Genomic DNA, 42,875 nt, shown 5'->3' on the forward strand with positions numbered 1-42,875 from the left:
TAAGTTTGGGGTATTTACAGTAAAATTTTCCATGCGGGTACTAGTTTAGAAAAAGGGCGAGTCTACACCAATGGGGGACGAGTATTATGTGTAACTACACTTGGCAACACAGTACTTGAAGCTCAACAACGTGCTTATCAGCAAGCCAAAGACATCTATTGGCATGGTTGTTTTTATCGCCATGATATTGGCTACCGTGCAATTGAGCGGGAAAAAAATAAATAACCGTTTATGAAAAATTGATTTATTAAAAAACAATAAATAAAAAGTTCAATAAAATCAATACTCTATCTGAATGTTTTTGCCTTAGGTAGAGTGTTTGATAGCGCTAAGTGCTTTATCATTTTGATATAAAATAGCTTAAATAGTATGATGTCACCGTTGCGGTTTGCTACTCTCAAAGCTCAAAATATCAGAAATCTTGCTAAGTTTTTAAATAAAAAATATATCCTAAAAGCTGTCATAAAGCCAAAACAATAACATTTATTCTTGACAAAAATTAACCAAAATTTATCTAAAAACTAGCAAAAATTTACATAAACGTCTATAATTTCACCAATTTAAAATTAGTTAATTTAATTATAAGGTTAATATAGAAACCAATAAACTTAATCGACAGGTGGAACGTAATGCAGTATCATTTTAGACACAAGCAGAGGCAAGCCAATGTCTTAAATTTATTAAATAACCAAGTTAGATGTAGTGTTACACAAATCTTGTTTATCTTATCAAAGTTATCTTTAAAATTTTTATCGAAATCACTTGCTAAATTTCCGTTTTCATTGACACTACTACTATTATTGCCGTATTCATTGGAATCGCAGGCATTATCGGCCACGACTTCTAAACGTATTAATGGTACTGTACCTTATTTAACTTTTGAGGATGGTACTACAAAAGTGACTACAACAGATGACTTATTAAGTATTAGGTTATCAGATGGTCGTACACTCACACCGCAAAACAATTCTTCATCATCAACAAATCCCATTGAGCTACCCGCATCAGGTCAAAGTTTTGAAAATATTGACATGATAGTACCGACATCAACCAATTCTGTGAACCTTAGCGATTTAGTCGCACAGGGTAATTGGGGTGATGATGATGGTGATGGCCAAGATGGCGGGGTAATGGCAGAAGGAAGTATAACGCTTAGTATCACAGATAAAAATAACCAAACGGTTAGTCGTAATGAAGTATTAACGATAAGTAATGCACCTTATAAAGTAAAATTAAGTAGTACAGGGGGATCTTTAAGCACACAATACGGGGAACCAAAAGCTAATACCTTCACAGAAGGTAGTGAAACATATTACATCAAACCAAAGGTTACAGTAGGTGTCAATTTCGTAAGGCCGAATTTGCAATTAGGAACAGACATTTTCGCAGGTCCAGCTTACGAATGGAACCCTGATAAGGGATTTCTAGTTCAATCAACCAATTCAGTATCATACGCGTTAAATTTTCCGACTACGGGTGCTGATGGTTTGTATTTTGATTTAAATATAGTTGGAGTAGATGCAAGTCAGTTGACTTGGGAGCCAGTCACGCATGAAGGAATAACCGCTACGGTGACAAGGACAACCGCTAGCGATAGTTGGATTCCTAATGGTTCAGAAACAGTAACGCGTGTTACTCTAACGGGCCCAGAGGCTAAAGCACAATGGGATAGTGCTAATCCAGATCCAATTACAATCCCAAATTTACCGAAAGAATTTGAATTAAAAGGCAAGGATAGTAGTGGTAATGTGGTGGTAAAATATGGATTTGTTTTGCAAAAGTGGTTTGTCAATGGAGGAACTAGATTTGATATCTATTCTAATAGCGTATCTTGGTGTAGTAGTTTAGGTTATCGAATTCCACAAATAAGGGATCTTACTAATACATACAGTTCTGCTTGGGGAAATGATTGGCAAGGAGCTGTACCGCCATCCTCTAATAATGGTTCTTACCAACGACGAATAGGGGCTGGATTAGCCACAGAGTGGGGTAACATGATGTATTATACTAATACAGGTTTTGAATACAGCATGTACAACTGGACTAGTGATAGTATGGGAGGAACAGGCTACTATATGTACACAGTGGGTTTGTCGAATGGTATTGTTAACTACTCCACAAGCTTCTCTTCTATTGTTTGTGTCACTCCTTAGTTTTTTGTATTTAAACCTAAACTGAGGACACTCAACCAAAGAACAAGGTCCTGTGTAAGACCAGACGATACGCACAATAGATTTTAAAAGCTTGCGCTTTTTCTAATAAATAGCAAAAGCGCTTTGCAAAAATAAAAAACAAAATTTAACTTAACAAACGAAAAATAATCTATAACTATTTGATTTTATTAAAAAAGAAAAAATAAAAATTAAATAAAATCAATAGTCTACCTGAGTTTTTTTTATAAGGTCATCTTAATAAATATTTTCAATGATTTTCTTAAAGACTTAATTTTTTCTCTATTGATGAAATCTTATCTCGCATATGTAAGGCTTTCTCTATTCATTATCAAAGTTTTTTGGATCACTATAGGTAATTTATGTATTGCATATAGTGAGTAATTACTTTCGCATCATCATATCACTAATTTAAACTAATAATAGAAACTAAAGTTTAATTTCCTTTTTTGCCAATGAAATAAAACACAATAGCGAAGCAAATGTTAGAATGGTTACAGTGCCCCATACTGCTCGCCATCCGTAGATATGGGCGATATCAGCAATAATAATAGGAGTTAGAAACGAAGTGATAAATACAGTAGTGCCAATCATACCCAAGGCTGTTCCCGTACGTTCAATGCCCGCTTTCACTGCTACCTCGGTATAAGCAATACCGTGCCACGCATGGCCAAATAAACCTGTTAACACAATAAATATAATCCCCATATATGTATTATTCACCGTTAAACAAAGCATTAAAGATGCCATTCCACCAAGTATGGCGTAATATTTTAATAAGGCAATACGATTCTTTTCTTTGTCTGTATAGTAACCTGACCAGATCCTGAGCACCCCACCGCCAATCTGAACACCAATAAGAATAATAGCAATTGATGCTAAATCAATATGTAGGTTATCACGCATATAGATGCTGCCAAATGTGAGTACTGCCATTTGAGGTACCGTTAGAAAACCCGCAGCCATAACGACCCTCCAAACTGCCCCAGTTTTTAGTGGGGAGGGGATAGTGAGGGTTGATTTTGGTGTATATTTTGATTCACTCTGTTTAGTGTTGATAAACAATACAACTACAAGACCAACGCTAAAGCCTGTGGTAGCTAATACAATAAACATCAGTTCAAATCCATATGAATAGGATAACCAAGGCAGTAGTCCAGTTCCAATCGCACCGCCAACTGGGATTGCGGTTTGACGAACACTCATAGCAAATCCACGTTCACTATCATCAAACCATGACATCACAGTTCTGCCAGATGATGAGTTAATACTACCGCTGAAAGCTCCTGTTACAACTAGGGCTGCTCCCAAGTGTAAATATTTAACACCACCACCAAGTGAAGCTTCTGGCGTGAGTGATATGGCGATTAAGGCATACATTATAGCTGATGACCATAACCCAAGAATCAAAACCTTCTTGTCACCTAATTTATCTGTCAAGATCCCCCAAATTATCTCTGAAGCTGCAACACCTAACCCCATTGCTCCTAAAACGAAACCAAGTTCGTATAATGAAAAATGATAAGCATCTCGCATTAAAATTCCAGTAATGGGTATGCCAGCAAAACCCATCGCAAATGTTGCTTGTGCCAGAACACCAATTCCAAGCACAAACCAACGATAATTATTTTTTTTATCCATTTAATTTTTCCTTACTTAATTGCATACCAATTGGTATGTTTTGATTTATAGTATTCTATTTATTTGTATAAGTAAAATTAAATAAATTTCATTAAATTATTTGCATTTATTAATTATTTTAATTTTAATTAGTATATAGGGTGTTTTTGTGTTAACGTACCAATTAGTATGTTTTATTAATATAATTGGAGGTAATAATGACTAATGTAGCAATTAATGGTTTTGGTCGTATTGGGCGTAGTTTTGTCCGTGCATTGCAGGATTGTTCACACGACATAAAAATTGTTGCGATCAATGATCTGGGTTCAATTGATCAGCTCGCTCATCTTTTAAAATATGACACAACTTTTGGACGTTTTGCTAAAAGTATTGATGTAAAAAAAGGTTGCTTAATTATTGACGAACAAGAGATTGCGATATATCAAGAACGTGATCCTGAGGCTTTCCCATGGGCTAAACATCAAGTTGATGTGGTATTAGAATCAACTGGTGTATTTAATGATGGCACAAGAGCACAGTCTCATATTAAAGCTGGAGCTAAAAAAGTGCTCATTTCTGCTCCAGCAAAAAATGTCGATTTAACTATTGTTCAGGGGGTGAATGAGCACTTGTATAACAAAGATGAACACCACATTATTTCTAATGCTTCATGTACAACAAATTGTTTAGCCCCTTTAGTTAAGGTGTTACATGAGAATTTTGGAATTAAATCAGGTTTTATGACAACGATTCATGCTTATACGCAGGATCAAAATCTTCAGGACGCACCGCATAGGGATATGAGGCGAGCACGAAGTGCAGCGCAAAATATTGTTCCAACTTCAACTGGTGCTGCGCAGTCAATTGGACTTGTTTTTCCTGAATTAAAAGGCAAATTAGATGGTGGTTCGGTGCGTGTTCCTGTCATTACTGGATCCATGATAGATCTTACATTAAATCTAGAGAAAGAAGTGACAGTACAATTAGTAAATGATACTATCAAAAAAGCTGTAAACTTGAAAAAAATGGATGGTATTCTTGCCTATACAGAAGATGAAATTGTTTCTTCTGATATTATTGGCAATCTAGCTTCCTCTATTTTTGATGCTAAGCTAACTAAAGTGATGGATGGTACTTTACTCAAAGTTGTCAGCTGGTACGACAATGAATGGGGATTTTCAAATCGTTTGGTGGATACCATTTTACAAATTAAATAATTAGTTAATTAAATATACCGTCAATTGATGGTGTGTTGAGTTATAGCAATATGAATAACGAACAAAAAACTAAACAAAATTCCAGAGAAAAGCTCATTATTGCTATGGCTGATCTCTTATTAGAAAAAGGTCTAGCAAATACTAGCCCTAAAGATATTTTAAAGCGGTCAGGTGTTGGACAAGGTAGTCTTTACCACCATTTCAACGGTAAAGAAGATTTGGCTTTATATGCTATAACTTATAATGTAGAACAGTTAATAAGCATAAATGCTTCAGTACTAAATACTGATACAAATGCTTATAATAAACTGTCAAATTTGCTATTAAAACCTCGTAATATACAACGAGGCTGTTTAGTTGGTCAAATGGCACGAGATAGGTCTATTATGACAAATCCTCATTTAGCGGCAGAAGTTACACGCGGATTTTTGACAATGAAACAAACGTTAGAAAATCTTATAAGAATGGGAATTTCTGATGGAAGTATTTCTAATATTCTTGCACCGTTAGAAGCAGTAACACTGATCATATCTACTTTGCAAGGCGCTTATATTTCAGCAAAAGGATTGCAAGATGAATCCTATTTTCACCTAACAATCAATTCACTATTGAAAATATTTACGCCAAAATCATAGTTTATTTTTGTTTAATTTGTGTTGAATTACAAACAATAAAACAGTCAAACCGTCATTTATAGCTCAATAAAGTAGCTCATTTTTCTTTATTGTTTTTTCTATTTCACAATGGACATAAACCAATCCTCCATTTTTGGATTTTGATGCGAGAAGAAAAAACTATGCCAGTATCTAAAGTAGTAATGAGCTTTATCTCTTGTTCTGAAAGGGCAAAGTTCAAAAGGCGATCTGGGTAAAATTGCTAACGCCGATGGCTTTAGCCTTGCCTTTTTCGTAAGCTTCTTCCATTAATCGGTAAGCATAATAGTAGTCATTAAATGGCTGGTGAATTAATAGTAAATCAATATAATCTGTCTTTAATTTGCGTAATGACTCTTCTATTGATTGTTTGGCTTTGTCATAGTTAGTGTTGGTGATCCATATTTTTGTGGTAATAAATAGTTCTTGACGGGGGAATGCTACATTTTTGTATGGCATTGCCAACCTGACGTATTTTAAAAATTAAGACCTGTTTTAGATGGACGGTAAATCCATCTAACATTCATTATTTAGCCAAATTTAAAATATTAGCAATGACCTGCTTGCTATAAATGTCACTAACAGCAAAAAAGGGGCGTTTTGTGCCCCCTTTTATAATATTTTTATATAAAATTTATAGTCGATTTCTATCAATTCCTCAAACGTATAATAGGTAACAAATTAATGCTTGTTGAGAACTTCTAAAAAAGGCATGACACTACTGTTTGGCATAAAAACTCGATCATTGTTTTTTTCTTTGTCAAGGATAACTGGATCAATCTCATAACCTAACAGATTAGAAAGAATATATTTATTCATAAGCCCACTTAAATAGCCATCTGGTCCTCGAAATGATTCAATAAATTGACAATTATATCGTTGATTGGTTGATATAAACATAAAAGGGATTAGGAACTGGTCAACGTTGTCACCTATACCATGCCCAACATTCACAATTTCGCCATGATCCGAGGTATAAATAACGGTATAGTTGTTACTATATTTATTAATAACATCATATAATGCTTTGATTGCACGGTCGGTGTGATGAATAGTTAAATCATATTCTTCGACATCAGGTAAAGCCAACTTATCAACTTCATCATAACCTTTTGTATAGGGTTGATGGCTACCGCGCAAATGTACAAAAATAAATTTTTTCGGAAAATTATCTTTTTGTAGAGTGTCTTCTAATAATTGACTTAAATTAATATCCAGAATATCTTCAGTAAAAGTGATAACATCGCTTTTACGTGCAATAAAACCAAACTTAGTATTAAATGTACCTTGAATTTGTTGCCCAGCCGATGCTAACCAATAGGTTTTGTAATGATTGAACTTAGCCATCTCAATAATCGATTTATTATCAAATAAATTATCATCACTTTCGGGCACATTGAATGAAAGTGTCATTGGTATAGAATCCCTGGTTAAAGCGGCTGCTGAGTGGCTATTTGGGATAATACATCTGCCATTTTGACTAAAAATATTGGTCATAAAAGGCGTAGTTTGTTGATGATAACCATAAGCGCTATAGCGGGAAACTAAAGAAGATTCGCCCATAATAAATACGATCAAGTCGTTATCAGGCTTATTAGGAGGTAAAATCACAGCTTGATTAAATTTCTCAATTTCATTGGTATTTGAATAGATATCTGTTGATACATAACTAGCCAAAAGATAGGATAAATCGCCTAGCACAGCAGGAAATATTGCACGAATTACACTAATACTACTTTTAAGGTGACCATTTTTAATGTCAGTTTTTAGTGATGATTTAGTTATTAAGAATAAACTAACAATGAATATTATAAGTATATATAAAGATAGGGGGACAAAAAGTTTAAATCTAACGGAAATTAGTTTTTTAAGAATAAATAAAATAAGAAAGGTTGTAATAAATGCTGGACCTATTATGAGCAAAGCCTGTTTAGTCATTGACATTACTTCGTGAGAATTAGTCTCAATAATAGAATCAAGTACTCCTTCTGATATCATTTCTCCATAAAAAATGAAATAACTAATTTCAGATAAAAAAAGAAATAAAAATAAAGAGCCAAAGGCAACAATGGGTTTATGACGACTATTAATGCTTTTATGTATTAACATAATAAAACATAAAGTTGTTATCAAATTTAAATAAAATAAAGGATTTTCTAAAAAAAATCCATCCCGCTGTGCACTAGACTTATTAAGGTAAATAAAAGCAAAAATAGCACTAATAAAAGTATAAATTAACAGTAAAATTAAACGGGAACTTTTTGCTATTCCATATGATTTCATAATATATTTTAGTTATCTTATCGTTATTTTGTAAAAATTATAATAATCAATTATATTTTTTCAATTAAATTTTATTAAATAGAGTGCATTATCATATTTCTTAAAAAAAATACATGTATCTTAAAAATAAAAGTAATCATATTTATACTACAGATGAATATTTTCACGATAATTATGGATGAATTATTAAAATACAATTTTCGATTGATAGCTAGCCATTTTGTTTTTTATAGTGTAAGATATGTGCACTTCTTGTTAAGGAAGTATAAAATTTTAGTAATAATATTAAAAAATATTTAAAAGGAGAAAATAATAATGATGTATTTATCTGCAATTCGTGCTCAAGCAAGAAATTTTTTAGGTAAATTTGTTAAAAATGAGCAAGGCGTAACAGCAATTGAATATGCAATTGTTGCAGCTGGTGTTGCTACTGTTGTATTCGTTGTCTTTGAAGGTAATGGTCCAGTAGCGACAATGTTAAGTGAGGTTTTTGACTCTTTAAAAGGTAAAGTAACTGATACAATTAATGCTACACAGACACCTTCTGCTCCTTAATTTAATTTAATTTGAAGATAATGTATTATTATCTTTGTTGAGTTAAAGTTACTAGCACTAGCTAGGGTGCTAGTAACTTTTTCGTAGTGTAAAAATAATATAATATAATGAATATTATGGACAATGAACAATCTAGGTTTTCTGCTGAATGGGGTAGAGTTCGTGATTTGGTTTTTCAAGTTCTTGATCTTGATTTAATTGAACAATTAAAGAACGAACCTAATCGAGTTTTGCGTGAAATTCAAACAATAATCAGAGATATTGTTAATTCTGGCAATGCTTATATTACTGCCGATGAATCGGGTATTTTGGCAGGCATGATTTGCGATGAAATTATTGGTTATGGTCCAATTGACTCCTTAATGAAGGATGAAACAGTTAATGATATTTTAGTCAACGGTCCTTATAGTATTTATGTTGAACGGAGCGGGGTCCTTGCCAAAACGGATAAGTTTTTTATAAATGAACGTCAACTACTTGATATCGCAAGACGTTTAGTCAATAAAGTTGGTAAAAATATTGATGAGGCGCATCCTTTAGTCGATTCAAGAATGCCCGATGGTAGTCGTCTCAATGTTGTTATTCCTCCTGTTGCCATTGATGGAACATCGATGTCAATTCGTAAATTTGGTACTGGTCGCCGAACATTTCATGACTTGATCAACTATGGTTCACTAAATGAAGACATGGCTAACTTTTTAGTTATTGCAGCTCGATGCCGAATGAATATTATTGTTTCGGGTGGAACAGGTTCTGGTAAAACAACAATGCTTAATGCACTGTCTGGATTTATTGGTGAACATGAACGAACTATTACACTTGAAGATGCCGCTGAGTTAAAGTTGCAGCAAGATCATGTGCTTAGACTGGAAACCAAATCAGGTGGTGAGGATGGTCGTGGAAGAGTAACTATGCAAAATCTCTTAGTTAATGCACTGCGTATGCGACCAGATCGAATTATTTTAGGGGAGTGCCGTGGTGAAGAAGCTTTTGAAATGCTTCAAGCTATGAATACTGGTCACAATGGTTCAATGTCGACGTTACACGCTAATACTGCTAAAGATGCTTTATCTCGATTAGAAAGTATGATCATTATGGCTCAACCTGAATTACCTATTGTTGCAATTAGACATTATATTGCTTCTTCAGTTAACTATATTATTCAGGCTTCACGCCTTCCAGATGGACAACGTAAAGTAATGAGTATTACTGAAGTTATAGGATTAGAATCTGAAAATATTATTACTCATGATGTTTTTAAGTTTAAAATTCATGACGAAAGGGATGAAAATGGTAAAATTCAAGGTGAATTTGTCTGTAATGGATTAGTTAGGCGATCTGCACTTTATGATAGTGCTCAATATTATGAAATGTCAGATGTGTTAGAAAAACTAATGTTAAACGCAGTAGGTTTAAAAGCATGATTTTACTTCTTTCACTTGTGCTCATTTTTGTTGCTGTTATAAATATTTTTACATTACATCGTCGTAGTGGGCGATTACAAGTATTTTATAATGTCGAGGCCAAAAAAATTTCTTTATCAAGTTTGGTTGAAAGAGAATTATCTCAAAGACAACAATCCTTTTGGGAACGCACTAGTTTTAATATAAAAATGATGATTAAACCTCATTACAATTTACTTGTAATAGGGCAATCAAAAAGTCGGTTGTTTGTTTATATTTTTGTAGGTGCAGTTGTGGGTATCATATTGAATGAAAAGTATATTAACTATAATAGCTATATTGCTGCTTTAGTTAGTATTATTACCACAATTGTTATAATTATTTTTATAAAAAAAAGAAAGTTAAAAAAAGAGTTTTACGATACATTTCCTGAAGCATTAAACACTATTACAGGTGTTGTATCATCTGGTGGTGCAATAACAACGAGTTTTAAAACGTGTGGAAATTCTATTGATGGAATTGTTGGCAAAGTAATGAAAGATGTGGATAGCCGAATTGAAATTGGTGAAAATATTGAGGATGTGTTAATAAGATCTTATTTAAGGCTTCCATTTCCAGAATATTATTTTTTTATTTTGACAGTAATGGTTAATCTAGATAGTGGTGGAGAATTAAAAGAAGTTCTTAGTCGGTTAACAAAAATGTTAATAAACAATCGAATTTTAACTAAAACCAGAGACGGTAAAACAGCAGAATTAAGAATGACTATGAAAATATTAGGTTGTATGCCTTTTGCTTTTATTTTTATTCTTAAACTTGCTTCACCAGCAAATTATGAACAATTGGTTGGTACAACGGTTGGCCATTATGTTTTATATTATATATTCGGTAGTGTGGTTATTGGACTTTCCATTATAAGAGGAATGGTTAGCAAGGTCATTTAAATTATGATGAATTTACTAAATATATTAATTCCCATTATTTTAATTTTTATAGGCAGTAGAGAATTAGTCTGTTTATATTTGTTGCATCAAAGAAAAGAAAAACTCAATTTATTATTAAATAATGAGAATGAAGAAAAGAGAGCACCTAAAAAGCATATTAATCAAAGAAACCTTGCTTTTGAGAGACTAGCTGCAAAAAATAGTATAAGCTTAACTTTTTTGCGTCGCTTTCAAGAAAAAAATAGTTGGAAGATTTACGCCATCATTATCGGATTTTCGTTTTTTTATCTTGCAAATCAAATATTTTCTTTTATTGAACTTAGTTCAAATATATTACTAATTGTATTATTCCTTATTATTATTATAGTCATTATTCTGCCTGATAGATTAGTAAAAAAACAGACAGAAAAAAGAATTAAGAGAATTTCACAAGATTTACCATTGATCATTGATATGATGGCAATTATGGTGAAATCAGGTATGACAGTCGAAAATGGTTTTAGATATTTGAGCACGAAAGTAAAACCAATTAATAGAGATGTGGCAACTATTTTAGAAAGAGCTTGTTTAATGATGGATGTTAACGGTATTGAACTTTCCATCGATTTAATTCAGCGTGAGGTGCCTTGTAAAGAAGTCAGAATGTTTTGTATTACTTTAAAAAGAAGTATTAGTTATGGTAATTCGATTTATGACGCTTTATTAGAATTATCAGCTGAAATCAGAGAAGTACAAAAATTAACAATAGAAGAAAGAATTGCTGCTATTGCAGCTAAAATGACAATGCCGATGATGGTATTCTTTTTAGTTCCAGTTCTTGTTGTTGTTGTTGCGCCAGTTATTATGAATATTATATCGACATTAAGTCAGATGAATAATTAGGGATCTAGAGATAATGAATGATTTTTTAAAATACTGTAAACCAAAAATGTTAATAAATCCGAAATTTATTGCGGTGTGTTCAATATTGTTTGTTGCTACTGGATGTCAAAATAGTACTTTAAGATACGATTTAAATGAGCAACAAAAAATTTACATTCATGAAACCACAAAAAATTACGGTGGTTTAATTGAGCTTTATAAACAACGTTTGCAAAAATCTGATACTGAAGATACAAGATATAAACTAGCCCAGGTCTATTACTTATCTAATGACTATGATGCTGCAAAAAGAACATTAACCCCTGTTTTAAATAAAACCAAAAATGATAATCTTTTTGTTTTGTATGGTCATGTTGAATCGAAAATGAGGAATAATGACACTGCATTAGAATATTTAGACAAAGCAATCACGATTAATCCTAAAAACGGTGAAGCATATAATGTAAAAGGTATAGTTTTGTTGAAAAAGAAACAATATGATGCTGCACGATATTCGTTCAATCTAGCTAGAGAAAACTTTTATGATGAGAACAAAGTCACAAATAATCTAGCTATGCTATCAATTTTGAATCAAGATTATAATGAGGCTTATAAGCACTTAAATATTTTATATACAAAAGGATATCGTGATCAAACCATTCTTCATAACTTGCTTTACACGTTGGTTAAATTAAATAAAATTCAATTAGCTAAGTCATTTTGCTTAGGGCATAGGTTATCTAATGAGCCAGAAATATTAATTCAAGAACTAAAACAGATCGAGCCAATTAAAGCGATTAAATTTAATGAAATTGTGCCAGCGCAAAGTGATAATCAAAAGCAGTATACAATTGAAAAAGCGGCATCACAAAAGCTAAATAAAACGGACAAAAAAGTTGTTAAGCCTGAAAAAGTAACTAATTCACAAACAACTGATAAGTCGGAAGTTAGTACTAAATTATCGAGTGTGGCTAAATTAGATTCAGAAACTGAATCCAAAACAGCTTCTCAAGCTACTGCAACTAATTCAGCAGTTATAAATAAAACAGATTCTAAACAAAATAATCAAGTCAATCGGGCGACGACTAAATCGACTATTTTAGCTGTTCGATCTGGCGAACATCGAAAATTTAGCCGAATAACTTTTGAAACAGTTAGTCCATTAAATAAAAATCAATACGTAATTGAAAAAATTTCACCAACAGAGTTCAAATTATCGTTATATGACGTAACCCTTCCTAGCAAAGGAATAAATTATATCATTAACCAAATTTCTCGTAGTGATCGTGATTTTGCCAATGTTACAGGAACTTTAACTGCCGAAAAAACATTAGTTTTACAAATAAAAACAAAACAAAACTCAATAGTGAAGGATTTCGATGCAGGCCCTAATTCTAATGGTAAAGCTCATTGCTTTGCATTTGATTTTTATTTAGAGAATAAATAAGTGCAAAAAAAATAATAATAACAATAGATATAAAATTTTAGGGAGTTTGCATGAAACAAAAAAAAATAATTATTCTATATATATTAATGTTAGTTGTGGGACTGGCATTACTATTTACTAAATCATCGCCTGAACCTGTTGCTGAGCCCATAGTTCAGCAACCAGTTCAAGTTAAAGAAGAGCCTAAAAAAGAAGAACCTAAAACAGAAATCATAACTGTAGCTGCTGCTAAACGTAGTATTAGTAAAAGCAATATTTTGACTAAGGATGACTATTATTTTAAATCGATTGAAGTCAAAATTGGGTCTAATGACAAATCCAAATATATAAGTGATGCAACAGAAATCGATTCTTATGTTGCTAAAAATAATATCGCAAAAGATGCATTTATAGAAAGTAGTTTTATTGCTTCACCTAATTCAGAGGAATATTTACTGTTAGCGATAAAAGAGGGGAATTATATGTTCCCATTCAAATTGGATCAAATTGACTCTTATTTAGTAAAAAATTTGAAGAGTGGTGATCTTGTTGATCTCTATATATTTTATAGTGATGATGAAATAACTAAGTCTAATACTAAAAATTATAAAGAGGATAGATTGGCTTCACCTAGTGATAATTTTGTTAAAAATCGCATAAAACCAATTATTGTTGGTAAAAAGATTCTTTATATTGATCTAGGATCTACAATAGATCAAAAATTTCAGAGAAAAGACGTAGCTCAAGTCCAATTAGAGCTTTCAAATCAAGAAATTAAATTATTAAGAACACTAATGACAAATTCTACAGTTATGATGTATCCAAGTACTTATAAACAAAATGTTGATGATGGATTACGTTTGTTAAGTGATAAAGAAAAGAAATGGCCATTAACTGATAAAGCTATTTTTTCAAAGAAAAAACAGATTAATTTGCTAAAAGGGAATTAAGAATGCTAATAAAAGTTAAACCAATTATTAACAAAATAAAAAAGCTAGCTTGTTTATTATCAATTAGCTTCTCTCCGTTGGTTTTTGCTAATACTCACAATTTACAGATTGGGCAAAGTAAAACAATTGTTTTACCTGAGAATGTAGGTACGGTTTTTATTAGCCAAGACAGCGTAGCAAATTATGAAGTTGTTGATGGTAAATCGCTAATTATATATGGTAAGCAAAATGGTAGAACTAGCTTGCTTGTTTATGATGATGCAAATAATATTATCATTAATGATAATATCAATGTTGATCCACTCTTATCTCAAATTACACATAGGCTAGCGCAAAACTTTCCAAATAGTAGCGTAACAATAGATCGTTACGATAACGGCGACCCAAGTGGTAGATTTGTTTATGTACTAAATGGTACTACACCAGATACTACAACAAAAGGTAAAATTATGGCGCTTGTAGGTACACTCGTTGGACAAGATGCGGAGCGAATACGAAGTAAAGTATCTGATGAATTTGTTAGCCCAGATCTGACATTTCAAGATTACTATGTATATAACAATATTATTGATAATATTAGAGTAATTGAAGAGTATCAAGTTAATGTAAGATTGACTTTTGTTGAAGTTAGCAAAACTTTTACTGATTCATTGGGTATTGAGTGGCAAAGTTTAACATTAGATAGTATGGCCAAAGGTCAAGATTTTAAGATGAACAATATTGGTGAGTTTACTCTATTAGGTCTAAAAAAAGGATTCAATATTCATAACATTACTACAATGATTCGTGCTATAAAAAATGATCGCTTAGCTAAAATTTTAGCACAACCTAATTTATCTGTATTATCTGGCGAAAGTGCAGCGTTTCTTGTTGGTGGTGAGATTCCTATTGTGACTAAAGGTAAAGATGGTGATTCTGAAGTTACTTATAAAGAATATGGTATTAAATTGAATATCAGCACCAAAGTAAACAATGACAAACGCATTAGATTATTTATTAATAACGAAGTGAGTTCGGTAGCAGGTTCATATGCTTTTAATGACTATAATATACCGACTTTACAAACTCGAAAAACAAGTTCTACTATTGATTTATCTGATGGTGACAGCTTTGTTATTGCAGGATTAATTAGTGAACAGGACTCAGAAACATTATCCCGTATCCCTTTTGTTAGTGAAATTCCTATTTTAGGAGCATTGACTCGTAGTACTACAACAGGTCGTGAAAAGACTGAAATGGTCGTATTTGCAACAGTTAATTTAGTTACACCTAATAATAGTTTTGATGGTGTAGAATTACCGATTTTAGAGCGAACAGATGCAGTAAATAGTTTCTTTAATATTAAGAATAATATGGATAAACAACGACGAAACACAGTACCAATATCTAATGAAAGTGAAAAGTTTATTAACGATATGGGTTTTATTGAATAAAAAATTAGTGGGATTTTTATGCAATTATTTGGTAATAAAAAAGATAAAGATATATCAAAAGAACCATCACAAGAATTTGTAGTTGGACGCATTTCTGGTTTTCAGATAGCTATTTTAAGCAAAAGAACTGAATTGATTGAAAATATTCGTTCGGTGCTTTTCCTTTATAACGTGTTAGCCATGGAGATCTTCTCATTAGAATTATCTGAATTAAAAGAAGCTCCACGTTGGAATAAATATGATGCTATTATTTTAGATATTAAAGATGAAGGTGATGCTGAGCTATTATCTGAAAATGTCAATCGTTTTTTTCCAATTCAAGCATCAACAATACTTGTTGGTAGTCATGATTCAATCCAATTTTCTGAATTTTTGTTAAAAAAAGGAATTCATTTTTTATTAGAGAATAGTCAATTAGAGAAAATTCCTGATATCTTACACTCAAGGAGTATTACTCCACCTGGTTCTAGCCAAAGAGTCGGTAGCGTTATTACATTTTTAGGTTGTAAAGGTGGAATTGGCACATCATCATTAGCAGTTCATACACTAAAAAAAATCAGTTCGTTAACAAATTATCCACTTCTTTATATCCAAGGTGCAACTACAAGCCCTAATGCAGATTTTTTATTTGAAACACCAATTCCTCAAGATGGTTCAATTGTTGATATTGAAATGTCTTTACGAGTAAAAGTTGAACTTGCTGATAAGGCTTGGAAATATGATGATCTAAATTCAGGTCAATTCAATATTACTGTTATTGATCAAAATATGGGATTGCAATCTTCGTTTAAGCATTTTGATGAAATCATAAAGCTTTCAAACATTGTGTTTATTGTAATAAATAGAGATCCCTTTTCAATCAAAATTGCTAAGAGAATTTTGGAGGAAATTGCACGTATTAGTACACAAAATACGGATTTATTAAATAAACGTTTTTTGGTTTGTTTAAATGAAAACCTTCCTTATGATAAAAAAAATGCTTTGCAAAATGAGGATATTGAAGAATTCTTAGGTAGAAATATCGATTTTACACGCAAATTTATTCCAAAATTAGATAAATTTAAAAAAGCACATACTAGCAGTGAAATAAATGAAATGGCTGCGGCTATTATTGGTAATAAAAAAGTTAAAATAAATAAACAAAAAATGTCTTTTTCAATATTAAAGAAAAAGAATGATTAATCGTTAATATAATAGAGTAGAGCAAATAATTATGTTTAAATATTGGAAATTATTCTTTCGTCAAAAAAATGCAAGTGTTTCGATAGAGTTTGCAATTGTTTTTCCTTATTTAATTGTTCTATTTTTATTTGTACTAGAATTTAGTCGAATTATGATTATTGGTTCGGCTTTAGATCTGGTGACTACAGAAATAACTAGAAAAACGGCGATTTCTCAAAATGCAAACTATAATCAACAGTTACAAGAATTGATTAATTCTGAAGTACCATTATGGCCCTATATAGCAGATCCACAAAAATTTGAAATAACTGTGAAATATTGTAGAAAAATTGATGAGGCAATTAATAATAATTGCCTAAATACTCCAGTTAGCGATGCTCCAATACTATTATTTGAATTGAAGTATGACTACAATGCTATATTCTCCAAGCTGTTTGGTCGTATACTTGACAGCTCTCTGGAAAAGAAGACTATTGTTTACCGTGAGTTTTATTAAAATAATTGATAATTAAAGGAATGAAGTAGCAAATGAGATATTCTGATAATTTTTTTCGTAATAGAGACGGTATAATTTCAATAGAGTTTGCAGCATGTTTTTGTTTGTTTTCACTTTTAGTATTTATTATCTATGATACTTACAGTAGCATCATGTTACAGAATAGATTAGAGCGGGCAAATTATACTGTAGCTTCTATTTTTCGTGAAAGATCAGCAATTTATCCAGTTACAAATGGCTCGACAGTTCAAGAAGTCGCTGCATTATGTGCTGATCCTAACTCCTGTTTTAATTCTCATGAGTTATTTGATGATACTCAAGTGGAGCAACTCAGCCAGTTAGCAAGCTCATTACTAAATGGACGTAAAGTTACTTTAAGAGTTGATAGTTTATTTATATTTCAAGATGTTACTAACCCCAAAAGCTTGGCTCATGCGCAATTTGTTAATCTAAGCACTAGTTCTTGCTCCTCTGGTGTATGTAATGATGGTAGTATTGAGAACTATTTTACTTCTTTACCTAGTATGACTGATGATTTAGATAACTCACTTACTGACTATTCAAAACTTGTTCCGTATGTTGAACGAACAGCTGATCCCACAACAGGGTTGACAGGGCGTTGGATTCCCTTATATCGAGTTAGTATGTGTATAGTTAACGAAGAAAGCCTTTATTTAAAATGGTTTAATTCAAGCAGAAAAGTTACTGATACTTTACCAAATTTATGTAGCAATATTGTAGCGTTATCACGTTGTAATGATATTTCAAGCTCTGATGGAAATTGCCCAATTTATTATCGGTAATCAACACATTTTTGAGAGTATTATATGAGCCATAGCAATAATAGACATAACAAAATTAATTATAAGAAATCTTTTTTTAAGTGTTCTTCAGGGAGTGCTGCTATAAGTTTCGCCTTAATGTTTCCTGCAATGCTAATTTGTATGTTAGTTTCAATAAATCATACTCAAACGATGCGAGACCGAGCAAGGATCTCTGAAGCTACTAACGAAGCTTCGTTGGCAGTTATCGCATTAAACAATAAAAATGCCGATAAAACAGCAATTGAACAAAATCGCAAAATGGCATTGAACTATATTAATTATTTTGTTTATCAAAAAATTAGTGATGATTTAGTAGAAGATGCCGATGCCTCTATTAATATAGAATATAATAAAAACACTAAGGTATATAGTATTGCCTATAAACAGAAAGTTGATTCCTTAACAAGTAGTAAAGACAAAGGAAAAGTTGGTGAGTTAAATCAATCTATGATTGTTAGCAATAAAACTGAAAGTTATGGTAATACAAAGAAATTTGATAGATATGACTCATTTGATATTGCTTTTATTAGTGATTTTTCAGGTTCAGCAACATGCCAATATGGCGATACAGGTTGTAATGACTACTCTCCTCAAAATGGAAATAGTGATCAGCAACGTCTTCAATATATGAAACAAGCAATAACAGATATAATTAATAAGCTTAAAGAATCCTCAGGAATTAAATTTGCATTGATTCCTTATGATATCGGTGTACCTGTTAAGTTGGAAGCTAAAAACCTAGCTGGTGGAGAAAGTTACGGTTGTTCGGTTATGTACAAAATGCAGGGGCCTTATTATGATAAAATCAATTATAATTTTTGGGCAAATAAAAACATTGCATATTCTAAATGGATTAATTATTCAAAATCTTATAACGAATCAAAGTTACCGCCGACATATTTCATAGAAAATTTACCTTATATGTATTTCCCTCATAAGAACGATGTTACTTATTATTTAGATTATTTTAATTATCGTTATTATTCACAAATAATTGGGCCAGCGAAAGGATTGTATGATGATGATGCCTTAGTGCGTGAAAGATTGTGCAAGCCAGTTCTTAATGATGAGGGAGCAGCAAGGTATCGGTGTGGTGAAGATAATTGGGATTATCCATTGCGTCATGAACATAAGAAAACTATTAATGAACAATATGGCGCTATTGTCCAACTATATCATTTCATGTTTTCGGGGGAATATTCGGACGTGCATTATTCATTTGCTAACACTAAAACAGTTGATGTACAAGGTACAATTGATGAATTGTTCAGTGGCATAAACACTAATATAATAACATTTAATCGACCTATTTCGCCTACTGTTGGTGATTTTTCGCCATTTTTGGGAATGTGCCAATCGCCTTTATATAATAATGACATAATGAGCGAAAAGGTGATTAATTTGCCAACTAACCATCAAAGATTTTTAGAAGCATCAAAACATATTAGAACATTTAAGGCATTCCCTCATTTAGTTCCTTTTAGTAAAGACAGAAATCATAATTCGACTTTACTTAGTTATATTGGTGAGAGTGAGCAATCTTGGCAACCAGGTGGAGGAACAGACACTATAACCGCCTTGTTAAGGACAGTTCCTGTAATGGCAAATGGATCCGCTAATAATAAAATGATGATTATTATTACAGATGGTAAAGATGATGCTGGAGCCGATATTCTTAGAGATGATTTTTTGGATAAAGGTGTTTGCCAAGCAATAACGACTGGATTAACTTCAGCAGATAATGAGAATAAAGGCTATATTGAGAAGGCGGCTAATACAGCAACGATCCACTATATAAAACTTGATCCAAAAGCAGCCAATTTGACAACTGATGAACAATATGAAGAAGTATATGGAAAATGGTTTACTAAATGTATGAATGGTAATAGAGAATATTTACACGAGGCTCAAGATTATCAGAGTCTATTTGATACTATGGCAAAAATTATTCAGACGGAAACAGGTAATTTTGTTAACAGAGATGAATCTAATTAATAATGAAGTAGGGATTATTTAAAATGAAATTAATTAGAGTAATGGTATTATTTGCATCATGTTTATGCCTTTCATTATTTGCAAACGAAAGAAAAAGAAGTGATGCTGTCATGTTGACGATAAAATCATTTATAAAAATTCCTACTTCAACTAACTCTATTGATACAGGAATTACGATAGAAAATGGAAATATTTGGCTTACAGGATACAGCGATTCATGGATATTGGGCAGTGTTTTGTTGGGGATGTGGTCATTAAAAGCCTCATTATAGAGTAGAATTTTTGTCGATGAAGGGATTTATATTACGCAAATAACTGCAGGAGCATATCATCAATCATGGTGATGTTTGGTCATGAAGCGACAATCACGCTTGGCAAGCCTCAGCTATTAAGGTTGAAAATATTGGGGGTTATCAAACTATACCAGCCCTAGTTTTGGTAGCTAAAGATGTCATCATGACAGAAGCTGGAGAATATACTTCTTTTGTTTTAACCCGGAGTGGAGAGGTTTATGCTTGGGGGAGATGATGAATCAAATCAATATCGGTTTAGATATAGTGTACAGGAACTACCAGTACATGTTTACCAGACGTACCACCCAGTGCAAATTACTAATCTTCCCCCTTATATTAGTGGTGAGGATATATAACTATTAGGGGAGGAAACCGTTACACTGCTTTTTTAACTTCGGAAGGCGAGGTGTACGCTATGGGAGATGCTAATCATCTCGGTATTGAATTTGGTTATTTGGATGGTACACTATATGAACCTGGATTGTATCTTGATGATGTAAATGGAAAGAGCTATAAAGTAAGTGTCCCTATTCCCCAGTTTGTTATGGATGATGTTAATACGCTTTATTGTCGATTTGGGGGATGTGTTGCGGTCATTAATGATAATGAATTATTTACGTGGGGAGTAACACTTGCTGCAGGTGTAGAAAATGGTTCCCTTTGGCAGATAATGTATGGTTATAAACCCTTGAAAAGGGAAGTTATTGGTAATTTGACTAAATTTGATGGTGGTAAAGAGAGTATAATCTATTGGAATGATGAAGGGAAAGCTTTTGGCGTTGGATGGAATAATCATTTTAAATATGATCCTAAAGGTAAAGCTCCTCTTGTCGTTAATTGGCCAGGAGTAGAATTAAAATTTGTTACAGATGAGATGAAAAAAGTTTATGGTGAAGATTTTGTTCCAGGACAGTGATACTAATGGTTAATCAAGAATTAATTAATGATATTATTATTCTAGCTATTTGGGCATGTTTGTTATTTTCATGTTATACGGATTTAAAATATCGAACTATCTCAAATAAAATTGTTATAATAATATTCATTTTAGTTATTTTGAATTTTGCCCTTGGCAAAGGGCATCTAGATTATATTGCATCAGCTATATTTTTAATTTGCGGTCTATTCATGTTTTATTGCCGACTTGTTGGTGCTGGAGATATAAAATTAATTACTGTTCTTTTGATCTCTATTCCAATAAATAGTGTGCCGTTTTTCTTAGTCGTTATTACCTTTTTGGGGTTACCAATGGCAATTATTGCAATAATATACAGATCCTTCAAAAAAAATTCTGTTACATTGCCTTATGGGCTTGCCATTAGTGGTAGCTATTTTTTAACATCAATAACCTTATTTGAGGTTATACTGTAATAATTAACTTATAGTTAACATCTTAAATATAATCGCATTTTTATAATAAATATCAATGTTTCCCATCCTCAATAAGGCGGGTGGGAAACTCTTTTTTAACCTGCAAACACTTAATAACTGTTATTCCTTAAAAAAGTTGTATGAATTAGTGTAGTCGATCCATAATTATTTTTAATTAGTTTTTTGCTCAAAAAACAGTAATTATATTAACTAACATTTATCAAACTTTGTTTAAGTTATGGCATAGTTATTGCTTATAAATAACTTTGGATAGATTTGTAATTATAAATATTTAGAGGAAACATCCGTATGGAAAATCATAGCAGTAGTACTGTTGCTTTTGTTAAAAATCGGCGTGCTTCATTAATCAGTGCTATTTTTTTAATGGCAACATCGGCAATTGGCCCAGGCTTCATTACTCAAACCGCTACCTTCACCGTTACGCTTGGTACTGCTTTTGGCTTTGGTATTTTAGCCTCTATTATTATCGATTTTGTTGTTCAGCAAAATATTTGGCGAATTGTAGCATTAACCAAAATGAACTCTTCAGATATATCTAATGCAACCATTCCATTTAGTGGTTATTTGCTAGCGGTGTTAATTATATTTGGTGGATTAGTATTTAATATTGGTAATATAGCTGGTGCAGGTTTAGGTTTAAATGCATTGGTTGGCCTTGATCCTAAATGGGGAGGGGCAATTAGTGCACTTTTAGCGGTTTACATATTTTCTTCCCGTAAAGCGAGTCATTTTATAGATCGTTTGATGATTGGTTTTGGTTTGCTAATGATTGTTTTAACGTTATTTGTGGTGTTTGCATCGCACCCTCCAGTTGGTGAAGCGTTAAAAGAAACCGTGTTTCCGAGCGATATCAATTTTGCTTCAATCACAACTATTGTTGGTGGAACCGTTGGCGGTTATATTTCTTACGCAGGCGCTCACCGTTTACTTGATAAAGGTATGGTTGGTGTAGAGCATATTGATTATGTTTCAGGCGCAGCCACAAAAGGAATTGTCGTTGTTGGTTTAATGCGTTACATTTTATTTTTAGCGATTTTAGGTGTGGTTGCAAGTGGTGTGACAATTGATATTTCAAGTTATGCTGCTAACCCTGCATCGCAAGCATTTCAAGCGGCTTTGGGAGAGTTTGGATTGCGCCTTTTTGGTTTGATTTTATGGGCAGCAGCCATCACTAGTGTTATTGGGGCAGCTTATACTTCAATGACGTTTATTACTCCGTTTAAACGTACTATTACAGACAGACAACGTCAGTTTGCTACCATTATTTTTATTGTTGTTTCGCTTGCAATTTATTTAATTATGGGGACTGCACCAGTATCATTATTAGTCTTTGCTGGTGGTTTTAATGGTTTAGTTTTACCGCTTGGGTTAACTATTTTTGTTTATATTGGCTGGAGACGTGCTGATCTTATGTCTGGATATCATTATCCAAGATGGTTATTACTTTCAGGCGTGGTTGTGTGCGCAATTACTTGGTATATGGGCATAATGTCGGTCGCGACTATTTTTAACTATCTAAAATAGAAGGGCAATATGATAATCACCAAATGTATTGATTTAAATAGTGACCTTGGCGAGAGCTTTGGTCAATGGCAAATGGGTAATGATGAAGCAATGCTAAATGTTGTTAGCAGTGCCAATGTCGCTTGTGGATTTCATGCAGGTTCGCCTGCTGGCATTTTAAAAACGTTGAATGCCGCTAAAGCCAATAATGTCCAAGTGGGTGCTCATGTTGGTTACCCTGATTTAGTGGGATTTGGTCGTCGTAATATGGATGTTGCAACTGATGAGTTAACCGCTGATGTGATTTATCAAATTGGCGCACTTAAAGGATTAGCCACATCAATCGGTACCAAAGTGAGTTACGTTAAACCACATGGCGCATTATATAACACTATTGCACACGATAAACGTCAAGCAATGGCGGTGATTGATGCGCTTTGTCTTGTTGATCCCACGCTTATTTTGGTTGCGCTTGCTGGCTCAAAACTGATTGAATGGGCTAAAGAAAAGGGTTTAAACGTAGTTGCTGAGGCTTTTGCTGATAGAGCTTATCATGCTGATGGTACTTTAGTTTCTCGTAAAGAGGTTGGAGCGGTATTGCATGATCCTGATTTAGTTGCCGAACGCATGTTGCAATTGGTTAATGATGGTGGCGTGATGTCTATCGAAGGGCAATTTGTGCGTATTGAGGCAGGATCAATTTGTGTCCATGGCGATAGTGCAGGTGCTTTAGGCATGGCACAAAAAGTACGACAAAAACTACAACAAAATGGCATTCATATTGCCTCGTTTGCTAAAAGTAATAATAACTAAATTAGTTAACGTTTTGAAAAAGTTAATTAAATTAATAAAAAAATATGATTAGACAACACGTTACCAAGTGGGCTATAAACTTGGTCTTTAATATGACAAAACAATGTAAAATATGTATTGTTAGTGATTGGATGTTGATCATATTTCGAGGTACTTAATGCGATTTTTACCCGTTAATATCGATGCGTTTATCGTAGAATTAAACAGCCTTGAGCAAACCATGGCGCTTACTGATGTGCTTCAAGGTGTTATTGCTAATTGGCATATCAATGAAATAATTCCAGCGGCACGAACCCTATTAATCCGTTATAACCCCATTGTAACCAATGCTAATATACTTGCTGAGCAGATTGCTCAATTAGATATTTCGGCAAGCGTTATGCAATCAGGCGAACAGGTAACAATACCTGTTCGCTATAATGGTGAAGATTTACCTCAAGTGGCAGATTATCTTGGCATAACGGTTGCCGAAGTCATTGCAAGGCACACTGATAATGAGTATCAAGTGGCTTTTTGTGGCTTTGCTCCTGGATTTGCTTATATGGTATCTAAAACGGCTCAGCTTAATGTGCCACGTCGAAGTTCGCCACGAGTCCGCATTCCAGCAGGATCGGTTGCTTTGGCAGGGGAATTTAGTAGTGTTTACCCACAAGCAAGCCCTGGTGGTTGGCAATTGATTGGCATTACAGATACGGCAGTTTGGGATATTTATCGTGATGAGCCAGCGCTGTTCAAACCTGGTACTCGGGTTAATTTTATTGATGTGAGCCAATCGAAAACAACTTATCATTTACCTGCTCATTTATCAGCAGCTAAAAAACAAGATGATCTTGTTGAGCAACAAGATATAACAGTATTAACGACAGGGTTGCAAACATTGTTTCAAGACAATGGCCGAATTGGGCAGGCGGCGTTAGGCATTTCTGAATCGGGAGCGATGGATAAAAACGCATTACACAGTGCCAACCGCGTGTTAGGTAACTCAATTAATGAACCAGCGTTAGAAATTACCCAAGGTGGTTTTAGCGCCCAAATAAACAGACCAATGTTAGTTGCTGTGACGGGCTCTATATGTGAGATCACAATAACCACCATCCAAGGTGAAACCTATACTTCTCCTATGTATCGGCCAATTCAATTAGAAGCAGGTGATATTATCCGTTTAGGTAATGTAAAATGTGGCGTTCGTAGTTATTTTGCTGTGCGTGGCGGTTTTCAAGTAACACCTATTTTAACCAGCTGTGCTTTTGATACGCTTGCACAAGTTGGGCCCTTACCACTAAAATCGGGTCAAATGTTGGCGATTAAGCAAGCAAAAACGTTAAATCCAGTATCATTATCAGAAACTCCTATGATTAATTACCCAACTAGTGATGATATAGTAGTGTTAGATATTGTGCTTGGACCACGTACCGATTGGTTTACTCAGCAATCGATAGCGCTTCTTACTTCACAGTTGTGGTCGGTTACTCCAGCTTCTAACCGTATTGGCTTGCGTTTATCTGGCAAGGAACCGTTAATTCGTGAAAAACAACAAGAATTACCTAGTGAAGGTACCTGTATTGGAGCAATACAAATACCAGCTAATGGACAACCTGTATTATTTTTGAATGATCACCCTTTAACAGGAGGTTATCCTGTTATTGGCGCAGTATGTAATTATCATTTAGATTTAGCAGGTCAAATTCCAGTCAATGCTAAAATAAAGTTTAATCCTATAGGGATGTTTAAAGAATTTGAAGGGAGTGATGTTGATCATGTCTGAAAATAATAAAAATATAACACATAAAGTATTGATAGCTAATCGAGGTGAAATTGCTGTACGTATTATTCGCGCTTGCCGTGATATAGGCTTGTTATCTGTTGCAATTTATGCCGATGCTGATATTGATGCACTTCATGTACAAATGGCTGATGAAGCTTATGGATTAACAGGCAATGTACCTAGCGATACATATTTAGATATTGATAAAATTATCACAATAGCTAAAAAATCAGGAGCCACCATGGTTCATCCAGGTTATGGTTTTTTATCTGAACGTGTTGAATTTGCTAGAGCAGTACAAGATGCAGACTTAATTTGGGTAGGCCCTACCCCTGAAACAATTGAAATATTGGGTGATAAAGTCAAAGCAAGACAGCTTGCGTTGCAAGTGGGAGCTCCTTTGGTTGTTGGTACAAAAGAGCCTGTAAAAGATGCCAAAGAGGTTATTGAGTTTGCGCATGCCCATGGTTTACCAATTGCTATTAAAGCCGCATTTGGTGGCGGTGGTCGAGGTTTAAAAGTAGCCTGGCAAATGGACGAAGTAGAAGAACTTTATCATTCCGCAGTTCGTGAAGCTACAACTGCTTTTGGGCGAGGTGAGTGTTTTATTGAACAATTTTTGCATAATCCTCGGCATGTTGAAGCACAAGTTATTGCTGATACATTAGGTAATATTGTTGTCGTTGGTACACGTGACTGTTCATTACAACGACGTAATCAAAAATTAATTGAAGAGTCTCCTGCACCTTTTATAACAGATCAATTAGTACAGCAAATTATTCAATCTTCGATTGATATTTGCGCTAAAGCAAACTATGTAGGCGTAGGGACAGTTGAGTTTTTACTTAGCCAAGATGGTAAGTTATCTTTTTTAGAAGTTAATACGAGATTACAAGTTGAACACCCAGTAACAGAAGAAACTACAGGCGTCGATCTTGTTATTGAGCAACTGCGTATTGCCCAAGGTTTACCTCTGAGTATAGATGAAACACCTGCACCTAGAGCTCATGCCATTGAATTTCGTATCAATGCTGAAGACACAGCTAACGGTTTTTTACCTGTAGCTGGTACTATTACACGTTTTGATGTACCAACCGGTCCTGGTGTACGCATAGACAGTGGGGTGATGGCTGGTTCAACAATTCCAGCAACGTTTGATTCCCTTATGGCAAAATTGATTATTGTTGGTAATAATCGACAACATGCCATTGCTAGAGCTCGCCGTGCTTTGGCTGAGTTTTCTATTGAAGGGGTAGCTAGTGTGTTGCCATTTGCTCGTGCGGTTATTGAACATTCTGATTTTTGTGATGATTTTAAATTACATACACGTTGGATTGAAACTGAATTTACTACAACAATAGCACCAGCCAAAAGGCAAATACCACAAAAAGAAGCAGCGTTGACACGCACATTTATTGAGATTGACGGTAAACGTTGTAAACTCGGTTTACCTGCACAACTCCTTGCAGGGTTATCCTTGCAAACGGAAGCTAATTTAGATACATCCTCAAGCGTGAAAGAAGAATTATCTGAATTGATTGTCCAGTCACCTGTTTCTGGTAGTCTTTTTAAATGGGTGATCAATGATAATCAAAGCGTAAACGCAGGCGATGTCATTGCTATTATGGAAGCCATGAAAATGGAAGTTCAAGTTATTGCACATCGAAATGGTGTGCTAAAACAAATACTCAAAGAAGGCAATTATGTTAATGCAGGATCACCTGTTGCAGAAATCATTTAGATAACGCTGATAAAACAAGAATGTTTTTCATCAAAATAGCAAAAAAACATCAAATATAGACAATATATTTTGCTTATTTTATACTCATGAGCATGATATTTTGTCTATTTTTAATGTGTTAGGATGATTTATATTGAAGTTTTCTCAGCAATCAAAACTCACTAATGGCGCATTAGCCTTAGCGTTATCGCCAGCCTTAACACCAGATGGAATTATTGACAACCCTCAATTTTTTGCTGGTTATGCTCTTTACCCACAAATTCTTGCTAGATCTTTACTGGTTCTAGCTGATATTACTGCGACCCGATATTTTAAACCAGTGCCGGTAGCTTTTCGTGATCCTATTTTATCTGCACAAGGGAATCAATTAAGAGCAGAGGTTTTTTCTGCCTGCAATAGTGTTTATGCTCGTTTAGATTTGTTACAACAAGGGTTTGATGGACAAATTTTACGAGGCACAACCAATGTAGATATTGGTATTAGCTTAAGGCAAGCGCTAACTCAGGTTAATTATAAAGATAAACTTTATCTCAATATTGGCAATCAAGGTTTGGCAACGCACCATATCCAAAAACAAGATGAAGATGTAATTGGAATAAAGGCCATTATTGAGCGCCCTGTTGCAATGCCAGATAGGTGGATTCGAGCACTTGGTAATGTAGCTGAAATTCATACCAAAATGGTCGCTGTTTTTACGGTAACGGGAATACAAGCACAAACCTTTATTGCAGGATTGCCAACCGTGACTAGTAAACATCAATCAAGCTGGCTAGTGCCATCTAATACTGGTATTAAATTGATGGCTCAAGGCGGTCTCGATAGTGTGTATATTTCTGGGCTACATCGGTTAAGTGCACTTAAGCGATTAACGACCAATATTAAGCGTTTAACTTTTTATCAGCTAGCAAGTGGCGAACAAGGACCCTGCATGGTTGAAGTTGAACTCGACGGTGCAAGACTTACTTTGAGCTTAACTGCACAGCCATGGCAAGGCTATTCTGGCGAAGGTGCCTTACTTGAGCTGCTTGCACCAAAACAGCAATTACAAAATGCTCAACTTGTTCAATCTATTTTACAATTTGATTCGCTGATCGATCTGACTCAGCTAGCGATAAAAACAGGTTTAGATACTCAGCGCATTAATAGTTCGCTGGCGTATCTAGCTGTTTCAGGTAAGTTGGGTTTTGATGTACACCAGAATGGCTATTTTCATCGTCAATTGCCTGAAGATCCTAATCGACTTATCAAAGATAATCCGCGTTTAAAATCGGCCTATAAATTGATTGAATGTATTGATCGGGTTGATGAAAACACATGGATGGTTCACTCGAATAACGAAGACTATCGTGTCCGTTTTGTTAGGCAGAATAGTAAAATGACATCACAATGTACTTGCTCATGGTATCTGAATCATCAACTCAAAAAAGGACCATGTAAACATATTTTAGCAGTACAAATTAAGGAAAATATTTATGAATGCTAACTTAGCGAAAGCCGAAGCGATTTTTACTTCTTTGAATTGGAACAATGTCACAGCTGACAATATTTTACAACAACCGCTAGGTAGCAAAGAGCAGCAAAAGATTGCACTTTTAGGATTAAAAAATGGCAAATGGGGTGACTATGTCAAAGTTGGTAACGCTTTTCAATGGCAAGATTATGTTAAGTGTAATAAAGCATATTTAGCTTTGTACGCCATTCGGATTGGGGTATCAGTGAGCCGAGCGTTAAAACTTGCTCATTATACTTATTCATCTTTGTTATTGCCGGTTATTATTGAACGAGGTGAAAATTACGCACAAAATTTTGTGCAACAAGCATCTGCACCAACAGATCTTGCTGTGCAGTTGGTTGATCGTTTAAATTTGGTTATTCCTAAAAATCAGAATTATATCGGCGGTTGGACGTTGTATGCGGCGGTTGCTATGCGTGGTGATGATGTTGTAAAGCATTTTTCAGTTGCTACTCATGATGCAGATGTTGTCAACCCTTTTTACGATAAAATTCCTCCAAATATAGCTCAATGTCAGCGTCGATTTATCGAACATATTCATATTGCTATAGCGATAAATACACCTGCTACACGATCATTTATCGAGGTGTTTTGCTTGGGGGTAACATTAGGTTGGCTTGACCGAGAGCAAGCAAAAGAGTTACTTTTTTTAGCTTTAGATATCGCTATTCGTCCTATAGATCGTAAAGTATGGCTAGATACACTTTATGATTTAGGTATTACCGATGCTGAATTGTGCCAGCGAGTACCTGCTTTAATTCCATTACTAGCCATGGGTGAATCTGCAATAATTAATCGATTAGCACCTGTTTTAATTCCCTTTGTTGATGATGAATTATTAATCGAAGTGATGACGGCATGTTTATCATCTAAAATAAAATCGGTCAAAAAATTAGTGTTAAAGATAGCCCTAAATCGCAAAGCGCCCCAAAATACTGATTTGTTTATGCCTTTGTTAAACCTATTACTTGACCAAACTGATGAATCAATTGTGGCTTTAACTAGCAAGCTAATTACACAGTGGCATCTTGATGATCATACCGTACAATCTAATTCCTCCGAATTACAACAACTTTGGCAACCAACACCGCCACTTTGGCAATTGCCGCCTTTTGAATTAGAGCCTATTTCCCCTGATGTATTAACTGAGTTAGCCTCTGAATTAGTAAAAAGAAACATATCTGGTCATGATAGTGTGACGGAAAGATTTTTAGCTGTAGCTAATATTATTGCTTATCACGATCCTCAAGCAGCAAAAGCGAGTTTAGCGGGTATAAAATTACGGGTTGATCAGCTTCTTGGTTTTCTATTTTATTGGCGTAAAGGCGAAGAGATTCCGTATCATAAATATTTGTCTGATTTATTAACAGCACGCGATTATATTGTTTGTAAAAATTTAGGCAAAATACCTTGTTTACTGTCGACACCAAGCATGAGTGATCTTTCAATAACAGTGGATGATCTTAGTCAACGATTAGCGATTTATCAACAGTTGAAAATTGATGCATTAGAGGCGGATCTGTTTTTAGCCTTGACTCGTCTTGATGTTTCGACAAAAACATCATCAACGATAGAAAAACTCAAGAAGTTAAATGTTGCAGTCGTTTTGCAATCAGGACAAAAAATGCCAATTGATGCAGGCTCTTTAGTATTACAGTATCTGGACGATCCATTAATCGAACCTAAATTAGCGTTAAATACTTATATTGAAGACGTACTGTCTTTACCACAATCATTAAATTATTTTCCTAAACGTATTGGAAATAACGGGTTTACAAAAATTCTTGCTATTTTCCCGTTATGGAACGATAGTGCAATACCGTCAGATATTGATTGGGCTACATATTACCATCAAGGTTTTGAGTTCCAGCAAATTGTTAACAGGCGTTCTCCTTTTGATTCACGTTCTGCAATGGCATTGTTAGCTATGCAACGCGCTAATTCGCCTTATGTGGCTAGCAATATGGCTCAAGCAGTAAACGATGCATGGCAAAGAGGTTTGCTTATTCCAGGTGTGGCGGATATTTTGTTACTGGAGCGATTTAGTCAGGTTCCTTGTCGTATAGCTAGTTTGGTGTCAGTATTAACCGATATTGCAAAACAAGGCATTCTTTCGGTGGTTTGGCCTATTTTGGATCAATTAATTATCGCATCATGTAAAGCACCAAGACTGTTATCTGGCACGCTTGAAACTGTTGATGCGATAGCTGAGTTTTTACCAGAAGTTCAATATGCTGTCGATCAAGGCATAGCCGATGCCAATCAATTGCAATTACTTGGCATCAGAATGTTAGCCAGTAAAGAAGGTAGTGCTAATGCGATTAAGAAAGCAAAAGCCATAGTTGAAAAACTACCTAAAATCGCCCCTTTAAAACAAGACGTATCGATGCGAGCTCCTGATGATTTTGACCAAGTATGGTCAAAACCGCAAAAGGCTAAAGTTGTGCCTGAAGATAATGTTTCAATTACTATTAGTAAGCCTGTAATAGATCAATCATCACGATTTTCTAAAGCATTGGCTAAATCACTAATGTTTACTTTAAAACTACCCAATGTGTCTAATCAAGTTTTCCACATAGTAAAAAATGATTGGTATTATGATTTAGAATACGAATTCCAATGCGAAGCTTACCCTCCATTATCAAAAGATCAACAAGTTATACCTAATTTTCAATCAAGAGTTTGGTTACATTGGTGTATTAACAAACAGTTACTTGATGTTGAGAAAACACGTAATTGGCAAGAAAATAACGATGGGCCATTATCAAGTATAGATAATCTGATTTTTTCAAAATCGTTAGTGACAGTGATTATCGGATTGTTGGCTCAAGACAGTAATACTTATAAAGCAAATTTTATTTTTGAAAAAAATGTTAAAAAAGGAATCATTGATGCAGATACCATGCGTAAAGCTATTATGTTGTTTCTCGATTATCCTGATTTAAGCCCAGCTAAATTAATTCGATTACTAGAAAAAAAGCCAAGTTTATTGCCAATATTTTGTCCAGTATTAATTGAATGCATTAAGTTTGTTGGAAATCTAGTAAAACAAGGTGAAAAAATACCTGCTTGGATCAATCGGATTTTAGATATGTCATTAACCTATGCCCCTTATTTGAAAGAGGCAACTAGGCGCGGTTATCTAACTGAACTTGATTCTCAATGGCAAGGATTAGCGGATATTGCCCAAGCAAAAGCAAAATCAGTGGCAGTAAACAAAGCAAAACAATTACTTGAATTACTTATGTAAGATAGTTATTTTTTGAAAATTGATTAGAACACCTAAAATATGTCTAATATAAAAGCAATGAAAATTAAATTTAATCATTATGTAAAGTGATATATAAAAAAACATTATGATGATGATTATTTTCTATAAACATAATGTTGAATTATGTTATTGTTTTGCCTTTATTTTAATAAACAAGGAATATTATGACTCATTCTTCTCATCCGTTGGTTCGTTTTTACTTAAAAGTAGGGTTGATACCGCAGATTTTATTGGGCTTAATATTTGGTATTATTCTCGCCGCAGTATCGAAAGATACCGCATTAGGAATGTCTCTTATAGGTGGACTATTTATTAATGCCTTAAAATCGGTAGCTCCTATACTTGTGCTCATTTTAGTGATTGCATCAATATCCAACCATCAGCATGGTAAACAGGCGAATATGAGATCGTTAATTACCCTTTATCTTGTTGGAATGATGTTAGCTGCACTATTAGCAACCATTGCTAGTTTCATTTGGTGATACGTTAAATAACCTTGAACTTACACCGCCTAGTGGTATTGCTGCTGTTTTAAAAACCTTATTAGAAAAAATGATCGACAATCCGATAAATGCACTAATTAATGCAAACTATATTGGTCTTATCATTTGGTGTGTTGGTATCGGTTTGGCATTAAGACACTCTAGCCAAAGTTCTAAAACAATGATGAATGATCTGTCTTATGCTATTTCTTTTATTGTAAGAGTTATTATCCGATTTGCCCCTTTGGGTATATTTGGACTTGTCGCTTCAATATTAGCCGAAACAGGTTTTGATGAACTGTACAAGTATGCCCATTTATTGGTTGTATTAGTTTCTTGTATGTTAATTGTTGCATTAGTTATCAATCCATTACTTGCCTATTTAGTTATGCGAAAAAACCCTTATCAGCTAGTGTTTACCTCTTTAAAAGAAAGTGCTATACCTGCTTTCTTTACGCGTAGCTCTGCGGCTAATATTCCAGTGAATATTGAAATCTGTAAAAAATATAACATGGATGAAGACACCTATACTGTTGCTGTACCGCTAGGTGCTGCAATTAATATGTCAGGAGCTGCCGTTACTATAACAGTTTTAACTCTAGCCACCGTCAACTCAATGCCAGCTAGTGCTGGTATACATGTTGATATCTATTCTGCGGTATTACTTTGTATTGTAACTTCAGTATGTGCTTGTGGGGCATCAGGGATTGCGGGTGGATCGTTACTGCTTATTCCTGTCGCATGTAGTATGTTTGGTATACCTAACGAAATTTCAGCCAAAGTGATTGACATTGGAATTGCAATTGGCGTTATTCAAGATTCGGTTGAAACCGCATTGAACTCATCAAGTGATGTTGTGTTTATTGGTGCGGTTTCATCAGCCGCGCAGAAGAAGAAAAATAATACGACTAAAAATTAAGTATTCAAGCCTATTTAATTGGTAACTCTGATTTATAACTGAGCATGGTAATTTGTTATTATCAGCTCAGTTTTTATTTATCCCTCACAACCAAACATATCACATTGCTTTTTCTCGAATGACTCTTTATTATTAAAAAAACATCTAATATTTAAGTGGATTATTATATTATTTAGATGTTCCGATACTATATGTGATGAGGAGACACTATGTCATTTAATGCCATTGTTTTATCGAAAGAAGAAAAAACGGGGTTTTCATGCTCCTTAAAGAGTATTAGTAAACAGCAGTTATTAGCGCAAGAAGGTGATACCTTAATCCAAATAACCTATTCAAGTATTAACTATAAAGATGCGCTAGCTTTAACTAATAAAAGTCCTGTTGTTAGACAGTGGCCAATGGTACCAGGTATTGATGGTGTTGGTATTGTGCTAGAGTGTCGTAGTGGTCGTTATCAAAAAGGCGATATAGTTATATTAAATGGATGGGGGTGTGGCGAGACTCATTGGGGATGTTTGTCACAATATGCTTATTTAAAATCTGATTGGCTAATACCCTTGCCCAACAAACTTACAAATTATCAAGCAATGGCAATTGGTACAGCAGGTTATACAGCAGGCCTTTGTGTCCAACGTATTGTTGATTTAGGTGTAAAACCACAAGATGGTATGGTTTTGGTAACAGGTGCTAGTGGTGGAGTTGGCTCAATTGCCGTTGCATTACTTACTAAACTTGGTTATCAAGTCACCGCATCAACGAGTAAAATTGAAGAAGATCATTATTTACGACAACTTGGTGCAGTTAATATTATTGATGGTCAAACCTTAAAAGAAACGGGTAAACCATTACAAAAAGAACTGTGGTCAGCTGTTGTCGATGCGGTTGGTTCGCACACTTTAGCAAATGCTTGTGCCCAAACTCGATATGGCGGAATTGTGGCGTGTTGTGGTCTTGCTCAAGGCATGGACTTACCAGCAACGGTTGCGCCGTTTATTTTAAGAGGTGTTTCGTTAGCTGGGGTGGATAGTGTGATGGCAAATTATGATAAACGTGTGGCAGCATGGAATTTATTGGCACACAATCTGGATGAAAAAGTGTTATCTCATATTAGTAATACAATCACACTAAATGATTGTGTTGAGGTGGCAAATAAAATGATTGCAGGGCAAATAAAAGGGCGTTTTGTTGTTGATGTAAACAAATGAATCTAGGTTTGACTAAACAGTAGTATTTTGATAATTACTGTTAATTACTTGTCCTACTCATTTGCTATAAAGTTAAAAAAAAAGCGATGTAATATTTACACCGCTTTTATTTATACCACTATTTATTGTCATTGATAATGACTAAAATGTTAGCAATGAAACGATGTTTATCTATTTTTAATTGATTACTTGATTATAGCCATTAATTACACTTTTAAGTTCCTCATTCAAAGAATCAACTTCTCTTTCTACAGTATTGGTCTGTAAATTTTTTAAAACTACTTTCATTTGATTAATCAATCTAGGTAAACGATCAACAAAACCGTCATAATACATATCGTTTAAACCTTGTTGTTTAATCAATTTATTTTTGCCTTTATTCGTCATTAATTCATTGGCTATGGATTCTATTTGTTGAATTTTTTGTTCAAGGGCTGATTTATCGAGATTTTTAAACTGGTTGTCTTCGTTAAAGCTTTCATTGATTAAATCGATAACATCTTCAGATAAATCCATGATTTCCATGCAATTGTAGTTAAGTGTTAACCCTTTGTTTTTTATTTCTGATTTTTGAAATGCATGGATTTCTTTGTATAATTTACCATAAGCCGCTAAAGCCACACTTTTTGCTTCAATATATTGGTTATAAAGCGTGTTCAAATTATTTAACAGTTCAGGTAATTTGGCAAAGTCATCCAATTTATACTCATTATCTAAATAATATTTAGCTATCTGATCATAAGCTAATCCTATTTCAATATATTTATCACTTAATGCTTTGCCTGCGGCATCAAGTTCGGGTAACTCTGGTTTAAATGCTAATAACTCAGTAATCAATTGTTTATATTCATCAAGCTCTTTTGGTCCTGGGTGATAACCGATAAAAAGTTTCGTTGGATTTTTTTTCACATAATTGACATCAATTTTACCGTTTTTATCACTGATACCTCTTAAAAAACCCTCAACACTGCTATCAAGATGATAAAGAGAAGAAGTCATCCTGCCATGTCCATTCCCTCTTAATTTATCTGCAGCTTGGGAGACATTAGCATTAAAAATCTCTAGCCATATGTTACCTTTACGTGCTTTCAGTGCAAATTGCCGTGAAACATCTTCAGTAGTTTTAGACTTAGAAGATTTAACTTCTGAAGCTGCTGTTGGTTGTTGCGTTTGTTTTCAGTTGGTTTGTCATCACAGCCAATCATCAAAAATCCAGCAATCAATACGGTTAAAAAATTTTTTTTCATTGTTTATCCCTTCATTTTTGTGTTCTAAATTCATTGAATTAATACTTTATTATCTTTTAAAGATTATTTCTAATAAAATATGAAATGAAATAAAAATTGTGATATTGGGGCTTAATTTTGTAATAAGTCTTATATTGTAGGAAAACACCGAGTTGCTTATATTTCATGGTTAAAATGATTTTTTAAAAACTCATAAGGTATTTTGTTGGAAATTATTTAACCTTTTGTTTTTTATCTTTGAATGGTGAACTATTTGCTGATCATTCCATTAAGGTATGTATTATTTTTTTGATTAACCCATTTATTTGAGGAATACCTGTTTCGTGAGTTTTTAATTGATATGATGGTGATCACACGCTTTACTAAGAAGGATTCTGAGAAGTTTTAATTATCAAATGATATTGACTCCTGAATCTGTTTACAAAAATATAATCTAAAAAGTGAATATTTTTGTAAATACCCTATAGTGCTTATCTGGAAAATTACGCTTACGCTGTTTGTTTTAGTGTTTTATATTTTATAGAAGTTGTGGTATTCAATATTTAACAGCACATTTCAGCGCTTAAATGGTTGTAAGGTTAACTATAATTTTTAGTCAAATTAGTGACAGTTATTTTTTGATAAAATTGAATTTATATTTTTTTAAATTGTAGTTTATTGATTTATAATGAAAGAAGATGGAGGAAGCGCAGAAAAAGTAAAATTCGAGCAACTCAATTGTTAGGATTAATTGCTCTCTAGGTCTTTTAGCTGGAAGAAAGCTTTTTTATTAACTAATTCTTTTTGTAATAGTGCTATAAAACTTATACTCCACTAAACGGTTATCATCTTGCAAATGTTGTTCAATGGTTCGTGTTTACATTAGGATTCATCATTTCAGCCTTTACAGTCATAATAATAGAAAAATTAAAATACAATATTAAAATAAATAGTCTATTTTTCATGTCCAGTTGACCTTATTAATTGATTCAAAAGTTGCTCTTGTAGATAGTGTAGCACGTTGTCTAAACTAAAAAAGTTATTACACTCTGTATTAATCGCTTTGATATATCCAATTTTATTCCTTGATTTGACACTATCAAGCTAACTTATTCACATAGTGCTTTATTTACACTTTTATATTTTTTTACACTAAAATCTGTTGAAGTTCGCATTATATGCTGTATATTTATCCATGTTCGTTTTTTGCCACGATAACTAAAAAAACAGTGGTGATGTTCTTTCGTTTAGTTTTTAGGAGTATTTTCTTGCACAAATTCAGTTGTATTGTGCTTGGCTGTGTTGATACATCTATTATTAATCAACTACCGTTGGTGGATATACCAGTTAGAGCTGGTTTCCCTTCGCCAGCTGATGATTATTTAGAAGCGAAACTCGATTTAACTGAGCATTTAGTCAAACACCCTAGTGCGACCTATTATATCAAGGCAATGGGTGATTCAATGGTGGATTATGGTGTTTTTAGTGGTGATTTATTAATTGTTGATCGCTCTTTAGAACCAGTAGTCGGTGATGTGGTCATTGCAGCCATTGATGGAGAGTTAACCTGTAAATGCCTTGGCGTAATTAATGGTCAATATCATTTATTAGCTGGTAATGCGCTTTATCCACCGATCTCATTAGCTGGTAAAGAAGTGCATATTTGGGGAGTAGTGATTCATACGATCCACTCTCTCAGAGGTCGTGGCTATTTGTGATTGGGTTAGTGGATTGTAATAATTTTTACGCATCTTGTGAGCGAGTGTTTAATCCTAAGCTTGAAGGACAACCGATTGGTATTTTATCCAATAATGACGGCTGTGTCATTGCGCGATCGAATGAGTTGAAACCACTTGTTCCGATGGGTATGCCTGCTTATCAAATTTCCCCGAGTGTTCGTAAAAAAATCACCTTGTTGAGTTCTAATTATGAGCTATACGGTGATATGAGTCAGCGTGTTTTTAATACAGTGCGTGATTATACAGCAGATGTAGAACTGTATTCGATTGATGAAGCCTTTATTTCCTTAACAGGGTTCTCAGATGTTATTTCGCACTGTCAAACAATAAGAACCAAAGTCAAACGTGATACAGGTATCCCCGTCAGTATCGGTATTGCGTCAACACGAACTTTAGCCAAAATAGCCAATTATGTTGCTAAAAAACAACCCACTTATCAAGGAGTTTGTTATTTACCGAATAATAAACCTTTATTGAGTCGAGTCTTGCAGCAGTTTCCTGTGAGTAAAGTGTGGGGTGTTGGAAGGCGTATTTCAGAGAAACTACAATCGTTAGGCATCCAGACTGCATGGGATTTGCGGCAAGCAAACACTAAACAAATTAGACAGCAATTTTCCGTGATGCTTGAACGGACGGTGTTAGAGCTACTAGGTACACCTTGTATCGAATTGGATGATTTATCTATTCCTAAACAGAATATTATGGTTTCGCGTAGCTTTGGTCAGTTAACTGGTGAGCTATTTGATGTGCAAGAAGCGATTCGCATTCATGCTAGTCGAGGAGCTGAAAAGCTCAGAAAGCAAAGTTCTGTGACTAGTGCCGTACAGGTCTTTTTAAAAACTAATCGATTTCGTGAGGATATCGTGCAATATCATCCTTCTATCGTGGTTCCACTGCATTTGCCTACAGATGATTCACGGCTCATTATTCAAGCCGCACAAAAGGGATTGCAGGCTATTTATAAACAAGGTTTTTTGTTTATGAAGGCCGGCGTGGTGTTACTTGACTTACAGGTTAAGCACACCGATACGCAGTATGAGTTATTTGAAACGTTCAATAATATAGAGCAAAAGCAAAAAAGTGATAAGTTGATGCAAGCACTGGATGCCATCAACCAGAAGATGGGTAAACATACGGTGCAATTAGGCACCGTAAGAAAGCAAGCCCCTTGGCAGATTAAACGTGAATTACTGACTCCGCGTTATACTACTCGGTGGGAAGAGTTGTTAATCGTTAAATGATTATTTTTTAGTTTGATTTAGTAAAACTATGATATTATCGATATAAATGCTTGAATTTAAGTCATTAAAGCAAACACAATTATTCTTATCTCGATTTGGCAATATCTATGATCATTTCAATTGTGTAAGGTGCTTGTGCTCTGCTAAAACCTTTCGAGTTTTAGTCACATGTCAATTTACCGAATGGTCTCTATTACCCGAGTTTCACCCAAAATTATAAATAAAAAATTAGTTATCAAATTTAAACTCATATTAGAAAGTTAATTTGACAGTACCTTTGGAATTTATATACACAATTAATCACCTCTTGAATTTTTTTAACAACGTAGACGTAATGTACTAACAACTGATGATATTGCAGCAATCACACAAGCAATAGAAAAAATATATACACCAAATTCTGCGTTGGTACTCTCCATTAATCCATTTAATAGCGCAATTACCATAGCTACCAAAGCAGCACCGATTGACTGCCCAGTCGTTCTGGCTGTAGATAATACTCCAGACGCTGTGACTGTTCGATTTTTTGAAACATTGCTAAACATTTCCTTATTATTTGGCGGGAGAAAAAAACCATAACCAACGCCACAAATGACCACTCGCCACAAGAAGTCACTCACTGTTGCAGCTTCCGATAACAAAGCTAATGAACCTAAACCTATACAAAAAAACATCACGCCAATAGTAGATATATGGGTAGGATTAAAACGGTTTGACAGTCTTCCTGCAATAGGTGCGCAACAAGCTACAGCTAGTGGCCAAGGTGAAAAGATAAAAGCAGACTCTAGCACAGAATAGTTATAAGTATGTTGTAAAACAAAAGGTAAGCTTACCAAAGCAATTCCTTGAGCAACAAACATAGATAGGGAAGAGAGCACCGCAAAAGTGTATCGGCGTGAACAAAATATATCAAGCGGTAATAAAGGATGCTTTGAACGAGTCTGGACAGCAATAAATAGGATAAATAAGATCGTTGAAACCACTGCGCAAAATATCAACGAATGATTTTCCCAGCTACCAATTTGATCAACTGTAATCACCATCAAGCCTAATGCTCCTGCCGAGCTAATTGCTCCTGCTAAATCAAAGCCTTTTTCATTTTCATTATCTTTCCCTAATGAGATAAACGAAAAGATTATAGCAACCCCTCCAAGTGGAATGTTGATATAAAAAAGCCATGGCCAAGATAAATAAGAAATAATAATTCCTCCTAATGCTGGGCCGACAGCCGTACCCACCGCAAATACCATCGCATTTAGCCCAAATATTGTCCCCAACTTATAAGGTGGAAATATAACTCTGTACAGCCCCAACCCAACGCTAATCATTACAGCGTAACTAATTCCTTGTAGTATCCGCATAGTGACCAGAGCACTAAAGGTTGGAGAAAGGCTACAACCTAAGGATGAGAGCGTAAATAAAATCATACCTGCTGTATAAAAACGCTTTTCACCAATCCTCGATCCAAGCGATGCACAAATTAGCATCGTGGCTGCGCTGGCAACCTGATAGCCGTTGATAATCCAAATACTAGATGCAGAATCAATTTGTAACGTACAAGCAATGGAGGGTAATGCAATATTAACAATGGAACCATCTAATGCTGACATTAGCACCCCTATCAAAATGGCCGCAGCTGCAAAATAGCGCCTTGGTACATCAAAACCTTGCTCAAGAATACTGCTATTACTTACCAACGACATATTTACAGGTCCTTTATTATAATGAAATTATGCGCAAAGAATTTTTGTCTCTAAACTTTTGCTTTCGAGAAAGGTCATCATTCCAAGAGTCAATACTTCTTCTGGCCTAGCTATTACTGGATTACGAGGAGCTTTCCATTCCTACTTGCTACCGTTGATACGAATATTTCTGAGAAAGCAGTAAGCGGTGAGGACATAAAATAGATTGTGCATACTTTCACTAATCAGCGGAAGCATACCCGTAATCCCTCCTAAGATCTTAGCCATAGAGATCTATCTATAATGGGAATGCCCTGACTGTTTTTGCTGAATTGCACACTATTCATCAATCTCGAAAAATCGGCATCAGAAGAGGCAGCTATCGCACACCCTATCGAATCTAACAAACAAAAATGTGCCATGCGGATCGCATCATTATCAGAAGTTGTTTGCTCGTAGGCATAATCAACCAGATTATTCATTACTCTATCAAACTTAGTGTGCACCATATTTTATCCTATTTACGAGTAGAAAGTTTCAATAATTAGCTGTAATTAACACTAGATAACGTATCAAAGTCTATTCGGTTTATCATGCAACTATTTGATTGTGTCACTATTACGTTATAGAATAGACAAACGATATTAATGCTAAAATCATAATTCTCAGAATAATAAAAAACCAGTGAATAAAATCGTGATGTACATCGAAAAGATTGATACCCTAATAATATTATGTTGAGACAAGCTCATGGAATAGAGTTGTTAGATATGAAGGTTTATTTTTAGCCTAGTACTATTTTTGCTGCAACTATCCTACAAAAGCCCTCTTCTGATAACTAAAAATATTGTTGAAATATTTATTCAACACTTAGAAGGAGAGTTAAAATGAAGCTAGATGAACTTCTGGCGTTCGTAACAGTTGTAGACACAGGGAATATAACCCAAGCCGCAGAACGCCTAAATCGAGTGCAGTCTAGTATTTCTCATCGAATACGAAGTCTGGAGGAAAAGCTAGATGTTACATTATTAGATAGGAAAATCGAAGGATGTCTACCTACTACACAGGGTAAGATACTTTATGAATACGCACTTAAAATGCTGAACCTAGCGAATGATTGTAAAAATAACATTTCCTACTCCAAAGATGGTCAGTTGACCATAAGAATTGGAATAATTGAGTGCTTACCCCCCTATATAATTACTGCTTTGATTGATTTTGGTGAAGAGTTGGGTTGGAACATCGATATTTCAATAGGAAACACGATCAGTTTGCTCAACGCTTTTGATAAAAACGAATTTGATGCAGTCATCATTGGAGCAGGCTTTTCTAACAAACGGCATACATGTTTCACATTACTTTCCAGCGAATTAGTGATTGTCACAGAAAAAAATCATTTACCAATCACAAATATATCTAGTCTAGACGGGGAAGTTTTTTTGTTAAGTAGTAAAAAATGTGCCACATCAACTCGCAATTTCAGTGTACTGTTTAATGAAGGTAACATTACGCCTAAACGAGTAATTGAATGTGGATCTTATCCTGTTTTGTTTTCAAACATAGCCGCTGGCAAAGGGGTCTCGCTGGTCTTACGTTGCTCAATCAGTAATGAAATTAAGAACAAAATAAAAATTCATCAGCTAGCTAGAGAGTTTAATGATTTTAAAATTGAGCTTATCTACCGTGTTGATTGTCCCTATTTGGATACTGATAAATTCATTGATATGATGATATCAATATTCCAAGATCCTCGGTTGCATGATATCGGTTATTAACTGACCTGCACGCATGATACTAGCTCAGACTATGCTATTGAAATATTTTAACACGCAAACTGTTCCACATTGCTCAGATATTAAAGGAATGGGAGAGTATCTTATTGACACAATCCCTTTCTCTCACAATACTATTATCCAAATTCAGAATATAACATTTGTAAATACCCCAAACTTAGTACACAACTCACGTAGAAAATCATGCTGCTTGTTTTAGTGTTTTATACTCAATCGGTGTCATGTTATTTAATGCCTCATGCGGTCTTTCGGTATTATAAATCGTTAACCATTCTTCGGTTATT

The 42,875-nt window shown here is 34.2% G+C and carries 36 protein-coding genes and 3 pseudogenes; 31 read left to right on the forward strand and 8 right to left on the reverse strand.

The features are described 5' to 3' along the window. Positions 1 to 21: 21 nt before the first annotated feature. Both B9N71_RS13585 and B9N71_RS10965 read left to right on the forward strand, forming a co-directional pair. A pseudogene (locus B9N71_RS13585) lies at positions 22 to 225 on the forward strand (phosphoribosylglycinamide synthetase C domain-containing protein); the annotation flags it as partial. Between the two features lie 404 nt (positions 226 to 629). Then, positions 630 to 2,153, forward strand: coding sequence for a hypothetical protein (locus B9N71_RS10965; protein WP_085165963.1), 1,524 nt, complete (start codon positions 630 to 632; stop codon positions 2,151 to 2,153). Between the two features lie 447 nt (positions 2,154 to 2,600). Here B9N71_RS10965 and B9N71_RS10970 read toward each other — a convergent pair whose 3' ends face one another. Continuing rightward, positions 2,601 to 3,812 carry an MFS transporter gene (locus tag B9N71_RS10970; protein ID WP_085165964.1) on the reverse strand — a complete coding sequence of 404 codons (1,212 nt, stop codon included), beginning with the start codon at positions 3,810 to 3,812 and terminating at the stop codon, positions 2,601 to 2,603. 194 nt (positions 3,813 to 4,006) lie between these two features. Between B9N71_RS10970 and gap the strand changes: the two genes are divergently transcribed. After that, complete coding sequence (gene gap, locus B9N71_RS10975) at positions 4,007 to 5,008, forward strand: type I glyceraldehyde-3-phosphate dehydrogenase (RefSeq protein WP_085165991.1); 1,002 nt, start codon at positions 4,007 to 4,009, stop codon at positions 5,006 to 5,008. Between the two features lie 50 nt (positions 5,009 to 5,058). Next, positions 5,059 to 5,643, forward strand: coding sequence for a TetR/AcrR family transcriptional regulator (locus B9N71_RS10980; protein WP_085165965.1), 585 nt, complete (start codon positions 5,059 to 5,061; stop codon positions 5,641 to 5,643). 216 nt (positions 5,644 to 5,859) lie between these two features. On the opposite strand, the pseudogene B9N71_RS13270 reads toward B9N71_RS10980, so the two are convergent. Further along, positions 5,860 to 6,127, reverse strand: a pseudogene (locus B9N71_RS13270) (aldo/keto reductase); the annotation flags it as partial. 215 nt (positions 6,128 to 6,342) lie between these two features. Continuing rightward, the gene (locus B9N71_RS10990; RefSeq protein ID WP_167370103.1) at positions 6,343 to 7,770 is read right to left on the reverse strand and encodes a phosphoethanolamine transferase; all 1,428 of its coding nucleotides are present in this window, start codon (positions 7,768 to 7,770) and stop codon (positions 6,343 to 6,345) included. A 489-nt stretch (positions 7,771 to 8,259) separates the two neighbouring features. On the opposite strand from B9N71_RS10990, the gene B9N71_RS10995 reads away from it, so the two are divergent. The 24 genes and pseudogenes from B9N71_RS10995 (at position 8,260) to acuI (ending at position 34,910) form a co-directional block, all read left to right on the forward strand. Then, a complete protein-coding gene (locus B9N71_RS10995) occupies positions 8,260 to 8,499 on the forward strand; it encodes a Flp family type IVb pilin (RefSeq protein WP_085165966.1) in 240 nt (79 codons plus the stop codon). A gap of 116 nt (positions 8,500 to 8,615) precedes the next feature. Continuing rightward, complete coding sequence (locus B9N71_RS11000) at positions 8,616 to 9,923, forward strand: TadA family conjugal transfer-associated ATPase (RefSeq protein WP_085165967.1); 1,308 nt, start codon at positions 8,616 to 8,618, stop codon at positions 9,921 to 9,923. Next, positions 9,920 to 10,846 (forward strand): type II secretion system F family protein, encoded by a 927-nt coding sequence (locus B9N71_RS11005; RefSeq protein ID WP_085165968.1) that lies wholly within the window; start codon positions 9,920 to 9,922, stop codon positions 10,844 to 10,846. Before B9N71_RS11000 ends, B9N71_RS11005 begins: the two co-directional genes overlap by 4 nt. Before the next feature lie 3 nt (positions 10,847 to 10,849). Continuing rightward, positions 10,850 to 11,728, forward strand: coding sequence for a type II secretion system F family protein (locus tag B9N71_RS11010; RefSeq protein WP_085165969.1), 879 nt, complete (start codon positions 10,850 to 10,852; stop codon positions 11,726 to 11,728). A gap of 13 nt (positions 11,729 to 11,741) precedes the next feature. After that, a complete protein-coding gene (locus tag B9N71_RS11015) occupies positions 11,742 to 13,154 on the forward strand; it encodes a tetratricopeptide repeat protein (protein ID WP_085165970.1) in 1,413 nt (470 codons plus the stop codon). A 50-nt stretch (positions 13,155 to 13,204) separates the two neighbouring features. After that, a complete protein-coding gene (locus tag B9N71_RS11020; RefSeq protein WP_085165971.1) occupies positions 13,205 to 14,083 on the forward strand; it encodes a CpaB family protein in 879 nt (292 codons plus the stop codon). A 2-nt stretch (positions 14,084 to 14,085) separates the two neighbouring features. Beyond that, entirely contained in the window at positions 14,086 to 15,516 is a 1,431-nt protein-coding gene (locus B9N71_RS11025) for a type II and III secretion system protein family protein (protein ID WP_085165972.1), read from the forward strand. Between the two features lie 18 nt (positions 15,517 to 15,534). Further along, on the forward strand, positions 15,535 to 16,698 hold the full coding sequence (locus B9N71_RS11030; RefSeq protein ID WP_085165973.1) for a CpaE/TadZ family protein: 1,164 nt from the start codon (positions 15,535 to 15,537) through the stop codon (positions 16,696 to 16,698). Between the two features lie 31 nt (positions 16,699 to 16,729). Beyond that, positions 16,730 to 17,194 carry a TadE/TadG family type IV pilus assembly protein gene (locus tag B9N71_RS11035; RefSeq protein WP_085165974.1) on the forward strand — a complete coding sequence of 155 codons (465 nt, stop codon included), beginning with the start codon at positions 16,730 to 16,732 and terminating at the stop codon, positions 17,192 to 17,194. Between the two features lie 32 nt (positions 17,195 to 17,226). Then, positions 17,227 to 17,997, forward strand: a complete 771-nt coding sequence (tadF, locus tag B9N71_RS11040; RefSeq protein ID WP_085165975.1) for a tight adherence pilus pseudopilin TadF — start codon at positions 17,227 to 17,229, stop codon at positions 17,995 to 17,997. A gap of 141 nt (positions 17,998 to 18,138) precedes the next feature. Next, positions 18,139 to 20,013, forward strand: coding sequence for a vWA domain-containing protein (locus B9N71_RS11045; RefSeq protein ID WP_143422128.1), 1,875 nt, complete (start codon positions 18,139 to 18,141; stop codon positions 20,011 to 20,013). Between the two features lie 23 nt (positions 20,014 to 20,036). After that, positions 20,037 to 20,285 carry a hypothetical protein gene (locus B9N71_RS11050; RefSeq protein ID WP_085165977.1) on the forward strand — a complete coding sequence of 83 codons (249 nt, stop codon included), beginning with the start codon at positions 20,037 to 20,039 and terminating at the stop codon, positions 20,283 to 20,285. A 184-nt stretch (positions 20,286 to 20,469) separates the two neighbouring features. Beyond that, positions 20,470 to 20,541, forward strand: a complete 72-nt coding sequence (locus B9N71_RS13590; protein ID WP_370738314.1) for an RCC1-like domain-containing protein — start codon at positions 20,470 to 20,472, stop codon at positions 20,539 to 20,541. Further along, complete coding sequence (locus tag B9N71_RS13095) at positions 20,525 to 20,662, forward strand: hypothetical protein (protein ID WP_167370104.1); 138 nt, start codon at positions 20,525 to 20,527, stop codon at positions 20,660 to 20,662. Before B9N71_RS13590 ends, B9N71_RS13095 begins: the two co-directional genes overlap by 17 nt. A gap of 59 nt (positions 20,663 to 20,721) precedes the next feature. Further along, positions 20,722 to 21,222 (forward strand): hypothetical protein, encoded by a 501-nt coding sequence (locus tag B9N71_RS11055; RefSeq protein WP_085165978.1) that lies wholly within the window; start codon positions 20,722 to 20,724, stop codon positions 21,220 to 21,222. Between the two features lie 5 nt (positions 21,223 to 21,227). Then, a complete protein-coding gene (locus B9N71_RS11060; protein WP_085165979.1) occupies positions 21,228 to 21,677 on the forward strand; it encodes an A24 family peptidase in 450 nt (149 codons plus the stop codon). Positions 21,678 to 21,986: 309 nt separating this feature from the next. Then, complete coding sequence (locus tag B9N71_RS11065; RefSeq protein WP_085165980.1) at positions 21,987 to 23,222, forward strand: NRAMP family divalent metal transporter; 1,236 nt, start codon at positions 21,987 to 21,989, stop codon at positions 23,220 to 23,222. Between the two features lie 15 nt (positions 23,223 to 23,237). After that, complete coding sequence (locus B9N71_RS11070) at positions 23,238 to 24,014, forward strand: LamB/YcsF family protein (RefSeq protein WP_085165993.1); 777 nt, start codon at positions 23,238 to 23,240, stop codon at positions 24,012 to 24,014. Between the two features lie 157 nt (positions 24,015 to 24,171). After that, entirely contained in the window at positions 24,172 to 25,779 is a 1,608-nt protein-coding gene (locus tag B9N71_RS11075) for a 5-oxoprolinase subunit B/C family protein (RefSeq protein WP_085165981.1), read from the forward strand. Beyond that, positions 25,772 to 27,520: an acetyl/propionyl/methylcrotonyl-CoA carboxylase subunit alpha gene (locus B9N71_RS11080; RefSeq protein ID WP_085165982.1), complete on the forward strand. Its 1,749-nt coding sequence runs from the start codon at positions 25,772 to 25,774 to the stop codon at positions 27,518 to 27,520. Before B9N71_RS11075 ends, B9N71_RS11080 begins: the two co-directional genes overlap by 8 nt. Before the next feature lie 133 nt (positions 27,521 to 27,653). After that, complete coding sequence (locus B9N71_RS11085) at positions 27,654 to 29,003, forward strand: SWIM zinc finger family protein (RefSeq protein ID WP_208610496.1); 1,350 nt, start codon at positions 27,654 to 27,656, stop codon at positions 29,001 to 29,003. Next, a complete protein-coding gene (locus B9N71_RS11090) occupies positions 28,993 to 32,283 on the forward strand; it encodes a hypothetical protein (RefSeq protein WP_085165984.1) in 3,291 nt (1,096 codons plus the stop codon). The genes B9N71_RS11085 and B9N71_RS11090 overlap by 11 nt, the downstream gene beginning before the upstream one ends. 185 nt (positions 32,284 to 32,468) lie before the next feature. Continuing rightward, positions 32,469 to 33,705 (forward strand): annotated as a pseudogene (gene sstT / locus B9N71_RS11095) (serine/threonine transporter SstT). A gap of 209 nt (positions 33,706 to 33,914) precedes the next feature. Then, positions 33,915 to 34,910 (forward strand): acrylyl-CoA reductase (NADPH), encoded by a 996-nt coding sequence (acuI, locus tag B9N71_RS11100; protein ID WP_085165985.1) that lies wholly within the window; start codon positions 33,915 to 33,917, stop codon positions 34,908 to 34,910. 177 nt (positions 34,911 to 35,087) lie between these two features. On the opposite strand, the gene B9N71_RS11105 is transcribed toward acuI, so the two are convergent. Next, a complete protein-coding gene (locus B9N71_RS11105; RefSeq protein WP_085165986.1) occupies positions 35,088 to 35,909 on the reverse strand; it encodes a DUF3829 domain-containing protein in 822 nt (273 codons plus the stop codon). A gap of 89 nt (positions 35,910 to 35,998) precedes the next feature. Next, positions 35,999 to 36,157 (reverse strand): hypothetical protein, encoded by a 159-nt coding sequence (locus B9N71_RS13100; RefSeq protein WP_167370105.1) that lies wholly within the window; start codon positions 36,155 to 36,157, stop codon positions 35,999 to 36,001. A gap of 1,247 nt (positions 36,158 to 37,404) precedes the next feature. On the opposite strand from B9N71_RS13100, the gene B9N71_RS11110 reads away from it, so the two are divergent. Continuing rightward, complete coding sequence (locus tag B9N71_RS11110) at positions 37,405 to 37,854, forward strand: LexA family protein (protein WP_208610499.1); 450 nt, start codon at positions 37,405 to 37,407, stop codon at positions 37,852 to 37,854. Then, positions 37,851 to 39,116 (forward strand): Y-family DNA polymerase, encoded by a 1,266-nt coding sequence (locus B9N71_RS11115; RefSeq protein WP_085165987.1) that lies wholly within the window; start codon positions 37,851 to 37,853, stop codon positions 39,114 to 39,116. Before B9N71_RS11110 ends, B9N71_RS11115 begins: the two co-directional genes overlap by 4 nt. A 317-nt stretch (positions 39,117 to 39,433) precedes the next feature. On the opposite strand, the gene B9N71_RS11120 is transcribed toward B9N71_RS11115, so the two are convergent. Both B9N71_RS11120 and B9N71_RS11125 read right to left on the reverse strand, forming a co-directional pair. Then, positions 39,434 to 40,819, reverse strand: a complete 1,386-nt coding sequence (locus tag B9N71_RS11120; protein ID WP_085165988.1) for an MFS transporter — start codon at positions 40,817 to 40,819, stop codon at positions 39,434 to 39,436. 251 nt (positions 40,820 to 41,070) lie between these two features. After that, on the reverse strand, positions 41,071 to 41,307 hold the full coding sequence (locus tag B9N71_RS11125) for a hypothetical protein (protein WP_085165989.1): 237 nt from the start codon (positions 41,305 to 41,307) through the stop codon (positions 41,071 to 41,073). Positions 41,308 to 41,685: 378 nt separating this feature from the next. Here B9N71_RS11125 and B9N71_RS11130 point away from each other — a divergent pair, with 378 nt between their 5' ends. After that, the gene (locus B9N71_RS11130) at positions 41,686 to 42,573 is read left to right on the forward strand and encodes a LysR family transcriptional regulator (RefSeq protein WP_034915225.1); all 888 of its coding nucleotides are present in this window, start codon (positions 41,686 to 41,688) and stop codon (positions 42,571 to 42,573) included. A gap of 199 nt (positions 42,574 to 42,772) precedes the next feature. Here the strand turns inward: B9N71_RS11130 and B9N71_RS11135 are convergent. Beyond that, positions 42,773 to 42,875, reverse strand: a 103-nt coding sequence (locus B9N71_RS11135; RefSeq protein ID WP_167370106.1) for an integrase core domain-containing protein, incomplete at its 5' end; no start/stop codon positions are given.

The organism is Gilliamella bombi (genome assembly GCF_900103255.1).
Classification (GTDB): Bacteria; Pseudomonadota; Gammaproteobacteria; order Enterobacterales; family Orbaceae; genus Gilliamella; species Gilliamella bombi.

Coding starts and splice junctions, on each gene's coding strand:
- B9N71_RS10965 (WP_085165963.1), top strand. CDS start 630: ATGCAGTATCATTTTAGACACAAGCAGAGGCAAGCCAATGTCTTAAAT.
- B9N71_RS10970 (WP_085165964.1), bottom strand. CDS start 3,812: ATGGATAAAAAAAATAATTATCGTTGGTTTGTGCTTGGAATTGGTGTT.
- B9N71_RS10980 (WP_085165965.1), top strand. CDS start 5,059: ATGAATAACGAACAAAAAACTAAACAAAATTCCAGAGAAAAGCTCATT.
- B9N71_RS10990 (WP_167370103.1), bottom strand. CDS start 7,770: ATGTTAATACATAAAAGCATTAATAGTCGTCATAAACCCATTGTTGCC.
- B9N71_RS10995 (WP_085165966.1), top strand. CDS start 8,260: ATGATGTATTTATCTGCAATTCGTGCTCAAGCAAGAAATTTTTTAGGT.
- B9N71_RS11000 (WP_085165967.1), top strand. CDS start 8,616: ATGGACAATGAACAATCTAGGTTTTCTGCTGAATGGGGTAGAGTTCGT.
- B9N71_RS11005 (WP_085165968.1), top strand. CDS start 9,920: ATGATTTTACTTCTTTCACTTGTGCTCATTTTTGTTGCTGTTATAAAT.
- B9N71_RS11010 (WP_085165969.1), top strand. CDS start 10,850: ATGATGAATTTACTAAATATATTAATTCCCATTATTTTAATTTTTATA.
- B9N71_RS11015 (WP_085165970.1), top strand. CDS start 11,742: ATGAATGATTTTTTAAAATACTGTAAACCAAAAATGTTAATAAATCCG.
- B9N71_RS11020 (WP_085165971.1), top strand. CDS start 13,205: ATGAAACAAAAAAAAATAATTATTCTATATATATTAATGTTAGTTGTG.
- B9N71_RS11025 (WP_085165972.1), top strand. CDS start 14,086: ATGCTAATAAAAGTTAAACCAATTATTAACAAAATAAAAAAGCTAGCT.
- B9N71_RS11030 (WP_085165973.1), top strand. CDS start 15,535: ATGCAATTATTTGGTAATAAAAAAGATAAAGATATATCAAAAGAACCA.
- B9N71_RS11035 (WP_085165974.1), top strand. CDS start 16,730: ATGTTTAAATATTGGAAATTATTCTTTCGTCAAAAAAATGCAAGTGTT.
- tadF (WP_085165975.1), top strand. CDS start 17,227: ATGAGATATTCTGATAATTTTTTTCGTAATAGAGACGGTATAATTTCA.
- B9N71_RS11045 (WP_143422128.1), top strand. CDS start 18,139: ATGTTAGTTTCAATAAATCATACTCAAACGATGCGAGACCGAGCAAGG.
- B9N71_RS11050 (WP_085165977.1), top strand. CDS start 20,037: ATGAAATTAATTAGAGTAATGGTATTATTTGCATCATGTTTATGCCTT.
- B9N71_RS13095 (WP_167370104.1), top strand. CDS start 20,525: ATGCTTGGGGGAGATGATGAATCAAATCAATATCGGTTTAGATATAGT.
- B9N71_RS11055 (WP_085165978.1), top strand. CDS start 20,722: ATGGGAGATGCTAATCATCTCGGTATTGAATTTGGTTATTTGGATGGT.
- B9N71_RS11060 (WP_085165979.1), top strand. CDS start 21,228: ATGGTTAATCAAGAATTAATTAATGATATTATTATTCTAGCTATTTGG.
- B9N71_RS11065 (WP_085165980.1), top strand. CDS start 21,987: ATGGAAAATCATAGCAGTAGTACTGTTGCTTTTGTTAAAAATCGGCGT.
- B9N71_RS11075 (WP_085165981.1), top strand. CDS start 24,172: ATGCGATTTTTACCCGTTAATATCGATGCGTTTATCGTAGAATTAAAC.
- B9N71_RS11080 (WP_085165982.1), top strand. CDS start 25,772: ATGTCTGAAAATAATAAAAATATAACACATAAAGTATTGATAGCTAAT.
- B9N71_RS11090 (WP_085165984.1), top strand. CDS start 28,993: ATGAATGCTAACTTAGCGAAAGCCGAAGCGATTTTTACTTCTTTGAAT.
- acuI (WP_085165985.1), top strand. CDS start 33,915: ATGTCATTTAATGCCATTGTTTTATCGAAAGAAGAAAAAACGGGGTTT.
- B9N71_RS11105 (WP_085165986.1), bottom strand. CDS start 35,909: ATGACTTCTTCTCTTTATCATCTTGATAGCAGTGTTGAGGGTTTTTTA.
- B9N71_RS13100 (WP_167370105.1), bottom strand. CDS start 36,157: ATGAAAAAAAATTTTTTAACCGTATTGATTGCTGGATTTTTGATGATT.
- B9N71_RS11120 (WP_085165988.1), bottom strand. CDS start 40,819: ATGTCGTTGGTAAGTAATAGCAGTATTCTTGAGCAAGGTTTTGATGTA.
- B9N71_RS11125 (WP_085165989.1), bottom strand. CDS start 41,307: ATGGTGCACACTAAGTTTGATAGAGTAATGAATAATCTGGTTGATTAT.
- B9N71_RS11130 (WP_034915225.1), top strand. CDS start 41,686: ATGAAGCTAGATGAACTTCTGGCGTTCGTAACAGTTGTAGACACAGGG.